Annotated in this window: 43 protein-coding genes and 3 pseudogenes (1 of these 46 running past the window's edge); 20 read left to right on the forward strand and 26 right to left on the reverse strand. The window is 34.2% G+C overall.

Translation table 11 applies throughout. From position 1 onward, the window contains the following. Positions 1 to 182: 182 nt before the first annotated feature. Entirely contained in the window at positions 183 to 1,568 is a 1,386-nt protein-coding gene (locus NJT12_RS14510) for a CocE/NonD family hydrolase C-terminal non-catalytic domain-containing protein (protein WP_271336635.1), read from the reverse strand. Continuing rightward, positions 1,508 to 1,639 (reverse strand): CocE/NonD family hydrolase, encoded by a 132-nt coding sequence (locus NJT12_RS25165; protein WP_414655395.1) that lies wholly within the window; start codon positions 1,637 to 1,639, stop codon positions 1,508 to 1,510. The genes NJT12_RS14510 and NJT12_RS25165 overlap by 61 nt, the downstream gene beginning before the upstream one ends. A gap of 543 nt (positions 1,640 to 2,182) precedes the next feature. Between NJT12_RS25165 and NJT12_RS14515 the strand changes: the two genes are divergently transcribed. After that, complete coding sequence (locus NJT12_RS14515; RefSeq protein ID WP_271336636.1) at positions 2,183 to 3,109, forward strand: LamG domain-containing protein; 927 nt, start codon at positions 2,183 to 2,185, stop codon at positions 3,107 to 3,109. A 242-nt stretch (positions 3,110 to 3,351) separates the two neighbouring features. On the opposite strand, the gene NJT12_RS14520 is transcribed toward NJT12_RS14515, so the two are convergent. The 12 genes and pseudogenes from NJT12_RS14520 to NJT12_RS14575 form a co-directional block, all read right to left on the reverse strand. Next, entirely contained in the window at positions 3,352 to 4,743 is a 1,392-nt protein-coding gene (locus tag NJT12_RS14520) for an endo-1,4-beta-xylanase (RefSeq protein WP_271336637.1), read from the reverse strand. A gap of 264 nt (positions 4,744 to 5,007) precedes the next feature. Then, positions 5,008 to 6,111, reverse strand: coding sequence for a hypothetical protein (locus NJT12_RS14525; RefSeq protein WP_271336638.1), 1,104 nt, complete (start codon positions 6,109 to 6,111; stop codon positions 5,008 to 5,010). 8 nt (positions 6,112 to 6,119) lie between these two features. Then, positions 6,120 to 7,643: a RagB/SusD family nutrient uptake outer membrane protein gene (locus NJT12_RS14530; protein ID WP_271336639.1), complete on the reverse strand. Its 1,524-nt coding sequence runs from the start codon at positions 7,641 to 7,643 to the stop codon at positions 6,120 to 6,122. A 60-nt stretch (positions 7,644 to 7,703) separates the two neighbouring features. Next, a complete protein-coding gene (locus NJT12_RS14535) occupies positions 7,704 to 10,808 on the reverse strand; it encodes a SusC/RagA family TonB-linked outer membrane protein (protein WP_271336640.1) in 3,105 nt (1,034 codons plus the stop codon). A 452-nt stretch (positions 10,809 to 11,260) separates the two neighbouring features. Next, a complete protein-coding gene (locus NJT12_RS14540; RefSeq protein WP_271336641.1) occupies positions 11,261 to 12,184 on the reverse strand; it encodes a response regulator in 924 nt (307 codons plus the stop codon). A gap of 42 nt (positions 12,185 to 12,226) precedes the next feature. Then, positions 12,227 to 12,541, reverse strand: a pseudogene (locus tag NJT12_RS25095) (sensor histidine kinase); the annotation flags it as partial. Further along, positions 12,445 to 15,414 (reverse strand): ligand-binding sensor domain-containing protein, encoded by a 2,970-nt coding sequence (locus NJT12_RS14550; RefSeq protein ID WP_271336642.1) that lies wholly within the window; start codon positions 15,412 to 15,414, stop codon positions 12,445 to 12,447. The pseudogene NJT12_RS25095 and the gene NJT12_RS14550, both read right to left, overlap by 97 nt. Before the next feature lie 676 nt (positions 15,415 to 16,090). Then, positions 16,091 to 18,382, reverse strand: a complete 2,292-nt coding sequence (gene bglX, locus NJT12_RS14555) for a beta-glucosidase BglX (RefSeq protein WP_271336643.1) — start codon at positions 18,380 to 18,382, stop codon at positions 16,091 to 16,093. A 411-nt stretch (positions 18,383 to 18,793) separates the two neighbouring features. Then, positions 18,794 to 20,314: a phosphoethanolamine--lipid A transferase EptA gene (gene eptA, locus NJT12_RS14560; protein WP_271336644.1), complete on the reverse strand. Its 1,521-nt coding sequence runs from the start codon at positions 20,312 to 20,314 to the stop codon at positions 18,794 to 18,796. Next, positions 20,301 to 20,846, reverse strand: a complete 546-nt coding sequence (locus NJT12_RS25100) for a phosphatase PAP2 family protein (protein WP_338083390.1) — start codon at positions 20,844 to 20,846, stop codon at positions 20,301 to 20,303. Before NJT12_RS25100 ends, eptA begins: the two co-directional genes overlap by 14 nt. A gap of 858 nt (positions 20,847 to 21,704) precedes the next feature. Next, entirely contained in the window at positions 21,705 to 22,976 is a 1,272-nt protein-coding gene (locus tag NJT12_RS14570; protein ID WP_271336646.1) for a sensor histidine kinase, read from the reverse strand. Beyond that, positions 22,973 to 23,653: a response regulator transcription factor gene (locus NJT12_RS14575; RefSeq protein WP_271336647.1), complete on the reverse strand. Its 681-nt coding sequence runs from the start codon at positions 23,651 to 23,653 to the stop codon at positions 22,973 to 22,975. The genes NJT12_RS14570 and NJT12_RS14575 overlap by 4 nt, the downstream gene beginning before the upstream one ends. A gap of 296 nt (positions 23,654 to 23,949) precedes the next feature. On the opposite strand from NJT12_RS14575, the gene NJT12_RS14580 reads away from it, so the two are divergent. Next, positions 23,950 to 24,765 carry an SDR family oxidoreductase gene (locus NJT12_RS14580; protein WP_271336648.1) on the forward strand — a complete coding sequence of 272 codons (816 nt, stop codon included), beginning with the start codon at positions 23,950 to 23,952 and terminating at the stop codon, positions 24,763 to 24,765. 334 nt (positions 24,766 to 25,099) lie between these two features. On the opposite strand, the gene NJT12_RS14585 is transcribed toward NJT12_RS14580, so the two are convergent. Continuing rightward, positions 25,100 to 26,077 (reverse strand): NmrA/HSCARG family protein, encoded by a 978-nt coding sequence (locus tag NJT12_RS14585; RefSeq protein ID WP_271336649.1) that lies wholly within the window; start codon positions 26,075 to 26,077, stop codon positions 25,100 to 25,102. Positions 26,078 to 26,192: 115 nt separating this feature from the next. On the opposite strand from NJT12_RS14585, the gene NJT12_RS14590 reads away from it, so the two are divergent. Beyond that, positions 26,193 to 26,585: a winged helix-turn-helix transcriptional regulator gene (locus tag NJT12_RS14590; RefSeq protein WP_271336650.1), complete on the forward strand. Its 393-nt coding sequence runs from the start codon at positions 26,193 to 26,195 to the stop codon at positions 26,583 to 26,585. Between the two features lie 246 nt (positions 26,586 to 26,831). Here NJT12_RS14590 and NJT12_RS14595 read toward each other — a convergent pair whose 3' ends face one another. Continuing rightward, complete coding sequence (locus tag NJT12_RS14595; RefSeq protein WP_271336651.1) at positions 26,832 to 28,235, reverse strand: NAD-dependent succinate-semialdehyde dehydrogenase; 1,404 nt, start codon at positions 28,233 to 28,235, stop codon at positions 26,832 to 26,834. Positions 28,236 to 28,450: 215 nt separating this feature from the next. Between NJT12_RS14595 and NJT12_RS14600 the strand changes: the two genes are divergently transcribed. From NJT12_RS14600 to NJT12_RS14625, 6 genes are all read left to right on the forward strand, one after another. Then, positions 28,451 to 29,053 (forward strand): 2,3-bisphosphoglycerate-dependent phosphoglycerate mutase, encoded by a 603-nt coding sequence (locus NJT12_RS14600; RefSeq protein WP_271336652.1) that lies wholly within the window; start codon positions 28,451 to 28,453, stop codon positions 29,051 to 29,053. A 157-nt stretch (positions 29,054 to 29,210) separates the two neighbouring features. Further along, the gene (gene egtB, locus NJT12_RS14605; RefSeq protein ID WP_271336653.1) at positions 29,211 to 30,350 is read left to right on the forward strand and encodes an ergothioneine biosynthesis protein EgtB; all 1,140 of its coding nucleotides are present in this window, start codon (positions 29,211 to 29,213) and stop codon (positions 30,348 to 30,350) included. Positions 30,351 to 30,389: 39 nt separating this feature from the next. Continuing rightward, on the forward strand, positions 30,390 to 31,751 hold the full coding sequence (locus NJT12_RS14610; protein ID WP_271336654.1) for a mercuric reductase: 1,362 nt from the start codon (positions 30,390 to 30,392) through the stop codon (positions 31,749 to 31,751). A gap of 8 nt (positions 31,752 to 31,759) precedes the next feature. Continuing rightward, positions 31,760 to 33,226 carry a BCCT family transporter gene (locus NJT12_RS14615; RefSeq protein WP_271336655.1) on the forward strand — a complete coding sequence of 489 codons (1,467 nt, stop codon included), beginning with the start codon at positions 31,760 to 31,762 and terminating at the stop codon, positions 33,224 to 33,226. Positions 33,227 to 33,297: 71 nt separating this feature from the next. Further along, the gene (locus NJT12_RS14620) at positions 33,298 to 34,290 is read left to right on the forward strand and encodes an L-histidine N(alpha)-methyltransferase (RefSeq protein WP_271336656.1); all 993 of its coding nucleotides are present in this window, start codon (positions 33,298 to 33,300) and stop codon (positions 34,288 to 34,290) included. Continuing rightward, positions 34,290 to 34,955 carry an aspartate/glutamate racemase family protein gene (locus tag NJT12_RS14625; protein WP_271336657.1) on the forward strand — a complete coding sequence of 222 codons (666 nt, stop codon included), beginning with the start codon at positions 34,290 to 34,292 and terminating at the stop codon, positions 34,953 to 34,955. The genes NJT12_RS14620 and NJT12_RS14625 overlap by 1 nt, the downstream gene beginning before the upstream one ends. A 284-nt stretch (positions 34,956 to 35,239) precedes the next feature. Here NJT12_RS14625 and NJT12_RS14630 read toward each other — a convergent pair whose 3' ends face one another. The 5 genes from NJT12_RS14630 to NJT12_RS14650 form a co-directional block, all read right to left on the reverse strand. Then, on the reverse strand, positions 35,240 to 35,572 hold the full coding sequence (locus tag NJT12_RS14630) for a gamma-glutamylcyclotransferase family protein (RefSeq protein WP_271336658.1): 333 nt from the start codon (positions 35,570 to 35,572) through the stop codon (positions 35,240 to 35,242). A 146-nt stretch (positions 35,573 to 35,718) separates the two neighbouring features. After that, positions 35,719 to 38,997, reverse strand: coding sequence for an AsmA family protein (locus NJT12_RS14635; RefSeq protein WP_271336659.1), 3,279 nt, complete (start codon positions 38,995 to 38,997; stop codon positions 35,719 to 35,721). 1,019 nt (positions 38,998 to 40,016) lie between these two features. Beyond that, positions 40,017 to 40,808: an SDR family NAD(P)-dependent oxidoreductase gene (locus NJT12_RS14640; protein WP_271336660.1), complete on the reverse strand. Its 792-nt coding sequence runs from the start codon at positions 40,806 to 40,808 to the stop codon at positions 40,017 to 40,019. Between the two features lie 49 nt (positions 40,809 to 40,857). Next, positions 40,858 to 41,439 carry a TetR/AcrR family transcriptional regulator gene (locus NJT12_RS14645; protein WP_271336661.1) on the reverse strand — a complete coding sequence of 194 codons (582 nt, stop codon included), beginning with the start codon at positions 41,437 to 41,439 and terminating at the stop codon, positions 40,858 to 40,860. Between the two features lie 159 nt (positions 41,440 to 41,598). Beyond that, positions 41,599 to 41,928 (reverse strand): cupin domain-containing protein, encoded by a 330-nt coding sequence (locus NJT12_RS14650; protein ID WP_271336662.1) that lies wholly within the window; start codon positions 41,926 to 41,928, stop codon positions 41,599 to 41,601. A gap of 172 nt (positions 41,929 to 42,100) precedes the next feature. On the opposite strand from NJT12_RS14650, the gene NJT12_RS14655 reads away from it, so the two are divergent. The 6 genes from NJT12_RS14655 (at position 42,101) to NJT12_RS14680 (ending at position 44,870) form a co-directional block, all read left to right on the forward strand. Further along, complete coding sequence (locus NJT12_RS14655) at positions 42,101 to 42,664, forward strand: hypothetical protein (RefSeq protein WP_271336663.1); 564 nt, start codon at positions 42,101 to 42,103, stop codon at positions 42,662 to 42,664. Positions 42,665 to 42,669: 5 nt separating this feature from the next. Beyond that, entirely contained in the window at positions 42,670 to 43,119 is a 450-nt protein-coding gene (locus tag NJT12_RS14660; RefSeq protein WP_271336664.1) for a hypothetical protein, read from the forward strand. 306 nt (positions 43,120 to 43,425) lie between these two features. Then, positions 43,426 to 43,593 carry a hypothetical protein gene (locus NJT12_RS14665; protein WP_271336665.1) on the forward strand — a complete coding sequence of 56 codons (168 nt, stop codon included), beginning with the start codon at positions 43,426 to 43,428 and terminating at the stop codon, positions 43,591 to 43,593. Positions 43,594 to 43,678: 85 nt separating this feature from the next. Then, positions 43,679 to 44,269 (forward strand): DUF6934 family protein, encoded by a 591-nt coding sequence (locus tag NJT12_RS14670; RefSeq protein ID WP_271336666.1) that lies wholly within the window; start codon positions 43,679 to 43,681, stop codon positions 44,267 to 44,269. 38 nt (positions 44,270 to 44,307) lie between these two features. After that, a complete protein-coding gene (locus NJT12_RS14675) occupies positions 44,308 to 44,511 on the forward strand; it encodes a hypothetical protein (RefSeq protein WP_271336667.1) in 204 nt (67 codons plus the stop codon). Between the two features lie 134 nt (positions 44,512 to 44,645). Next, positions 44,646 to 44,870, forward strand: a complete 225-nt coding sequence (locus NJT12_RS14680; protein WP_271336668.1) for a hypothetical protein — start codon at positions 44,646 to 44,648, stop codon at positions 44,868 to 44,870. A gap of 457 nt (positions 44,871 to 45,327) precedes the next feature. Here the strand turns inward: NJT12_RS14680 and NJT12_RS25170 are convergent, their stop codons facing one another. The 3 genes from NJT12_RS25170 to NJT12_RS14690 all read right to left on the reverse strand — a co-directional run bounded on the left by NJT12_RS25170 (position 45,328) and on the right by NJT12_RS14690 (position 46,409). Next, on the reverse strand, positions 45,328 to 45,543 hold the full coding sequence (locus tag NJT12_RS25170; RefSeq protein WP_414655394.1) for a DUF6965 family protein: 216 nt from the start codon (positions 45,541 to 45,543) through the stop codon (positions 45,328 to 45,330). Between the two features lie 180 nt (positions 45,544 to 45,723). Beyond that, positions 45,724 to 45,876, reverse strand: a complete 153-nt coding sequence (locus tag NJT12_RS14685) for a hypothetical protein (protein ID WP_165571361.1) — start codon at positions 45,874 to 45,876, stop codon at positions 45,724 to 45,726. A 2-nt stretch (positions 45,877 to 45,878) separates the two neighbouring features. Then, a complete protein-coding gene (locus NJT12_RS14690; protein ID WP_271336669.1) occupies positions 45,879 to 46,409 on the reverse strand; it encodes a hypothetical protein in 531 nt (176 codons plus the stop codon). A 390-nt stretch (positions 46,410 to 46,799) separates the two neighbouring features. On the opposite strand from NJT12_RS14690, the gene NJT12_RS14695 reads away from it, so the two are divergent. Next, entirely contained in the window at positions 46,800 to 47,126 is a 327-nt protein-coding gene (locus NJT12_RS14695; protein ID WP_271336670.1) for a LysR substrate-binding domain-containing protein, read from the forward strand. Here the strand turns inward: NJT12_RS14695 and NJT12_RS25175 are convergent. After that, positions 47,121 to 47,297: pseudogene (locus tag NJT12_RS25175) on the reverse strand (hypothetical protein); the annotation flags it as partial. The gene NJT12_RS14695 and the pseudogene NJT12_RS25175 sit on opposite strands and share 6 nt — an antisense overlap. A 494-nt stretch (positions 47,298 to 47,791) precedes the next feature. Next, a complete protein-coding gene (locus NJT12_RS14700) occupies positions 47,792 to 48,145 on the reverse strand; it encodes a hypothetical protein (RefSeq protein ID WP_271336671.1) in 354 nt (117 codons plus the stop codon). A 294-nt stretch (positions 48,146 to 48,439) separates the two neighbouring features. On the opposite strand from NJT12_RS14700, the pseudogene NJT12_RS14705 reads away from it, so the two are divergent. The 4 genes and pseudogenes from NJT12_RS14705 to NJT12_RS14720 all read left to right on the forward strand — a co-directional run. Continuing rightward, positions 48,440 to 49,024: pseudogene (locus NJT12_RS14705) on the forward strand (SDR family NAD(P)-dependent oxidoreductase). Positions 49,025 to 49,999: 975 nt separating this feature from the next. After that, positions 50,000 to 50,506, forward strand: a complete 507-nt coding sequence (locus tag NJT12_RS14710; RefSeq protein WP_271336672.1) for a DUF4402 domain-containing protein — start codon at positions 50,000 to 50,002, stop codon at positions 50,504 to 50,506. A gap of 84 nt (positions 50,507 to 50,590) precedes the next feature. Further along, positions 50,591 to 51,451: a fimbrial biogenesis chaperone gene (locus tag NJT12_RS14715; RefSeq protein ID WP_271336673.1), complete on the forward strand. Its 861-nt coding sequence runs from the start codon at positions 50,591 to 50,593 to the stop codon at positions 51,449 to 51,451. A gap of 52 nt (positions 51,452 to 51,503) precedes the next feature. Beyond that, on the forward strand, positions 51,504 to 57,671 hold the 5' portion of the coding sequence (locus NJT12_RS14720) for a beta strand repeat-containing protein (RefSeq protein WP_271336674.1). Its footprint extends 4,371 nt past the window's final position; only the first 6,168 of its 10,539 coding nucleotides appear in the window; its start codon is at positions 51,504 to 51,506; its stop codon lies beyond the right edge, outside the window.

The raw sequence follows: 57,671 nt of genomic DNA on the forward strand, positions 1-57,671 counted from the left end.
CCTGCGCAGATGGTACTGCAGTTATGTGGGAGAGTATGTCGTCGCCTTTCTTTTGAAAACCCTGTTTCTAGCGAAACAGGGTTTTTTGTTTTACAAAATACTGCAGTAATGCGCGAGCCCCGATAGCTATCGGGAGTCTGTCGGGATCAACACGAAAACGGATCAAACGCAAAAGTTGGGGATTAACCAAAAAGATTAGATAATCTGAATAAGAAGAAATCTATTTTACGCACTCCTCTAATTTGACTTCTAAACGCTTTTACTTTAGCATTAAAAGATTCTGCTGAAGTATTTATACTTCTATTATCAAAATAGTTTAAGGTTGATTGGTAATTAACTGTTATAGTATTTAAAAGGATATTAAAATTTTTAAACCCTGACTCCTCTACATATTTGCCACCTGTGTGCAAAATATGAACGCCTTTGTTATTGGTGATACAACCTGGAGTCCCCGGCATCACAGAACCAATTTCGTCTTTACTGCTTATCATCACACGCAGAGTATCTCCTTCGTTATATGTCATACCAATAGGACTAAGTACAATATTCAATTCTACGATTTCTTTTCCTGAAAGCTTTTCTGCGCGGTCAAAACTGTATGCGGAAATTTCATCAGTAGAAAGGATTGGATCTAAATGTCTGGCAGACGCTCCGTCCTGAGTAAAATCCTGTAAAGCGGCATTGCGGTTAGGTACTACAAATTCGCTCAGTACATTGCCTAATTTGTCAATTTTCTGTACCCATACAAATACATCCATATCATCGGTGTTTTCTGCTTCCATAAAGAGTTTTACTTTTGGATAACCAATAAAAGTAGTTTCTTTTTCAAAAACAGTGTGGAACGATACACGGCAAGGCAAAGCCTCAGGAAAATAGCGTAATGGCAATTCATTATCATCGGCATTTAATTGTAAAGTTCTTGTTCTGCCGCTGAAGTAATAGCGCTGTAATTGGGACTCTCTAGGAGGAAAAGTTTCAGCAATAAGCCCTGTTTTGTTGTTAGCCTGAAAATCCAAAATTGAATAACGTACAGTGGGTGTTTTCTCCCATCCATTTTGTTTTCCTAACAAATAATAATCAAAAAACTTACGTAGTTCCTCAGTAGATTCAGCATTGTAATAATCAGGGCATTCCTGAGTATCATGAATACGCAACCATTTTTCTTTAGAACCAATAGAACGCCATGAGCGGAAAGTTCCCATTGTATGCAATGTATTCGAGTAACTTGCCACAACATAAGTAGGCACGGTAATTTTAGAAACATCGGCAACTTTGTCTTTCCACAATTCAGCATCTGCTAAAGGGTAAGCTTCCATTTCGACAGTCATATCTTCGCGTTTTGCTTCGGTTGCGCTTACATGATTTATCTGCAGACGGTGAAGGAAATTTGGATCAGGAATCCCGCCAATATAAGCTAAATCACGATAAGCATCCTGCAAACCTTCCGTTGGACTTATACAAGTAAGATGTGGTGGTTGACCTGCAGCAATAAACCATTGTGAAAACGCTAATATGAAGTTCCTGATAAGGCTGTTTTTTGGTTGGACCAATCTTGTACTGTCAGCCATTCTATAAGATCATAACAATCTTCTGCTTCCTGAGAACCAATCATGGTTATATCGCCTTCACTATGTGCAATTCCGCGGGCGTCAGGATTACAAACAGCATAACCGTGCTGAACTCAATAGGCAGGATCAGGCGCTTCAAACTTGGTTAAACCCGAATTATTCGTTCTAAACAAAAATAATGGTGAAGTGATGATTGAAAAGAAAATAAAAGGCAAAGCAGGGATTTCGGGAATAACAATTTTGAATGATAAATTTATTTTTCGTGCGGTGGTGGCTATGTTTATGAATGTAAAGTGAAGTAATCTATTGTTTAAAATATTTCTGATTTAAATTATATTAAAAAGTCCTGATTTTCATTAGGACTTTTTTTATGGAGAAAATCCACTTTTAAAACACATCACTCTTATTTTAATTTTAATTGAATTGTAGATTATATTAATCCATTGTGTCTTCTTCTAATCTTATCAGTTTCTCAATATTTAATACCTGCGTACATCATTTATGATATGTTTTGCATCAAATGGGATACTTTTTTTGTATATATAAACTTACTTTTATAATCATAAATCCGAATAAATACTTTACTATAATTATAAATTTAACCACAAAAAACGATGAAAAAATTAAGTCTGTTATCATTAACACTAACGTGTGTTTTAGGATTTGCATCCTGCTCAGATAATGCAACACCTGCAGCAGAGAATCAATTGGCAAACGCAACTGCAACTACAAAAGGCAGTACGAACAAAGTGGCCGGTGCGCCCTGGGTAAAACAATTTGAAGATACATTTGATGTAGGTTCCAGTCTCTCACAATGGACAAAAGAACAACGAGCGGATTACAATTCCTGGTATTGTGACTATTATAGTTCTGTGCCCACCACGCAATGGCGAGATGGAAAACAATGTTTAGAAATCAAGACCACAAAATTAAGCACGTACAAATATCAATCTGGTTTTATTACGTCTAATTACCAATACAAACCAGAAAACAATACGGAATATATGCTTTCTGCTAATATTAAATTAATAGCCATGGACGGTGGAACTTACAAGTCTTTTACAGAAACTTATGGCGCGTGGCCCGCTTTTTGGTCGGTTCAGGGAAATGCCTGGCCAACACAGGGAGAAATTGATATTCTGGAAGGATATTCTTTTGCGCCTAACGCAAGTCGTTATACTTCGAATATTTTTTACGGAACTTCTACGGGAAATAACCAATTAGGAAACTCAGCCGAAAGAAATTATCCTGCTAATTTTGATATTAACGGAAATGGAGGATGGCATTTATACGAATCTTTCTGGAAGATGAAAGATAATATAGTAACAGTAACAATCAAGGTAGATAATGTGACTGTTTCAATCTATACAAATAGTGGTGTATCGAACCTTAATTTAAATAATTTCGGGAAGCATTCGATTATTTTTAATGTCAATGTGGGATCAAAAGATTCTAATTTTATAGATCCTAATAAAATAAACTTATTTACAACTGTAATGATGTGGGTTGATGATGTAACAGTCTACAAAAGACCTATTTAAAATACAAACACGAATTGCACGAATTATCACTAATTGGTTTGTGAAAAATAATTTCACAAACGGGGTCTACCTTTTTAAATTAGTACTGATTCGTGTAATTTATGTTTCTTATAGATTTTAATATAAACACGAATTACACGAATTGTCACTAATTAGTTTGTGAAATTAATTTCGCAAACCAGGTTAATACCCTTAAAAATTAGTGTTAATTCATGAAATTCGTGTTCATTATAGATTTATATTTAATCTAAACCTTCAAGAAATCCTGTATGGGAGCTTTTGATGGCAAAATTTGCATCATACAATAAAGGCCAGTCATTTCCTGCGTGGTTTAGTTCTGTACTGTACGGAATCCAGGATTCATTATCCTTCATTCCCCAAACCGTTAAAGCATATTTATTAGCTTTAGGAAGGGCATTATAAATTTTCACGATCTCTTTGTATTTTTCTTTTTGCGCCAGTCTTCTTTCATTTGTAAAAGCAGCAATGTCATTCGATTGATTTACTTGAATATCCAATTCAGAAACGTGAATTTTCAATCCTTTTGCTACTGCTCTGTTAAGATCAGTTTCTATTTGAGCTTTGGTTGGGCTTAAATACGTATTGTGCATTTGAAAACCAAGACCATCAATAAGATTACTTGCTTTTAAATCATCTGTAATGGTAAAAACCCGGTCTTGTTTTGCGATATTAGTTGAAGTTGCATAATCATTATAAAACAATAACAAGTTGGTATCGCCTGCAGCAGTTGCCGCATTTCTAGCCCATTGAAAACAGTCTTTGATGTAATTAGGTCCCATTCGTTTAAGGAAAATAGTATTTCTCATGTTACCGCCATTATCGTCTGCAGCTTCATTTACCACATCCCAGGATTTTACTTTTCCCGCATAATGCGTAACCACATCTGTAATGTATTTTTTTACTTCTGTCGTAAATTCAGCATCAGTTCCTGCAAAATCCTGTAACCATTTAGGAACCGAATTATGCCATACCAAAGCATGACCGTGAACATTGATAGCATTTGCATTTCCATAAGCGACAATTTTATCTGCTACAGTCCAGTTGTAAACACCACTTGCAGTAGAAATTTGATCCATTTTCATTTCATATTCGGCAGAAATACTGCTGAATTCATTTTTCAAAATAACAGCATAAGGACTGCCGGCAGTCAATTGTGAAGCTTTTACCGCCATACCTACAAAAAACGGATTGGTGACTTTATTGGCTTTTACTTTTAGAAAAGTAGGATCTTCAGGAATACTGCTTGTACCTGTAGTTACCACAGAAATAACATTTGAATACGCCGAAATTTCTGTCTCGTTTTTGGCTCTGACTCTATAAAAATATTGTGTGCCGCCATCTAAACCAATGACAACTTCGTTTAAATCAGTTACTGGTTTTGCATTGTAATTAGATACAAAAGTGGCGAAATTTTCGCTGGTAGAAACATCCAAAAGATAGCTTTTAGCATTAGAAACGTAATTCCATTTTGCTCTGAAACTAGCATCGTTTACATCTTTTGGTGCGTTTGCAACAGGCAATTCTAAAGTATTGGCCATTACATTGTCATCTTTTGAACAAGAGTTTAAAAAAAAGACAAGGCTGGTGAACACAAGTAAAATTTTATTTTTCATATTGTTTTTTATTTTAAAGTATTAGCATTATTCATGCAATTACTTGTATTTATAGTTTATATAAGAGCACAAGTGAAAAAGAAACACGAATTGCACGAATTGACACTAATTCGTTCGTGATATTAATTTCACAAACTAAAATGACCCATTTATAATTTGTGCAAATTCGTGTTCAATATTTCATAGCTCCACTGTAGTAAAAAGAGACTGCTTTTAAAAACAGCCTCTTTTTTAGTTTTAAAAATTAAAACACAAAACCATTAATTATTGGTAGCGAATTTTAATATTATCAAATTTTATTACGCTTGGATTTGGTGTATCTCCTTGCGCAATTCCAACTTTAATTTCATTGATTTTAGAAGGATCTAATGTAGCGGCTGAATTCGAACCAAAACCATAATTGTCTTTAAAATCAGCTATTGATATTGTTTTTGTAGTCCAGTTAACATCGGTTATTTTAAAATTATAACCGTAATCTTTTCCATCAATGGTATTCAATTGAATGGCAAATTGAGCGCCTGCAACATTCCCGCTTACATCAATATCTATAAAAGCTTTTGTTGCATCGTTATTAGCTGCGCTTAGAAAACTAGCTCCGCCACCGGCACTGCTTCCATTGTAACCATTGGCAGTTGAACCAACCCATGATAATGCGGCATAATTACCAGTTGGTCCGCCTGTGGTATTTGCATTAAAACTATCCATATCACCATACGCACTCCAATCGCGTCTTGTACCAGCTCCGTCAAAATCAGACACAAGAATTGATGTTGCAAATTCTATTGTTTTTTTTGCTGAACCTCCTGGTGTACTAATTACTAATTCTGATCCGGAAACTGCATCCGCAGGTAAACCAATAATAATGGATGAAGATGAATTGACAGAATAACTGAGTGATTTACCTCCTAAGGTTATCGAAGAAACATTATAAAACCATGTGCCTTGTATTTCCAGTGGAAAACCCGGAGTTGCTACAGCCGGAATTGTTTTTGTAATAGTAGGAACGGGTTGTAAAATCTCAATATTTTTAGTTACTGATCCGGATGCTGTTACAAATGTGATGGGTTGTACGCCAAATCTGCTTCCTAATTTTTCATCAAAAGGAATGGTGAAAATAAACGCTTTATCTGAGTTATAGTTGGGATTGAAACTGATATCAATTTTATTATCGAGCGTGATTTTTTTCAATCCTGTTAATCCTGTTCCTTCGACTCTTATTTTAGTTAGAGGAAAGGTTTGGTTGAGTAAATCGCCCGGTTCTGCAACCATTGCATCTACATTTGCGGTAACTGCGTCATCGTTTTGACAAGCCGTGAAAGAAGCAAATGCCAAAAGAATTATAATTGTATATTTTATTTTATTAATCATAGTATAAATTAATTAAAGTTATAAGGAACAGGAGGTTCTAGTAATGATGGATTAGTATCAATAGCAGATTGCGGTAATGGCAGTTCAAAATAATTGCTTCCCGGAGTGATCTTTACAGAAATCAATTGGGTTCTGGCATCATCAGAATAAAAACCAACTTCCTGATTTGAGATAATTGCTGTTGCTTCGGCCAGACCGCGGCGTTTTAAATCGAAGAAATATTGTCCTTCAAGGGCAAATTCAATTCTTCTTTCCTTAAACAACTCATCTCTGGTAAGTATTGTTTTAGTTGATAATCCTGCTCTTGTTCTCACTTCGTTAAACGCGCTTAATGCAGATGCATTAGTTGTAGAAGGCGCTCCGGCCAAAATCGCTTCGGCATGCATTAATAAAACATCTGAATATCGTAGTATAATCGTGTTTTGTGAAGTCTTCATAAAGAAAACATCGTTTCTTTCTGCTGCAGAACCTACAATGTATTTTCTGAAATTGGCTCCTGTCGAAGAGAGGATTTTTTTATACGTGAAACCTCCTTTATTTTTTAATAATTCAGGATAAAAGTCGCCATCGGTCATGATCGTGCTCTTTTTTCGGGTATCCTTTGGTTCAAAATCACTTTGCAATGAAATAGAAGGCAGGTGAACTCCCCAACCGTCGCCACCGCCAGTTATTCCTGTACCTCCGGGAACGATATAGGCCTGATTTGTATTTTGAGTTCCCCATTCGGTAGCAATAGCTTTCCATTGCAAGGCAAACATACTTTCGGGACTGTTATTGTTTTCAGGGCTGCTAAATAAGTTGCCGTAATCCTGAATTAACGAATATTGTTTTCCCATAATTTTCTGGGTCAAATCTGCACATTCTGTGTATTCTTTTAAAGTCAAATGAACTTTTGCAAGAATTCCCATTGCCACCGTTTTAGTTACATATCCTTTTTTTACCGAAGTATCAGGCAAGTTTTCGATAGCATATTCTAAATCTTGTTTTATAAATTTATAAACATCTGCAACAAGATTTCTTTTTGGCTGAGCGGCGGTTCCTGCTTTGCTAATAATTGGCACGGCTCCAAAAGTTCTTACCAAATAGAAATAGGCATTTGCTCGCATAAATCGTGAGATGGCGATCGAATTTTTATAGGATGCTTCCGGCAATTCGCTTTTTCTGTCTTCAACCAGACTCATTAAATTATTCGATTGATCGATCACCGAAAACAACGAAACATATCCTTCTGTCAGGATTGGATTTTGTGAGGTTACCTGAGCATCTTTAAACTGAGCATAAGCACCATCGAATGTAAAAGCGTTTCCGGCATACATATCGCCAACGGCAATCAGGAATTTATCATTAAAAGTAAACCAGGGCTTAAAATATAAACTCTCGGCAATACCATCAAAAGCCGTAACGCCTTCCGGTAAATCGGCCGGTGTTAATTGATTTTCAGATGGAGCATCCAAAAATTCATCAGAACAGGAAAACAAAGAAAGCAATGGTATCAGCATTACCATCAGAAAAAGTTTTAGGAATTTTTTCATAACTATTATTTTTATTTTAATGACTATGAATCATTAAGTTAATTGTGTTTTATCTCAATTTTAGAATTCTAAATTCAAACCTACAGAAGTAGTTCTTGGTACTGGATATCTTCCTAAATCAATACCGCTCAATGTTATATTTTGATCTAAATTTCCTAAAGCAGGATCAAAACCGGAGTATTTTGTCCAGGTATATAAGTTTTGAACATTGACATACAATCTCACTTTTGTAATAATTGATTTTTCGAATATTTGTTTTGGTAAATCGTAGCTCAACGATACATTCTGGATTCTTAGATAAGAACCATCTTCAACAAATCTGTTCGAGATTCTGCCGTTTCCGTTTGGATCGTTTAGGGTAATTCTTGGCACATCTGTATTTTCGTTTACTCCCGCTTCAAAAGCATTTAAAGCCTGAGTGGTCACATTTGCATATCGATCTCCAAATCCGGGATAAATTCCATCAGTATAATGACGGGTAAAGTTGTAGATTTCATTGCCTTGGCTTCCGGTTAAAACAACAGATAAACTAAGGTTTTTGTATTTGAAGTTATTGGTCAATGAATACGTAAAATCCGGAATTGCACTTCCTAAAGCTGTTTGATCTTTAGCATCAATTTTTCCGTCGCCATTAAGATCTTTAAAACGGATATCGCCAATTCCTGTTCCTGTTTCCTGAATTGGTCCTGCAGCTAACTCGGCAGCATTTTTAAATAATCCATCAGTTACATATCCGTAAAACTGACCAACCGGCTGTCCTTCTGTAGTTCTGGTTACGTTGTATAAATCGAACTGTACTTTGCCCAATAAAGCTTTTCCTGCTCCTTGAAAACTAGTAAGTTCGTTATTATATTTTGATAAAATAATCGTACTGTCCCATGTAAAATTCTCTGTAATAATATTTCTTGTATTCAAGGTAAATTCAACTCCTTTTGTTTGAATTTCACCTGTATTCAAATAATAATTAAGGGCACTTTGATTTGATTCATCATTGATTTGTTTGGTCAGGAAATCAGAAGATTTTTTGACATAATAATCAAAATCTAATTTTACCCTGTTATTAAACATTCCTAATTCAAAACCAACGTTAAACGATTTCAATGATTCCCATTTAATATCCGGGTTCCCTAAATTATCAATCGTTGGCGATACACCGCCAAACGGAGACGCCGTTAGCGATAAAATGGTCTGGTATCTGTTTGCCGGAATATTTTGGTTACCTACTGAACCGTAACCTGCTCTGAATTTTAAATAATTTACAGTATTTGATAAAGGCTCAAAAAACTTTTCGTTACTCACTGTCCAACCTGCGGCAAATGAAGGGAAATAACCCCATTTATTATTAGGTCCAAAGTTTGACGAAGCATCTGCTCTTAAAGAAGCCGAAAAAGAATAGCGATCAGAAAAACTATAGTTTAATCTCGAAATATAAGAAGTCATCGACCATCTTCCGGAACCATTTCCGTTTACTGCGGTATCAATATCACCTATATTTAAGTTAGGAAAATCTTTGCTTAAAAAATCCCCGCTTCTGTAACCGCTCAAATATTCGTAGCGACTTTCCTGCGCTTCCTGACCTAGCAAAAAGGTAAAGCTGTGTTTTTCGTTAATGGTTTTATTGTAAGTCAAATAATTTTTAAGGCTCCAGTAATAACTTTGATCCTGTTGTTTGAATGATTTATTTAAAAGTTCAGATACAGTTCCTAAAGTATAAGCAGGTGCAAAAGAACTGCTTTTTGCAAAATTTAAGTCATATCCCAATTCACTTCTAAAAACCAATCCTTTTATAAGCGTAAAATCAGCAAAGAAATTTCCGTTGACTTTATATCGTTCTGTTTTTGCATTATTGTATTCGGCCAAAGCAATTGGGTTTGTTGCTTCATTTGCAGAGGAACCTATACCGCTTGCAGGACCAGCATAAGAACCATCAGCATATCTTACCGGTAATTCTGGAGATTGTCTGAGCGAATTCATCACTAAACCGCCACGATCATCGTTACGGACTACTTTTTGAGAGGACCTGCTCAATGACATATTGTTGCCAATTTTTAACCACGATTTTACATTCGAGTCTACATTTAATCGCATAGACATTCTGTTGAAATCGGAGTTTAGAACAACACCTTCCTGATCAAAATAATTCAAAGAAGTATAATATCTTGTTCCGTCTTTTTCACCGGAGAATGACAACTGATGATTGTACATTGTTGCGGTTCTAAAAAGTTCATCCTGCCAGTTGGTTCCTTTACCTAATAAATTTGGCTTTTGGTATTGATAAGGAACAGGCTCGCCATTTAGTTTGAAAATTTTAGCCTGATACGCTGCATATTGTGGTAAATTCAAAACATCAACATGATTTGTCACTTCCTGAGTTCCCAAATACGTTTCATAGGCAAAAGTCGATTTTCCTTTTTTTCCTTTTTTGGTTGTAATCAAAACAACACCGTTTGCACCATTTGCCCCGTAAATTGCTGTAGAAGATGCATCTTTTAAGATATCAATAGATTCAATATCCGAAATATTCAAACTGGATAAAGCTGAATTTTTTGTTTGACCGTTTCCACCGCCTAATGCGCCAAACGAAAATGAATCATTGTTTTTATCCGCAAAAACCGGAGTTCCGTCAATAACATACAAAGGTTCGTTACCATTGATCGAAGTAATTCCCCTAATCTGAACCGAGATTCCACCTCCTGGCGTACCTGAATTTTGTGTTACATTTACACCTGCAGCTTTACCTACAAGAGCCTGATCGATAGAAGTAAAAGGTTTGTCCTGAATTTCTGATGCTTTAATAGAAGAAATGGCGCCATTAATATCTTTCCTTTTTGAAGTTCCGTAACCAATAACCACTACTTCATTTAGTTTTTCCAGATCATTGATCATAGCAACCTGCATTACAGATTTTGTATCCGCTGGCAGGGATACATTTTTGTACCCGATATAACTAAAAGTCAATATAGATTTTGGTTCTACATTGTTTAATACAAAACCACCGTCAAAATCAGTGGAGGTTGCATTTTTTGTTCCTTGTACTATTACACTAACACCCGGCAAGCCCATTCCGCCTGATGTTACTTTTCCTTTAACAGTTTGTGCGAAGAAAAAATTTCCCCACATACATACTATTAAACACAATAGTTTTTTTAATGTTTTTTTCTGCATAAAATTTGGTCGTTAAGTTTTGATAATTAGTTAGTTTTTATTTCAAAATATTAAATAGTAACCTCTTTTGTCAAGCGAATTATGAGGGAATGACAAGCAGTATTATTTCTTAAATATTTCTTAACGAAAGTAAAATGTAGCGGTCTGCTATTATAGAACGGATGAAGCATATTGTACAACATTTGATGCAAAAAAAGCTGTAAATGCACTATTGGCAAGAAAAGAGACTACTATGACATTTGAACAGCTTGTCAAGTATTTGCTAAGTTTTTAGCTTTAAAAATATTTTATGTTCAAAAAATGAGCAGAATATTTTTTATATGTGAATATTGATTTGAATAGGAAAGACTAATTATTGAAAAAATTGACTTACAAAAAAAAGAGCTTCAATTTTTAAAAATTGAAGCTCTTTTAGCTGGATTTTGCTTTCAGTAGATTGTTTTTTTAACGTCTTATTCTTTTATTCTTTTTTCATGCGTAGGCAAATACCCGTATTTAATTTTATAACATTTCGTAAAATAGGAGGGAGAAGTAAACCCAACTTTATAGCTTATTTCATTAATATTATTGTTTCCTTTCTCGATCAGTTGTTTGGCTTTTTCCAGTCGAACATTTCTAATAAACTCATTGACTGAAACACCTGTTAATGTTTTTATTTTTCGATACAATTGACTTCTGCTCAGGAAAATTTTAGAAGATAATAATTCTACACTCAATTCAGGTTCGCTGATATTTTCGTTTATAAATGCAAGGATTTTTTGAATGAAATCATTATCCAGCGAAGTTGTTTTTTCTTTCCCGTCTTTTGTGATTCCGCTGTAAAATTTCTTAAACATGATTTGCCTGCTTGTAATAAGCTGTGCCAAACTCGATTTTAAAATATCCAGTTCAAATGGTTTGCTCAAATACATATCTGCGCCGGAATCGATGCCTTCTAATCTGTCTTTTACCATTGCTTTTGCCGAGAGCATTAATAACGGAATATGACTTGTTTTTAGATCTCCTTTGATGTTTTTGCACAATTGCAACCCATCCATTACGGGCATAATAACATCTGTAATGATTAAATCCGGTAATTTCTGAACAGCAAGTTCATAGCCTTTTTGACCGTTTTCGGCAACAATAACTTTGTATAATTTGCTGAGTTCGTGTTTTAGATAATTTCTTAATTCAGGATTGTCTTCAACAATCAAAATAGTGTAGGGTTTTGTGGTTTCGACAACATCATTTTCTGCGATTTGATTTGTACTTTCATTGTCGTCTGATTCATTATTAAAAGATTCAGACAGAAATTTGTTTTTACTTTTTTCAACTTTAAAAACAGCATCCACTATTTCGCTTTTCTTATAAAAAGATTTACCTAACGGAAATGTCACCGTGAATTTTGTACCTTCTTCTATCTTACTTTCAACATTAATTTTCCCCTTATGTAACTCAATAAATTCTTTTACAACCTCTAAACCAATTCCTGTACTGCCGTAATAATCTTTATTGACATTATTGACCTGATAAAATCTGTCAAAAATTCTTTTTAGATCTTTTTTGTGAATTCCGGAACCCGTATCTGTAATGGTTATAGAAAATGAGGGAACTTTATTTCCGTTAATGAGCAGCGAATTATCTGGATCTGATTTATCTATAGCAATAGTAATTGAACCATTGTCCGGAGTAAATTTAAAGGCATTCGAAATAATATTAAAGAGTATTTTTCCAGCATTTTTGGATCTAGCCAGTCTTCAAGCTCATCAAATTTGGACTCAAAATTTATAGTAATATTTCTGGCAGCGGCTTCTTCATCAAAATAGCCAATAATTCCCTGCGTAAATGCTACTACTTCAATTTTTCTGGCTTGCAGCGAAATTTTATTAAACTCTAATTTATTAAAATCCATAAGTTCATTGATTAACCTCGAAAGCCTATCTGAACTTTTATGAACAATTTTTAATTTATTATGTATTTCAGGAGATAGATTTTTGCTTCTTAAAATATCTTCCAGCGGATTAATAATCAGCGTTAATGGGGTTCTGAATTCATGCGAGATATTCGTGAAAAACTGTAATTTTTTATTGTTTAGTTTCTCTGACTGGATACTTTTTTCTTTTTCTAAAATGATGGCTTGTCCCGCTTTAAAACGATTTTGATAAATTTTATTAAAGTATATAATCAGAAACACCAAAATAGAAGTGTATAACAAGTACGCCCAAATGGTTTTCCACCAAGGCGGCAGGATTTTTATTTTTAGTTCTAATTGATCATTGCTCCAGGAACCATCTGCATTGGCTGATTTTGCTTTAAAAACATAATTGCCGGGAGCAAGATTGGTGTAAGTTGCCGTTCTGTTATTTCCTACATAATTCCAGTCTTTTTCAAAACCTTCAAGATAATACGCGTATTGGTTTTTCTTAGAATAATTATAGTTAATTCCCACATATTCAATAGTAAAAACAGATTGTGTATGATCGAGCGTGATTTCTTTGGTCTGAGCAATTACTTTGATTAAGGGCGAAGCATCTTCATTGGGTTTTACAGATCGATTGAATAGTTTGAAATCACTAAAATATAACCTTGGCGCTTTTTCTGCTTTTTTGATTTCGTTAGGATTAAAATAATTTACTCCTTCGTAACTGCCAAAATACAGTTCTCCGTTTCCGTCCTTAAAGACCGCATTATTATTAAAATCATTATCAACTAGACCATCATCTTTGTTGAAATTGGTGCTTTTTTTATTTTTAAAATCGAGTTTGGTCAATCCTGATCCGCCGCTTATCCACAAAGAGCCATTGTTGTCAGCAATTATCGCACGAACAGATTTTTCTTTAAAACCTGGGAAGTCATTATAATTTGAAAATTTCTTTGTTTTTTTATTGTAATTAAATAATCCTTCGCCATCTGTTCCTATCCATATTGTTTTATCATTAGACTCATAAATAGACAAAATAGTCTGAATGCTGTTGTACTTCGTTTTGTCCTTGAACATGGCATCCCGCATTTTGGTCACTTTAAAACCGGATTCTTCTTTTAAGCTAACTTGGTATAATCCCAGGATTGTTCCAACCCATAAAATGTCATCAGAGTCTACAAAAACTTTACGAATAAAGGCTTTGTCTATAGAATTATCTGTAAAATCTTTAGAATCGCAATGCACAAATGTGTTGCTTTTATTGTCAAAATAATGCAGTCCTTTTATAAAAGTCCCAATCCAGATCCTGCCTTTTGAATCTTCTGAAAAACTAAAAATCCGATTCGATTTTAATCCTGTCGTGTTTACTGTATTGTAGTTTACAAATCGGGTAGTGCCATTTTTCAAAAAGTAGATACCACGATCCCAGCTTCCTATCCAGATATTTTGCTTGCTGTCTATAAAGATGGTCTGAATATCAACAGCATCTAAACCTGAATAGTAGTTTTGATTGTTTTTGTTTACGTGAATATAACTTTTATTACTAAGATTATAAATATCAAGTCCGCCGCCTTCATTACTGATTAATAGATTCCCCTTTTTATCTTTTATGACTGAAGTTACGTAACTTGTTTGTAATGAATTATCATTGTTTACAAGTGATTCAAGCGAATTGAATTTGTTATTGGGTTTATCAAATACACCCAGTCCTTTATTAAAATAACCTAACCAAAGACGTTTTTCTTTGTCTTCGTATAAGGACCAAACCGAGTTCGATTTTAAGCTGAAGTCATTGTATTTACTGTGCAGGTATTTTTGCAGTACTTGTCCTTTATAATTGACAACCAGCAATCCGTCATTTTCTGTACCACAAATGATGTAATCCTGACTGCTTTCTATAATAGATAAGATTTTGTTTTTGGTAATAGCATAATTTTCAAATTGGTAATTATCTGTTTCAGGTTTAATTTTGATCAGGCCATTTTCTGTTGTTCCCAGCCATATATATCCATATTTATCGATAACAAGATTTTCGATATCATCTAATAATGGTTCTCTTTTGAATTTGTCTTTATAAACCTGTTTGACTTTTCCGTTTAAATCAAGTTCTAAAAGACCATAATTAGTTCCTAAATAAACAATTCCCTGTTTATTTTTTACTGAAGATTTTATTAATAAATCAAATTTCTTAAGCACCTTTGATTGTACTAAACTAGCTTGTAATGTCTTTATATTAAGTCTGAATAATCCAAAACCATAGGTGCCAAGGATTAAATTGCCGTTATTATCCTGAATAATTGTTTTTACGGTAATGGGTTCGTCGTAGCCTTTTGTAATGACATCCTCGATATTGATTTTAGTAAAATTGTCTAAATCCCTGTTGTACAGGCATAACCCATCGTCAGTACCAATCCATAAATTATTATCAGCATCAAGAAAGGTGGCATAAATAAAGTTGCTGTTTAGCGAACCGGGCTTTTTATTGTACTCGTACCCAAAATAATTTACGCCATCATACCGATATAAACCCGTGCCGTTTGTGCCTATCCAAATAAAACCGTTTTTATCCTGAATAATCGAAGTTATGGCGCGTTTTGAAGTAGTTTCCTGTATGCTTCTAAATTGGTAATTATCAAATTTACCTTGAGATAAAAGGCAATTTATGAATACAAAATAGCATGCAAGAATATATTTGATATTTTTCATTTCATAGTAGTATTGATCAACTTCATTCCGGAGATTCAATTTGCAAATTAACTTTTATTTTAAGTATATATAAACAATATTAATAAAACTAAATAGAAAATTTACTTTTTATGCAAATTTGATTCTATTTCCAAAAAAATATGAGCATGATTAATAATTTTGAAATGATTAATCGTACTCAGGTTATAAGGTTGTTTTAAAAAGTATACTAAACTGCTGTGTAGTTGTTTTAACACATAGAAACATAGCTTTTGTTTGCTTAAAAAAAGGCGTTTTACTTTACATTAATTCACATAGGTATGTGTCAATGCCATTAAGTTAAGGAATCAGTAAATAGACAGAGAAGTAACTACAAAGTTTGTCATCTCGACGCAGGAGAGATCACACTAGTATTTCCGTTCAGCTATTCGCCAATCTTTGCTGAGTTTCTTATGTGATCTCTCCTTCGTCGAGATGACAAGATTGCGGATTCTGAAAGAGGTAATCCGCATTAAAAAATTTCTTAACTTAATGACGTTGCCCGATGCTTCAGGACTATGTGAAAGAAACTTGTTTCTTTTTGGGATCACTCTTTTTCTATAAAAATCTATGTTTCTATGTGTTTAATATATCTAACCCGTTGGGTGAAATGTTTAAATGTTTTGAAAATAATTACACCCAACGGGTTATATAGAGTTTATTTTAACTCAAATTTGCTGGTAAGTCCTTCATTAGAATTCCAACCTACCATGATGTTAAATACTCCCGGTTCTACTAAATAGTTACCGTTATTGTCATAAAAACCAAGTTCTCTTTCTGTCAAAGTAAAGTGCACAGTTTTAGTTTCTCCTTTTTTGAGGTTGACCAATTCAAAACCTTTTAATTCTTTTATTGGGCGAACGATGCTTGCAAATTCATCATGAATATATAATTGAACAACTTCTTTCCCGTCATAATTTCCTGAGTTGGTAACGTCAACGCTTACTTCAATTTTTTCTCTTTTTGCAAAAGTAGTTTTATTTATTTTAAGATTTTTATAATCGAATTTTGTATAACTCAGTCCGAAACCAAAAGGAAATTGAGGCGTTTTCTCTACATCCATATAATGCGACCAAAAAACATTTTTATCACTATCAATTGGTCTTCCTGTACTGTATTTGTTGTAATAAATAGGTACTTGTCCCACATTTCTCGGGAAAGATATTGGCAATTTACCACTAGGGTTGTAATCTCCGTATAAAACCTGAGCGATTGCATTTCCTGCTTGAGTTCCCAGTTGCCAGCCTTCAACAATTGCCGGGATATTTTGGGCAGCCCACGGAATAGTCAGAGGACGACCGTTATTTAAAACCAAAACGATATTAGGATTTACTTTGTAAATTTCTTCCAGTAATTCTTGCTGGATTCCAGGCAAATTTAGATCGGTTCTGCTTCTTGCTTCTCCACTTTGAAATCCATATTCACCTAAAACCATTACTACAACATCAGCATTTTTTGCAGCTGTTTTTGCCGCTTCAAAACCGCTTTTGTCTGTAGTATTAAAAATTGTTTCTGTAAGGAAAGTAGCTTTCTGCGAAAGTAAATCTGCACCTTTTTCAAAAGTTAGTTGATTGTCTTTGTATTGTTGCATTGCTTCCAGAACCGAAACTGCCGTATTATCATCGGCTGCAATTCTCCAGCTTCCAAGCGGACTGTTTTTATCATTTGCCAAAGCACCGATCAAAGCAATTTTTTGTCCGGATTTTTTCAGTGGTAAAAGATTCTTTTCATTCTTTAATAATACGATAGATTTTTTTGCCATATCCAGTACGCCGTCATTATTGGCTTTGCTGCCAACAACTTCTTTTTCACGTTTTTCATCGCAATATCTGTAGGGATCATCAAATAAACCCAATTCAAATTTTACGCGAAGAATTCTGCGAACAGCATCATCTATCAAAGCTTCTTTTACTTTTCCTTCTTTTACCAAAGTCACTAATTTTGCTACGTACAAATACGATTCCATATCCATATCAGAACCTGCAATAACTGCTTTTGCTGTTGCATCGGCTTCGTCTTTTGCATAACCGTGCGCAATCATTTCGCGAATAGAAGCATAATCTGAAACTACAAATCCGTCAAACTTCCATTTTCCTTTAAGGATATCTCTTTGTAAAAATGCATTTCCTGTTGCGGGAATACCGTTTAAGGTGTTAAATGAATTCATAAACGTACGAACTCCGGCTTGTACCGTGGCCTCAAAAGGCGGTAAAACCGAATTGTATAATTTAGAATTGCTCATATCTACACTATTATATTCTAGTCCTGCCTCGACATAACCGTATGCTGCAAAGTGTTTTGTACAAGCTGCAATTGTATTTACTTTGGCTAAATCTGCCATCGTTTCTCCCTGAAAACCTTTTATTCTGGCGTAACCTATTTTACTTCCTAAATAAGGATCTTCCCCCGCACCCTCCATCACACGTCCCCAGCGTGCATCATTTGTAATATCGACATTGGGTGCAAAAGTCCAGTTGATACCGGATGCCGATGCTTCATCTGCCGCAATTGCTGCCGATTTTTTTATCGCTTCCAGATCCCAACTCGCGGCTTCTGCCAACGGAATCGGACTCAAAGTTTTATAACCGTGAATAACGTCAAAACCAATGATCAAAGGAATTCTCAATCGGGTTTCTTCGACTGCGATTTTCTGTACCGCACGAACTTCTTTTACACCTCGAACGGTTAACATCGATCCAACCCAGCCTTTACGTAGATGTTCGTATTTCAGTTCAGCACTTCCGCCTTTGGGTGCGGGTCCCGTTACATCCCAAAAACCATTGTATTGATTCATTTGTCCCACTTTTTCTTCTAATGTCATTTCTTTGATCAAAAGCGAGATTCGTTCTTCAATTGGCTTTTTGGTATCCATATGTTTTTTTGTTTGAGCATAGCCGTTTCCAAAAACGATTAGGAGTAAAAAGGCATATTTTCTAATTTGTTTTTTCATTATTGTGGTTTTAGTTTTATGGTAAAGTTTTTAAATCATGAATGCGTTAGAGTGTCTTTTTTAATTTTGGATGATATCATTTTACAAGCTCGTTTGCCCGAAATCAATAAAAACATAAAAAGGGTAAATGTAGTTTTAGACGAGTAATCATAATAGCAAATTTGAAGCATTATGTACTACAAATGTTGTATTTGTATGTGTTTGATGCCGGTAAGATAGAGGGATTACTACCGAATGTTTTGGCATGCATAAAAAAAGTCCTAATTTTCATTAAGACTTTTTTTACGCGCCGTGCGAATTAAAATCAATAGAGAAGAATCAATTTTTTTCTCAATTGTTCACTATTAAAAGGTATTATAGGTTTTTTAGATTCTAATAGAAACGAAGTATCAGGTTATTAATTTGAATAAATTATTTAAAAATATTCATTTCCTCGTCATATATCGGGCTTTGTATGTTTAAAAAATTTAAAACACTATGAAACACATAGTTCTGTGTTAATGTTTTGTTCGGTTTAACTTGTTTAGTAGTATCAGATAACCATACTATAAAAGGAATCTCATATTGTTCTTTAGGTGCAATACTTATAGGTACGCCATGCATATATAGATTCTTCTCTCCCAAAGATTCTCCATGGTCAGAAACAAAAATCATTGCACTATTATACTCCTTTAACTGCTTTAAATCCTCGATAACTTGAGATAGAATATAGTCAGTATAAACAATCGTATTGTCATATGCATTGATTAGTTCTGTTTGCGAACATTTTCCTAATTCAACACTATTACAAACAGGTTTGAATGTTTCAAATTGTGGTGGATATTTCTTGCTGTAAGTTGGTCCGTGACTTGTACTGGTATGCAATACAATTAATATTTTATTTTTTTTACTGGCTAGTATCTGTTCTTTTAATCCCGTTAAAAGAATCTCATCGTAGTTGCAGTTTTCGCCTTTGCAATTTGGCATTAAAACTTCTCTATTTTGATAATCTTTGATATGAACGGGCGGTTCTCCCCAGTTTGTGGTTCTCCAGATCACCTCTACATTATTTCGATATAAATAATTAGGTAAGATTTCATATAAGTCGTCAGTATTTTTATGCTCTAAAATACATTTTACACCGGCAGTGGTGTAAGTGGCACATGAGGTCGCATCAAAATGAAAGAGGTTTGGGACCTTAGATAATAATGGATTTGTATTTTTCTTATAGCCATAAAGAGAAAAATTCTCTCTTCTGGCAGATTCTCCTATTACTAAGACTACAACTGATTTTTTGTTATCTTTTATGGTAGCGTTTGGTAAGAGAATTTCTTTTTCATTTTTTTTGTATTTGTGAATATAAAAAAGAGAAGTATTTACAGTATAAGACCAGGGCATAGCAAGCCCGCCTAAAGTTTTTGAATTTTTATCAATCCAGAGCCAGTTACTTGCATTAGCATATGCTAAGCCCAGAATAAACAGCAGGATAATAGAAGAGGATATTAGAAATTTCTTTAGTGTTTCATTTATTATTTTGACTTTAATAATATACACAGATGGAATAACACCCAGAAGAATGATATACAATATTAGTTTTAAAGAAAAAAAACTACTGGACTCAGCAAAATTGGTATTGAGTACATTACCAATCATACTCTCGTCTATTATAGCACCATAGGTATTGACAAAGTAAACTGCGATTGAATTGATTACAAAAAATATTACCAATAGAAATTTTCCAACAAAGCGGGACAGAAAGAATATGAGGTAAAAGACAAAATAATTTGCTACCAACATTATAATAACTAAACTTATAATGAGTATAATACCGTTGAGGGTCTTATAATCGACTTTATCGAAGACAAAGGAAAAGAATGGAAAATGGAAGAATAAGAAATTAATACAACTCATTAGTAGGGCAAAATGAGTTATTTTTAGATTATTTTTTAACATAAACAGTGGTAATTTTATATAGTGAAACAACTAAACTGGCAATTGAAAAATAATATATTATCAAATTTTCGTGCGTTATTCTAATGATTAATGAAATGCAACAAATTAAAAATAATACAATAAAAACAGGATAGTATTTTTTGTTGCTAATCCAGTCCCAAATTTTATACTTTCTCGTGATAAAAATACCTAAAAGTCCCGAAATAAATCCAAAGATGCCTCCTATAAAAACATCAAGAGGATAATGCGCTCCAATACCTACTCTGGTTAGAGCAAGAGAGAACGCTGTCGTGATTATGAAAAAAATCCACAAGATTTTATAATCCAGTTTTTTTGGCATAAAAGAAAACAACAGAACGGTAAAGGTTGTAAAAATTGTAATAGAATGCCCGGATGGTAGACTGTTGTTTCCGCATAATGTTTTTCCAATAATAAAAAAGGGACTATTATCAAATGCCAAAGCAGGTCTTGGTACTGCAAATAGTTTTTTAAGGATCGTACTAAATACACAGGAAACAAGTGAAGCACTCAATAAAGACTCCCAGATTTTAGGAGCGCAGATAATAAAAAGGGTTAAGAGCGAAAAAGAAATTAAGCAATCCCCAAGCTGCGTAAGGTTATAGATTGTATTAGGAAATTGTGATAGTTTTGAATTAATAAAAAGAAAACAATCCTTTTGTATCAGTATATAGTTCTCTGTATTTAAAGCATCATGCTTATAAAGAAATAAAACAACTGCGACTAAAAAAAATAGAGGTAAAAAAAATAAAGATAATTTGAGTTTTGAATAATTATTAATAGCATAAGTGTTTATTATACTATTTCCTGACAGATTTGCTTTCATAAATTTATTTAAGATATACTGATATTTATGGTTTTATGGGGAGGTGAACGATTTTGATAAGATACTTTTTTAAGCGGGATACCTAATTAATTTTTTCCTTTGCACTAGTTTTTTCTGGGTAGAGTGTTTTTAATTCTTTCTGCGTGTTTCATTTATTTTCGGGGAAGTTATTTCTGAATTCTGTGGCAATTCTGTATTTTTAGCTATGAACTTAATTATTAAGTGTTTTTTAAGTTTTCATAGAAAACAGGAACCTCACAATAAATTTATTTAAGTGTAATAAATAGCAGATTTGTAGAAAAAGAAAGGGAAAATGGAAACGAGTCAGGTCATGTTTTTTTTTTAGTATAGATCTTATTATGGCAGTTTTTTGTAGTAGTTCTGCCGTCAATTATAGATTGACCTTTATCACAAGAAATCCTCAAGCACAACAATATGTTTATTGATGGCTTTATGTAATTGGTAAGTTATTTGAAAGTATACCAGTATTGGTATCGATAAAAAAGTTTTAGCTGCTGATTCCGTTTATTCTTCCGGGATTAGGAGTTATCGCACTTTTAATGTAAAACGATGTTGATGGTCTACGAATTTGTATTTCAGTTTTAATCCGCTGACCTCTGCTATTTCGTCTGCAATAGCCATTCCTAATCCAACAGATAAATGCGAAACAGAAATTTTCTGAAACCTCTTAAACAGTAAAGTTGCATCAAGAGCTTCTTCCTTTCCTGTATTTTGAATGGACAGCTTATTGTGGTTTATAAAAATGATAATTTTACCTCCGGTTATATTATGACGAATGGCATTTTGAAATAAATTATTAATTAGGATCATGCACAGGTCAGAATTCATTTTGATTAAAAAATCAAACTTGACATTTTTTTGAACTTCTATTTTTTGCTCTCTGATATGTTCTTCAAAAAGCAGTAATGATTCATTGACCATTTTCTCTACGGATACTGTTTCAGTAGTTTTAAACTGCCTGTTTTCGATTTTGGTCAACAATAGCAACGACTTGTTAAGCCTGATTAGTTTCGAGCTCGCGTCATCAATAGCAATAATCAATTCTATGTCTTTTTGCTCAAGATTTTCAGATTGTATAAGGAGATCGATTTTAGATTTTATTACGGCAAGTGGCGTCTGGATTTCGTGTGATGCGTTTTCGGTAAATCTCTTCTGACTATTGTAGTCTGTGATCATTTTACTCATCATTTCTTTAACACAGTGACTCAATTCCTTAAATTCTTTTACCGAAGTTTTTTCAAGATTTGGAACATGATTGTCGCTGGCACGAAAAACTCTTAAGGTATGTATCATTTTATAAAAAGGCTGCCACAGTGTTTTAGTAACCCAGAAGTTGATGCCAAGTGAAATTAAAAGCTGTAATAATAAAATGGCGGTAAGCATAGAAAAAATACCTTCAAAGAGTTCGTCAAATTCGACTGAGCTGCGCCATATTTTTATTTGATAATATTTTGTTTTGACTCTTAGTACAGAAGTAATCATCTGATTTATGGCCAACTCTTTTTCTGATCGGTCAAAAATCAAAGTATCTGAGAAGATATCCTTATTAACTTTTTTAAAGTCAGGTTTGGTAATTATTTTTATTTGAACCTCTTTACCTTTTGTAAACAAATAATCAGAGATAGTGTCATTCTCTCTTAAGTATTGTTCAATCCTTTCTTTCCGGTCCATCAGTACATCATCATTACTTTCTTTTAATTCCTTAATAATATAAGAATAAGTAACAAATCCCGATAAGAGTAAAACAGGAATACTCAATACCACGAAATACAGATTAGTTTTAGCTAATAATTTCATTGATGTATTTTAAAATTGTAGCCAATGCCATAGATGGTCTGGAGGTAATCACAACACTTATTTTCTAAAAGTTTTTTTCTCAAATTTTTTACATGGTTGTAAATAAAATCAAAATTATCGAATCGGTCAGCATTGTCTCCCCATAAGTGTTCTGCAAGTGCATTTTTGCTCACCACGCGGTTTTTATTGGCAATAAAATAGAGGAGTAAATCGTATTCTTTAGAAGTCAGAATTACGTTTTGACCATTGATAAAAACACTTCTCTCTGCTGGAAGAATCCGGATTTCATTGAGCGTAATTTCTAAATTACCATCGAAATCTTTTCGTCTGATAAGGGCTTTTATTCTCGAATTTAATTCGGATAAGTGAAAAGGTTTAGGCAAATAATCATCAGCACCAAGATCGAGACCATAGATTTTATCTGAAAGTGAATCTCTGGCAGAAATAATGATAATACCGGCTTTGGATTTTTTTAGTTTTGTTTTTCTTACCAGATCAAGACCGCAGCCTTTAGGCAATGTAATGTCAACAAGAATACAATCATAATCGTAGAGCGCTATTTTTTGCTCTGCTCTATCATAGTCAGAGGCTACTTCTACAATATGACCTTCCATTTCAAAGTATTGCTGAATACTTTTCTGTAATTCAAGTTCGTCCTCAATTAGTAATATTTTCATCGTACCGTAACCTGACTTTTATCCAGGCGAATATAAGAAATATTTTCACTTTAATTTGTAGACATTTTTGGAATAAAAATATAACTAATCTTTTGCTGTTTTTTGAAAAACACATGATTATGTCAGTTCTTATAATTTATTCAACGTATTAATATGCAAAAGAAAAGAGGCTTACAGAGAATTGTTTTTCGAATTGATATAAATGAGCTTTTCAGAACATAGAATTTGAACTGTACAAGAAATAAATTTTCCTAAAAACACCTGAAATTTGTTCTATTAATTTAAAAGTAAAAAAGATGAGTAAGACAGTACTAATAACAGGCAGCAGCAGTGGTATTGGCAAAGCAACAGCGATATTTTTTGCAGATCAGGGCTGGAATGTTATTGCGACAATGAGAACACCTCAAAACGAAACAGAACTTACATTATTGAATAATGTATCAGTAACCGCATTGGATGTTTTAGATCCTGAAAGCATCGAAAAAACAGTACGTGAGGGTATAGAACGTTTTGGTAAAATTGATGTTTTGGTTAATAATGCAGGTTATGGCGCTTATGGGCCATTGGAAGTTTTTGAAAGAGAAAGTATTATCCGTCAATTTAATACTAATGTAATTGGTTTACTTGATGTTACCAAAGCAGTGCTGCCTCATTTCAGAGCAAATAAAGATGGAATTATAATTAATGTTTCTTCTATGGGCGGACGTCTGACATTCCCTTTCGGGGCTTTGTATCACGGTACCAAGTTTGCTGTAGAAGGGATTTCAGAGTCGTTAAACTTTGAAGTGGCTACATTTGGCGGAAAGGTCAAAATAATTGAGCCGGGTGCTACAGCAACTGATTTTGCAGGACGTTCTTTTGATTTTAAAAATGATGAGAATCTGACAGAATACCAAGGCTTGATGAAAAAATTATTTGATTTAATGGAAAGTCTGGGGGCAAATAGTTTTCCTCCTGAGGTAGTGGCACAAAAAATTTATGAAGCTGCAACTGATGGTACTGACCAATTGCGATATGCTGCAACACCTGATGCAATAGCTTTATTAGAAAAAAGGAACAATGAAAGTGATGCCGTTTTTATTGCGGACATGAAAAAACAATTCGGATTATAATAGTGTCTTTCTAATGCAGATCTTTAGTCATCTGGTTTTGAAAAAAGATAAAGTGAAGAATTGTTTATGATAGTGGGATGAGAATAATTTAGAAATAAAAAACCTGCGAATCCTAAGATTTGCAGGTTTTAGTGTTTTTTTATGTTTCTGAACAGATTGAAATAAAAGCTGTCTTTTAAATGTTTATCGCATTCAGTGCTAAATTATATAAAAACTTTGGATGGTGTATACTTCTGTTTTTCAATTATTTAAGTGGTACTTGCGCAATTTGCTTTGTATCATTATCTTTTTCTATTAGCTCTGATGAAGCAGTAGTTTTTTTGCATTTAAACAATCAATAATTTGTTTTTTCTCCTTGCCAATTTGTACGATGGAGGAATTCTTCCCAGGTAAGCGTGTCAGGATTTATTTGTCTGCTCCATAGCAAATCCTTGTCTTGCCCATAATAGCCATACTCAACAGCATATTCAGACATGCCGATAATCTCCTGCAATAAGGTTTCATTTGAACTAAATTCCGGGAAATGATCAAGAAAATCTTCCCGTTTGAATGCTGAACTATATTCGGCTTTCTTACCTGTGACCCTGATAAAAGTATCAATTATTTCCTGGGGAGCGATGATATCACCAATAACCGGTAAGGATTTACCCGCGTATTTAAGCGGATGTGCAAAAATTTCTAAAACAGCCGGTCCCGTGGCAGTAATGGGATCAACAAATGGTGCGCGGAAGTCCTTTGGGAGATATATAGGAAATACAAGTACATCGTCTTTTACAATTGGAGTATAAAATTCTATCAGATTTGTATAAAAGAAAGCCATATATATAAACGTGCTTTTGACTGGCAGTGTACGTATATAATCTTCAACTTTTGCCTTGTCTGTAAAATGGGGTGCAAACTTTTTACCATCGGTAATTTTATCTACATTTTCCAAACTGCTAAAGACAACATGCTGAACTCCTGCCTCGACAGCAGCGTCTGCCAGTTCTTTGCCTAACTCAAACTCATGTGTTTGTGGCGGAGCAATATTTGGAGTGAGCATGAAAACACCATAGGAACCTTGAAATGCTTCAACGAAGTTTTTTTTATATCCAAGATCAAGTGGTATACTAACAAGTTCAGCACCCTGGTCGATCAGCTTGATTGCATCGGGTGAATCAATGCGTCGTGTAATGCCACGTACCCTATAGCGACCACTTTGTAAAAGAGTGCGTGCAACACTGCCTCCTTGTTTGCCCAAAATACCTACGATAGTAATAAGCGGTTTGTTTTTTTTGGACGTTGATTCATGTCCTTTTAGATCAAATACCATATTGTGTTTTTTAAGTAAATTTTAAACTATAAAAATAATAGTAGCAAAATTATTTATAGTTAAGTAAATTTGCAATAACTATCTATTTAGATAGCTCTTATAAAAAACAAATGATATGGATTTAGAATGTAAAAGTGATTTTATTGAGGTGAACAGTAAACTATTTCCATGCACTGTAAGTATAGCTATGGATCTGGTTGGCGGAAAATGGAAAGCAGTTATATTATATCACTTAAAAGATACAGATAAAAGATATAATGAGTTAAGAAAAGAAATGCCTGCTGTCACGGAAATGACACTTAGCCTGCAACTAAAGCAACTTGAAAAGGATGGTCTTATATCGCGGACGGTTTATGGCAAAAAGCCTCCTATTAAAGTTGTTTATAGTTTAACGGATTTTGGAAGATCCTGTATTCCTATGCTTAATGCCATTACTGAGTGGGGGAATCAAGTTGCTGCTCAAAAAGGGGAATTTATCGACACAAAATCTGTTAGTGCAACGATTTGATAATTTGATTGACCATTTGGTACAGGATTAATTGCTTTGTGGGAAGTATAGAAAAGTTTTAATTAACATCTTACTAGAGCAATCTTTCGCAATTTATAAACATTTCTGATGATTTTCAGGCTGGCGTTGATGAATATTATAAAATATTTCTACTACACATCTTTATAATTTTCCTTATGAAAAAATAAAAAAAGAGTCCGCTTCGATATTTTACGAAACGGACTCTTTATAAAAAAAACAATCTATTTAATTTGGATTTGAAGCTTTAGTAATTCGTATAAGCTTAGCATTTACAAATTCATAAATCCCTGCAGGAGATTGTTCACGGCCATATCCGGATCCTTTAGTTCCGCCAAAAGGCAGTTCTGGAGTAATCCCTGTCAGATGGTTGATGTAAACCATCCCGGTTTCTATTTGTCGGGCAACATTTACGGCTCTTTTTTCATCTCCGCTAAATACACTTCCACCTAAGCCAAAGTTTGTTGCATTTGCAAGAGCTACTGCTTCATTTTCGTCTTTAACACGATAAAACATAAATACCGGACCAAAGATTTCTTCATTATAAGCAGAGTTTCCAGGTTCTATATTTGTAAGTAGGGTAGGTTCCATAAAAGCACCTTTGCGATCAATTCGTTTACCACCCAACAATACAGTAGCACCTTCTTTTACGGCTTGTTGTACTTGTTTAATAACACCTTCAACAGCTTTCTCGCTGCTCAGAGGAGCAAGTGTAGTTTCCGGACTCATAGGATCTCCAACTTTAATAGAAGCAAATTTTACTTTTACTTTTTCTAAAAAAGAATCTGCAATGCTTTCTTCAACAATAATTCGTTTAGGAGAAGTACATACCTGTCCGGCATTCCACATACGACCGTTTACAGCAGCATCAACAGCTTCATCTATATTGGCATCATTGAGCACAATAAAAGCATCACTTCCGCCAAGTTCCAAAGTCGATTTTTTTATATATTTACCTGCTGCCGCTGCAATCGATGCTCCGGCTGGCTCACTTCCGGTTAATGTAACCGCTTTAATACGTATATCAGAAACTAGTTCACTCGCTTTTTCACCCGGTATAAAAAGGTTTTGGTAAACACCTTCGGGAGCACCGGCTTCAAGAAAAATATCTTCCATAAGCTGAGCACATTGCGGTACATTTGAAGCATGTTTAAAAAGCATGGTATTACCGGCCATTATATTAGGCGCCGCTGATCGGGTAATCTGATAGAAAGGAAAGTTCCAGGGCTGTACACTAAGTAAAACACCCAACGGTTCATAACTAAGAAAAGCAAATCCTATAGGAGTTTCTAACGGACTATCAGCCAGAAATTTTTCGCCATTATCAGCATAATAATCAAAAATAGCGGCACTTAATTCCACTTCTTGTATCGCTTCTCGGTGTAATTTACCCATTTCCAGTGTTGCCAAAGCCCCTAATTCTTTTTTTCTATCGCGCATGATAGAGGCCACTTTATGCAATAATTTGGCTCTAACATTAAAAGCGGTTTTTTTCCAGGTTTTGAAAGCTGCGTCTGCTTTTGAAATTTTTGACTCAAGCTCTTTATCGTTCATAACATCAAACTGTTTTACAATTTCGTTATTAAACGGATTGACTGATTTAACAGATGACTCTTTAATTGAATTTTCCATAATAATATATTATTTAAAGTATACTTATAAAGGTACACCTTACATTTTTCAATAAACTTAGCGTACTGTTAATGTTTATCATAGCTCTGTTAAAATTAAAAACAGATATGAAACTGAGCCATAAGATGTATATTTTGATTTTATACAATTCTAAAAACTAATGCATTAATTGTTTTATCTTTATAATAGTTTTGATATGGCTTTAAATATAAAAAATGGCACAATTAGTTTTTGTCAGACATGGACAATCTCTTTATAATCTGGAAAATCGATTTACAGGAATTCTTGATGTTCCGCTCACGGATATTGGAAAAGAACAAGCAAAACTTGCGGGAGAGAAACTCATTGGTTATGTTTTCGATATTGCCTATACTTCTATGCTGATAAGGGCTCAGGAAAGCTTAGAGATTATCCTCAATGAAATGAAGGTAACAATCCCTATCGTAAAAAATAAAGCCTTTAATGAGAGAATGTACGGTACTTTACAAGGACTCAATAAGGAAGAAACGGCAAAAAAATATGGTCTGGCTCAGGTGGACATCTGGAGAAGAAGTTATGATGTATGTCCTCCTGATGGGGAAAGTTTGTTAGATACTTACAACCGCGTAGTTCCTTATTATAAAACCGAAATAGAAACAAAACTAAAAATGGGACAGAATGTTTTAATAGTAGCCCATGGCAACAGTCTGAGATCCCTGATGATGTATCTTGAAAACATCAATCCTCTTGATATTGTAAAAGTAAATATCGCAACAGGAATACCCAGAGTTTACACGTTTGATGCTGAACTGAAAATTTCTAATGTAACCTATCTATAGTTATCTCTGTGAAGCTTTTAATAACAAAAACAAGAAGTAAATTCACGACTGAAATTATTAAATTAATACTATTTTTTATTTAAAAATACTTATTCTGTTTTTTAAATTACTAACTTAGAGTATAATACAAACTCACAAACAGCAGTAATTTAATACTATGACAGCACGTTTCTTAAAAGTCAGAAAAAAAACAGAAAAAATTTGCACTCCTTTACTTGTAGAGGATTATTCTGTACAACCCAGCGATTTTGCTTCTCCGCCAAAGTGGCATTTGGCTCATACCACCTGGTTTTGGGAAGAGTTTCTACTTACGAAATACAACCCTGATTACACAGTTTATCATCCTGATTTCTCCTACTTATTTAATAGTTATTACAATACAGTTGGAAAACGGATACAGCGTCCTTCCAGAGGATTTATGACAAGACCATCCGTAGAAGCTGTTTATGCTTACAGGACATATGTTACTGCCGCCGTTGAATTGTTTATGAAGAACGATTTAAATCAGGAAATACTTGATATTATTGAGATCGGAATCAATCATGAAGAACAGCATCAGGAACTTTTAGTATATGATATAAAATACCTCTTAGGAACACAGGCAACTTTTCCTGGTTATGGCAATCATTTTTTGCCAGCTTCTGAAAAACAGGAAGTTGGTTTTGTAAAAATTGCAGCAGGTATCTATGAAATTGGACATACAGGATCTTCTTTTTGTTTTGATAATGAATTGGGAAGGCACAAAGTGTATGTAGATGATTTTGAGATTTCAAATACACTTGTAACCAATGCAGAATATCTGCAGTTTATACAAGACGACGGTTACAGAAATTTTAATTACTGGCATGATGAAGGTTGGGCGTGGGTTAACGAAAATGAAATCGAAGCACCCTTGTATTGGCATAAAATAGATAATGAATGGCAGGTGTATGATCTAAATGGCTTGCAGAAAATCGCAGCAGATTTACCGGTAATGCACCTGAACTATTACGAAGCTTTTGCCTATGCGCAATGGAAGGGAATGCGATTACCAACAGAATTTGAATGGGAAATAGCGAGTAGTCAATTGTCCTGGGGTAAAGTTTGGGAATGGACGAACAGTGCATATCTGGCTTATCCTAATTTTAATAAAGCATCTGGAGCATTGGGAGAATACAACGGAAAATTTATGGTGAACCAAATGGTTTTAAGGGGAGCCTCAGCAGCAACTCCGGAGAATCATAGCCGTAATACCTACCGTAATTTTTTTCATCCTGTAATGCGTTGGCAGTTTTCAGGATTACGACTGGTAAAGTGATTTTTTGAAATCAGCTCAGTCTTTAAAAACAAAAATACTATGAAAAAGTTTGATTATATTATTATCGGAAGCGGACAGGCAGGTATTCCTTTGGCGTTTAGCTTATCAAAAGAAGGAACCGTTGCCATTATTGAAAAAAGTTTTTTGGGCGGAACGTGCGTCAATAACGGTTGTATACCGACCAAAGCTTATGTTGCCAGTGCCCGAAGAGTCTGGGATGCTTTTCATGGCGATGACCTAGGTGTCGAAATTCCTAAAGGAACAAAAGCCAATCTCAGAAAAATTAAAGCACGTAAAGACGAGTTGGTCAATGAATCCCGCTCTAATATTGAAAGAGCCATTAAGAGAGATGAAAAAATTAGCTTATATAATGGTGAAGCTCATTTTTTGAGCAATTATGAGGTTAAAGTTGGAGACACAATCCTGACTGCAAAAAAAATATTTATCAATGTAGGAGCAAGGGCAGTAGTTCCTAAGGAATATCAGGAAGTTCCTTTTTATACCAACGAAAATATTCTGGAAATTGAGGATATTCCCAAACATCTAATCATCATAGGCGGAAGTTATATTGGTTTAGAATTTGCTCAGATCTTCAGAAGATTTGGCAGTGAAGTCACAATCATAGAACGTAATAAGCAATTGATCAACAGAGAAGATAAAACAGTAACTGATGTCGTAGCTGAAATCATGAAGGCAGAAGGTGTCGATATTGTTTTTAATGCCAAAGATATTAGCGTAAAAGAGAATAATAAAGAAGGTATTACCCTGAACACCGATATTAAAGTAATAAAAGGATCACATTTGTTATTGGCCATTGGTCGTGCCCCTAATACTGATACATTGCAATTGGAGCATACGACAATCAAATTGGATGACAAAAAGTATATAAAAGTCAACAATTACTGTCAGACAAATGTTGAGGGTATTTTTGCCATCGGGGATTGTAACGGTGAAGGTGCTTTTACACATACTTCGTACAATGATTTTCAAATTGTAGAAAGCTTTCTTTTTAAGAAAAAGGAGCGAAAAATTAGCGATAGAATCACAACTTACGGATTGTTTATTGACCCACCGCTAGGCAGAATTGGAATGACAAAAAAAGAAGCTCTCGAAAAAGGACATGAAATTTTGGTAGGGTACCGCCCTATGACAAAAGTAAATCGTGCTAAAGAAAAAGCAGAAACTTTAGGTTTTATGGAAGCAGTAATCGATGCTAAAACCAATCTCTTTTTAGGTGCCTGTGTCTTAGGAGTGGGTGGGGACGAAATCATAAATGGGATTACGAATTTGATGTATGCCAAAAAGCCTTATACCGTTTTGAGGGATTCAATACATATTCATCCTACGGTAAGTGAACTTATCCCAACGATGTTAGAAGATTTAAAACCAATTGCTAAATAAGAAGTATTTTGATTTCAAAACTATCCAGTCATTTTCGGGCTAATAATCTACTTTTATACGGGATGTTTTTTGGTGCTGTATTCTTTATAACCGGAATTTTGGCACCGGATACCTTGCTGTCTGTTTTAAGTCATATCAATAAGCAGTTATTATCAGTTTTTAGCACTTATTATTTAGGATTGGGACTTCTTATAGTGCTTGCTTCTTTAGTGTTGCTGTTTTTGCCTATTCGAAACAAAAGACTGGGATCAGAGAAACCGGCTTATTCCTATTTCAGTTGGATTGCCTTATTGTACAGTACCGGAATGGGTTCCGGTTTATTGCTTCGTGCGGTACAGGAACCTGTTTATTATTTTAATAATAGTCCGGTTGCCACTACGAATGCAAAAGAAACAGCACTTCAATACACCTTTTTTCATTGGGGTTTTACGCCTTGGGCGATGTACAGCCTGTTTGGTTTATTAGTTGCTTATAATCTTTATATAAAAAAAGCACCTAATTTATTGCATGCCATAGTTCCCGATATAAAAAATAATATACTGAAGTTTAGCGCTATTCTCTTTATCGTATTAATCACTATTACGGGAGTAATCGCTTCATTAGGATTGGGAACGGCACAATTAATAGGCGGACTGAATTATACTTTTGAGGCAGAGTTTGGAACTTCTTTTTTATTGATCAGCGTGTTTGTAATGGGATGCATCGCTACTTATTCCGCATTGACGGGAATTACAAAAATGATTAAAATTTTGGCTGATTTTGATTTTGTTTTTTCCATTATTTTAATGCTTTTTGTGGCCTTGTTTCTAAATTTTAATCTTTATATAACTCAGACTTTTACGGCTTTTTATCAGTATGTGATTCATTTTTTTGAAATGAGTCTCGCTACAGGAGCTTATACAACCAAAGGGACTTTTACCCAGGATTGGACAGTTTTCTATTGGGCATTCTGGTTGGCGTGGGTTCCTTTTACGGGTATTTTTATTGCCCGCATTTCGAAAGGTAGAACCATAAAGGAATTTTTGATTGCTACAATTTTAGTACCTACTTTAGCCACTATCATCTGGTTTTCCATATTTGCCAATGCTGCTTTTGAGATAATAGAAAAGGGCAATAGTACACAGTTTGATAACGTGTTTAGTTCTTTGTTTGTTTTTTTAGAGCATTTTCCATTTCATGAAATTACCTTTTTGGTTGCAGGTCTCTTAGTCGCTATTTCTATTATTAATTCAGTCGATTCAGCCATTTTTGTATTAGGGATGTTTAGTGATAATGGCAATGAAAATCCCTCTAAAAAACATAAACTCGGTTGGGGTATTATCATTACGGCTACAGCATTAGGACTTACTGCTCTTGGTACAAGCGAACTGTTAAATGGAATTAGTAATCTGTTAATTATTATGGTTTTACCTTTTAGCTTTTTGTATCTTTATTGTATAGTAACATTCTTTAAACAGAACATTTTTCGAAAATAATATAACATCATGCATCGTTTCCTATCGTATTTTTAAGATAACTTAAAAATAAATAACCAATAGCCTTAATTATGAAAGAGACAGTCGTTTTAAATAAAAAGGAATCCCAAAAAAGTACATTAGAGCAATTTAAAAAGGAAGTTAATGACGGATTAAATGAGTCTTTGAAGACATTACCTTCAAAGTTTTTTTATGATAAAAAAGGAGATGCTCTTTTTGTCGAAATTATGCATTTGCCAGAATATTATGTTACGCGTTCAGAGCATGAAATATTTAAAGATAAAAGCGCTTCGATAATTAAAGCATTAGCATTAGATCAGGATACTTATTTTGAACTGATAGAACTTGGGGCTGGTGACGGCATGAAAACTAAGGAACTGCTACAGGAACTCTCTCGCGAAAATTACAAGTTTGATTACATTCCGGTAGATATTTCGCAGAATGCTTTAGAAAAATTAGAAAAAGATCTCAATCAGAAAATGCCCCATATTGCGGTAAAAACCAAACAAGGAGATTATTTCGAGGTTTTAGAATCATTAAAAGAAAATCAACATCCAAAAGTGATCTTGTTTTTAGGATCCAATATCGGGAATATGCCTGATGATGTGGCGGAAGTCTTTATTGCTAATCTGAGTGAAAATTTAAATTTTGGTGATAAGTTTTTTTTAGGTGTAGACCTAATAAAACCGGCAGCTATTGTTTTGCCTGCCTATAATGATAGTAAAGGGGTTACAGCTGCGTTTAACCTGAATTTACTGGAACGAATCAATAGAGAACTGGATGCTGATTTTGAAATTGAAAATTTTAAACACCAACCGGAATATGATGAAAAGCAGGGCATCGCAACTAGTTTTTTAGTAAGTACGAAAGAACAGGATGTATTTATAAAAAAGATCAATAAGATATTTCATTTCGCTAAAGGCGAGAAAATTTTAACTGAAATTTCAAGAAAATACAATGATAAAATTTTAGATAAAATTCTAAAAAAGACAGCGTTTGTTATCAAAGACAGAATTACGGATCGTAAAAAGTATTTTGCCAATTATGTTTTAGAGCATTTATAATGAAAATACAATCACTTGGTATATTGGGATTAGGAAGTCGCTCTACCCTTTTTTATATTAAGGAACTTAACCGCCTTTATCATAAAAAAAGAGCAGGATACAGTACTTGTCCCTTTACATTATTGAATACCAATTTTGATGTTCTAAATAACTTGCTCCCCAAACCTTCAAATAAGCTTAAAGTGCTCTTGAGTAATTATTTGACAGAATTAAGTCATTTGCAAGTAGATGCTGTTTTAGTTCCAAATATTACCCTGCATGAAACCATTGATAAGCTTAGTATAATGCCAAAAATTATTCATCCGGTGCATCTCACTATTGCCAAACTTAAGGATAAGGGTTTTAGTGAGATTATTTTATTTGGTTCCTTGCATACGATGGAATCGGATTACTTAAAATGGGCATTTAACAATCAAAACATTGCAGTATCACTTCCTGCAGTAGCAGAACGGGTCGTAATAGAGGACGTTCGTAAACATATTTATTGGGAAACAGAAAGTAAAGAGCTAATGCAGGAGTATGCTGATATCATCAAAAAATACAGTTCAAATAATGCACTGGTATTGGCTTGTACAGAATTATCGGTGGCTTGGACTACTATTGATAGTAACATTTTTGATATGTCCCGGATTCAAATTGAAGCAGCTGTTGAAAATATTGATTAACTCATCGATTCAGCGAATAGATATACTTAAAGATGCTTCTTCAACAGCTATTTATGGTTCCCGTGGTTACTGATACACTGACTCAGTCAAAAGGATTACTGCAATAAGGGTTTTAAAGGAATAAAATGATAACAAAACAGGATCTCGTATTTATTTCCTGTTTTGTTTTTTATGCAGCAAAAGAAACAAAAAAGGAAAAACTGTTCAATAATTTACGGAGTAATTTATTCAGGGGAAAAAACGCCAAAAGAACGTCGCCAAAGTTGTTTTAGTAGAACTGATTTTTACTTTTTTACGTAAATGAATCCTTTCTCACCTGATTGAAATTCGACTTCAATTCTTTTATAATCATCAACTTCATATTTATCAGCGTTTAGTATTTCAGTTTCTGATATTTTGAAAAGCATACCCTCAACTTTATCATTTAGGTTACCTGTAAAGTCAATTATTGGATGAAATTTTTGCCCGCTTTTTCGTAAAACTTCATGATCTGTTATTTCAACCATTTTTAGGGCATACCCTAATAAAGTCTCTTTTTTTCCAGTTAGCAGTCTGCCAAAAGTTTCCATTTGCACTTGCTCTTTTTGTAAAGTTCCGTAAGAAAATAAATTTAACATTGTTAACTTAGTTTTGTCGAGTCTGGACTTATATCATTCATGTAAAAATTTTACAAGTCACACTCTTATTTTAGTAGAATATTTTTTTTTGAAGCGTCCGGGACAAAATTATAGATATTTAGTAATTAACACAAGCTCAAAAACTTTTATCTTGATTTTAGTGTATCTAAAACTTTTGAATTTACAGGAGGTAACTTTAGGGTATCTCTTTCTCTGATTTGTCGCTCCGGCGCCTTCAGGTTATTGAGTTCACTCTCTTCTGAAAAAGTAGTGTCTTCTTTAAATTTACCTGTAGTAATTTTAAAATCGTCTGCGGTACCTGTAATTTTCATAGGAACATTAATAAGTCCCATTGGTGGCAGTCCTAATCGAAACCCGATATTTAATTTGCCATCCATAGTAACTTGCCCTTCAAGCTTACCTCTAAAAGTTGCCATTTTCATCGTTGTTGGCGTAATAGTCATCACATTATTTTTAATGGTAGAGTGAATGGCAATTTTATTAAATGAGGCTTTTTCTAAATCCGCAGCATCCGCTTTTTTAGCTACATGATTTAAAAGTTTAAAGTTTTTAAATTTAATATCTTCCAGTGTTAACGTTCCTTCTCCGGCTATCGATTTAAAATCAATATCCATATTTTGGTCAATACTTCCGGCAAGTTGGTAATCAACAGAAACCAAACCGTAGGCATCTTTAGCCATACTCACCATATCTGCAAAAATAGGTATCTCTGCATAGGCACGTTGAATATCAAAGTTACTGGCTTTAAAATGGGCATTGTATTTCGCTAGCAAGCGATGTTGCGCTTTATAATCTCCGGTCATCTCTATCTGGGTACCCGCCATATCAAAAGTCGCCTGGCTTACCTGAACTTTGCGGTCGTTGATATCCAGTGTTCCTGTAAAATTATTGATTTTATAAGAATCAAATTGAAGGAGATTCACTTTTGCCGTAATTTTTAAATCCGCTGTTCTGGGAATTCTAATGACGTAGTTTTTATTTTTAGTATTTACATTTTTAATGCCAGTGTTTATAGCAGTAGAATCTGTTTTTTGTGCTGTTTCCTCTTCAGCTTTAGCGTCAGTATATTTGGCAATCATATCAAAAAACTCGTTGGCATTAATGTGATTGCTGGAAAGGTCAATCTCTGCTTTAAGCTTTTCATTAGCGTCACGCAGGTATTTGCGATTAAACATATATCGGATAAAATTATGGATATAACCATTTAATACAACATCAGATTTACCGTATGTAGCATTAAAATCCTCAAAACGCATCTTATCTTTAAAAAATTTAAATGTACCCTTAGAAATTTGAAACGTTTCCGGAAATAAGGCACTTTTAATTACTATGTTTTTAGCTTCGAGCTTTCCGCCATTTTTAATGTTGTCGTAATTTTTGGCATCTAAATCTTTTTTAGAGCCTTTAGCGATAAGATTAGTCTGGATGATTCCTGAAACATTGACGTCTTTAATGGGGAATATCTGAGTTAATTTACCAATGTCCAAAGTTCCCTGAGTTTTGATATTGTATACTAAATCATAAAGGTTAGTCAGTTCCCCTTCAATTTTAAAAGGTGATCCTGCCAGAACAAATTCGACGGGCTGCAATTTGACATTTAGATCTTGTCCTGTACCTTTTTCGCTCGTAACAATTGCGTTTAAGTTTATATTTTGTATCGGAATATTTGGGAATTTAAGTGATTTTAAATAGCCGTTTTTAATGTTTACGATCGTTTTAGAGGATGGGTATCTTTTTTCTTTACGGTTTAAAACCCCGTGCATACTTACTTTTAAATTTAAATCTCCCTTAACTTCTAAACTGTCTAAAGGATAAAATTGATGTACCTCGGCTAAATTAATTTTAGATTCTAATTCAGTATCAACAGTAAAAGGATATAATTTATGAAGAGAGAAATTTCCGCGAATAAAATTATCCAGAGCTTCTATATTCAGATTGGTTACTTTACCTGAAATGTTACGTAAAATACTGTCTTTAGCCGTTAAACTTAAATTAAGATTAACATTTTTTATAGCATCTTTTCTCTTTAGATCTTTCAGATATCCATTTTTTAAGCTTGCATTAAACTCAAACTTAGGAATACTTTTAATTATAGTATCCATTTTATTTAAACGCGGGCTAAATCCCAGATCGCGTAAAAAGATACCATCGGCTTTTAAATTAAGAGCAATGTCTCCGCGAATATCAAGTCGGTTTAGGTTTAGTGCTTCTTTAAATTTTGCTAAATCTAAATGGGCAGAAACTGCAGTTTTAATTTTTAACTTTTTAAAGCCTTCTGAATGGAAATTCAGGACTGTTTTTTTTCCATCCAGATTAAACGACAGGTTTTCCAGATCAAATTTTAATTTGTTAATATCTAAGTCTTTGACCAAAGCCCTGGCATTGATATTAATTTCTTTTACAGGCTCTTTAATTTTTTTATAAGCAATGGTACCGCTATTAATTTGCAGATCTGCTAAAACCATTGGTTTCTCTGATTGGTCCTGCATGTACTTCCCACGTGCTATAATTTTGAAATCAATATTCCCTGTAATAGCCATCTGTTCTTTCCAATTGTCATAAGAAGGCGGTACAATCGATAGCATTTCCTCTATTGTAGAGTTTTTAGATTGCATGTGTAAATCAAAATCATATCCTCCTTTAATAAAAGCAAAATAACCGTTGAATGAGAAAGGAAAATTTTTGATCCGAATGTTATTGCGCTCGAACTTAAATTTAAGTTCTTTAGCATCTATATGCGTAATAATTTCCGCATTTATGGGTTTATTGTGTACATAATGAACCCCGTCTGCACTAAAATCAAACAATTTTATTTTGATATGAGAGTTAAGATCAAAAATATCAGCGCTTAAATCTCCTTCTCCTTTATAATTAAGATCTTGAATTTTAAAATCTAAAGGAGTGCTTTTATCGTTATAGGATATGTTTGTTTTGTTGACAATGATACGTTTAATTTTAAATTCGGTCGTAGTAGTATCTTTTGAAGCTCCTGAGGGTTTTACAATATTAAAATTTGCATTCCCGCTCGAATCTATTTCAAAGTTTAAATTTGCTGAGTCTAAATAAATAGCATCTAAAATAATTTTACCTTTTAGTAAACTATAAAAATTAACTCCAACTGCTGCTGTTTTAGCCTTTACCACATTTGATGATGCAAATTGAACTTTTTTGTTATCGATACTAATATTTTTAGCATAAACAATTAATGCAGGAAAGTGTTTAAAAACCGAAAGTCCAACTTCATCAAAAGAGATCTTTGCATCCAATTTTTCGTTTGCAATACTTTCTATTTTAGCTGTTATTTCATCTTTAAAAAAATACGGAACAACGGTTAGGATTATCAATAAAAGCAGCAGTAGTGATCCTGTAAAAATTGAAGTAATTTTTAAAATCTTTTTAATCATTTATTAACTTATTTATGGGTGACCAAAAATATAAACGGGATGGATAAAGCATATTTTTAGGGAGCAAAATTAACTAATCAAAATTAACCATTAAAATTTTAATTTGTTTTTAAATCAAATTACTCAATTGGAATTTTCAGTACAAGATAAAAGGTTGTCAGTTAATTGATTAAAAATAGTTGCCAGTGGCGAATGTTACTTATTAGAGGATATAGTCACAGTTTTCATTGCAAGAAAAATAGCTGGAGCAAACTTTTTCATGAAAATAAATATCCCTAGATGTTTACAAAATGCATTTGTAGGAACACACGTCCCTTGAGAATAACAACTAACCCAAAAATAGTTATAACGATTGTAATTTAACATTGGAAAAAGAAAATCGAATACCGGTTTTTCTCCAGTATTAGATTTTTAAAACTTCAGGGTATCTGTGATTTATTTGATCATATAATAAGAATCCCGTTTTTGATCAAATCCCTATATAGAACCTTGATATTGTAAAGAATCATATAAGTACATGGTAATAATGTATTTAATAATAAATTCTATTGATTTACTACTCTAATTATATTTCTTCCACTTGTAATACCTCAAATGTATTTAGTGCACTTAAAAAATGGAAATTTAATTTCTGCACGTAGTTAATAATATTGAACTTTTATAATTCTAAGTTCATTTATAAATGGAATATTTTTTTTTTATACTGTTTAAGTAATAATTATTTGTAAATAGTATGCGGTTTTTATGTTCCGTTGAGATACCTTGGCGGGACAAATTTCAACAAATTTTATGGAGGATTAGAAGAGATTGGCTTGTTATATGTAGGGTCTGTCTTTTATTGGCTTTATGAATATGGTTTGGATGTCCTATTGGGGATTGAAGGAAAATGTAGAGTCAAATATACATATCGTTAACCTCTTTTTATTAAAACCGACTTAGCTTTTTGTGCAAAATTGGAGGTATCTCCAATTTTCGTTGACCAAAAAGAATAATTTTTGATTGATTCAATTTTAGAATAATCAGATAGTTTTTAAAACACCTCCATCTGCTCGTAACGATGCCCCATTTGTTGCTATAGAAAGCGGACTTGAAAGATAAACTGCCAGCGAGGCAATTTCAGATGGATCAATAAAACGCTGTAATAAAGAATGCGGATTGGTCTGTTGTATGATGGCATTTTTCATTTGTTCAATCTCTATATTCTGTACAGAAGCGATATGTTCAATTGTTGAAGCAACACCGTCAGAATAAGTTGGTCCGCCTAAAATCGTATTCACTGTAACTTCCGTACCTCTAGTTAGTTTAGATAAACCATTACTTACTGCTGTCATTGCAGCTTTTGTCATTCCGTAATGAATCATATTTTCTGGAATATTCGCACCCGATTCGCTGCTGATAAAAACAATTCTTCCTGATTTTTTCTCCAGCATTTGAGGTAAAAGTTTTTTAGAAAGCCTGATACTGCTCATTACATTAATGTCAAAAATTCTATACCAATCTCCATCTTCCAGATTTTCAAAATCTTTTAATTCGAAAATGCCGACGTTATTAATCAAAATATCAATATTGTTTAATTTAGTTAATAAAGCAGTTACTTCTTCTTTTTTCTCAAAATCACAGACAATTCCCGAAACTAAGGCATCTGGAAATTCATTTTTTAATTTTTGTACTGCCAGATTTGTTTTTTCTTCATGCCTTCCATTAATGATAATTTCGGCTTTTTCATTTAATAATTGTTTGGCAATTGCAAAACCAATACCTTGTGTCGAACCGCTAATAAAAGCTCTTTTCCCTTCTAATTTTAAATTCATTTTTATTATTTTAATTTTGTAATGATTGATACATAAATAGTCAAAAAAATTAGCTGATAACAGCTAATTGCATTTCGATTTGATTTTTTAAGACATTTTTGTCTGGATACATTCTTCTGAGCGTATTAAGTCCGCACCAAAATGTTATGAGATATCTGCCAAGTATTTCCGGATCAGTCTGGGTTTTTAAATTTCCTTTTAATTTTTCGTCTTTAATTGCCTGAGTAAACATTTGTTCGACCTCTTTTAAAATCTGAACCGCATCTGCTTCCAGATTATCATCAATAAAAGTCATTTCTACAACCGTATTGGCAATAATACAGCCTTTAAGATGCTCATTTTCTTCTGCGGAAGCGATACTTCTAAAAAAATCTTTAATTAATTCTAATGGAAATTCGCTTTTGCTTAATTCCTTTTTAAAGGCGTCAAAAGCTAATAGTCGTTCTTCAATAGCTTTTTGAAAGACCTCTTTTTTGCCCCCTTTGAAAGTATTATAAAAACTTCCGGCACCGGCACCAGTTGCTTTTTGCAGATCACTCAATGAGGTAGCACTATATCCTTTCTGCCAAAAAACTTCCTGTGCTTTCTTTACAATATTAGCGTCTTGGTATATGGTAGGCCTTCCTCTCATTTTTTTATTTATTTTTGTAATGATCAATACAAAATTAGAAATAAAAATACGTTTGCTCCAAATTTTAAAGCAATTTTATTTTGTTAATTAAAAGATTGCATGAATTGCAGGGAGTTAATTTCTCATTTCCAGCAATCGATGACATCGGTTTGTATAACGCTACTGGATCTTAATAGAATTATATTGTTCGTCAGTAACAGGATCAAGCCAATCAACCATACCTTTTTCAGTATTGATACTTACAGCATAATGTATAAACCTTCCATTTGGTGTAGCGCCATGCCAGTGTTTGATACCAGGTAACACATTAATAACATCACCCACTTTTATTTGTTGAATGGAAAAACCTTCTTCTTGATAATAACCGATACCTTCTGTAACAATGAGTATCTGATTACTGGGATGTGTATGCCAGTTGTTTCTGCAATTTGGTTCAAATATCACTTCACCAATAGCACAATTTGTGTCTTCGTCTGGGAGAAGTCTCATTTTTAGCCAGGCGATCCCGGTAAAATAATCTGTTGCAACAAGACCGAATCCTTCCGGTGCTTTAGTTTTTTGTTCTTTTGCTATTGATTATGCACAATCTGAAGGTTGGAAGTTTGGAAGTAACTGGAAATCAGCACAAGATTTAATTGGTAATCCTGGTAAACCAAGCGATGTGATTTCACAAGAAACAAGTGATTTCTTATCTTCAAGAACTACGGCCGCAAACTATCGTGAATTACTAACGCAAATAGGTGCAAGCCAAATAAATTCGGCTAATAAAGCCATGGCGGGTTCAGCAAGTGGTAGAGTAACTCCTCAAGAACTAGATTCTCCATTCTTTGTTTTAGCTGGTTTTATACCAAAGGGTTTTGCAATGGGTAGTAGCGCTAGTAGTTTTTATACTGTTCAGGGCGTTGAAGATGTTGCTAGACTTTTGAATGGAGGAGTTCCTTTTCCAGTTGGTTATACTAAATCATTTGTGGGTGAAGGTGTTTATTCTTTTGGAACCAAAGCAGATGCATTAAGATATAAGTCTATGTTAGAAGGATTTGGTTATACTGATTTACAAGTTTTAACATTTAAAGTTTCTAATTATGGAAAGTTAAAAGTTTTCGATATGAGAGGTATTGGTGACGATGCGGCAAATGCATGGTTAGAAACTCATGCATATCCAAATAATCATACTTTTGACCATGTAATTAGACCATCAGGTAATTTTAATCAAATAAAATTTTAATAATTATGGGTGACTATGAATCATATTTTAGGTTATTTAAATCTTCATGGGGAATATTGATTGGCTTTAAAGGTGAGATTCTCGAAATGTCTGAGGAGTTTGAAATGAATGATTTAATCAAAATAAATGATTTTTTGTATTTGCAACTGAATATATCTAATGAAAATAAATATATTCATAACAATAAAACAAAACTTGAAAATGGAATACAGTGGGTCTCTGAGATTTTTCCAAAACAAAAGAAGGTTTTAATTAAAATAAATGAGATTGATTTAAACTTTTGTAATTTCCAAATAGAAGGTTTATTTTTTGGCATAGCAAGTTGGATTTGTAATTACTATAAAGTGGAAATGCCAAATTATCATTCTACATTTGATAAAGACTCAAATAAATATCTTTTTTCATTTGATGAGAATGATGAAATTTCGAAAAAATTACTTTATCCGCTTTCGTAAAAATTGTTATGACTATATGCAATTGTTGTCTATGCTGTTGGAATATATTCTGACTTCTGTCCACAATCTAAAGCAAACAAAAAAAGCCACTTCTATTACGGAGTGGCTTTTGATTGTTTATAGAGTTGATACATTTTTAGCAGAAAAATTTAAGGTTTATTAAATTTTTTAGTTTAGAAATTGTCAAGGCAGTTATTGCACTGTGGTGAAGCAATTGGACTAGAAGCTGTACTCTCCAGAATGATGAAACGACTTAAACGTGAATTTCATTATGTGAAGGACTTCAAGTAGTTCAAGCAGTCTAGAATGTCGATTTGGATTACAGAATTAGGACTCAGGCATGCACAGTATCTGGGAGGTTATCGATATGTGACCAGTGTTCAGCGGTATGATTTTAAAAGCATTAATGACTTAAAAATTGAAACTCGAATACAATCACCCGATGGAACGCTTTGGGAATTAGAAGTAAAATAACAGAGATGAAATTAAAAACGCTATAATTATCCTAATTAAGTGAGAATGATATTTACATTTGTAATTCAATTGTAAAAGATAAGATTTGGATTTTTTAGAAAAGGCGTATAATTATAATTTTGAAGGTATTACTAATGAAGTTTATCAGTTTAGGTTCATTAGTACAGGAATACAGGAAATAACGAAAATAGTTTCCATTTCACCCGTTGATAAAAGCCACAATTGGTATAATGTAGGTTTTGGAAATTTAGAAAATAATGACGGTTCAGTAAGAGTTAATGATTTAGCTGAAATCAACAATAACGATTATGATGAGGTTTTAGCGACTGTTTTTATGTGTATTCTTCATTTTTTCAATTCTAATCGAGATTGCACCATATTGTTTTTTGGAAATACACTACATAAACACAGGCTTTACAAACAGAAAATATCTTCAAATATTAGTAGTTTGGAACAATATTTGGATATATCAGGAGGCAAGATAGAAGAAGAAATAACAATTATTGAAAAAAAGCAAACAATAACAAGGAAAGGAAAAGAACATGAAAGAACGATACGGGAAAAAGACCTTACATCACTCCAAAAGGATATTGTAGTAAAACAGATTGAAAAGTACAATAAAGATAAAACAGCTGACTATCAATTTGTTTTGTTTAAACTGAAAAACGACCAATAATTATTGGATAAGTAAAAAAATAGTATATTTGTAACGTTATGGGAACAAAAGAATTAAGAGATTTAGTAGAAAAGCAGATAGAAAAATCTACTAGTTTTTGGGCTGGTCGTCCTAAAATGACTATCCAAGAACTAGAAGCGGTGGAGAAATTTGCTAAAGAAAAAAGTAAACTTTTTGAAAAAGCATTCGATTCTCCTGAAAAAGTAGAGAAAATTAACAAAATGCAAAACAGCACATTATAAGTTGATTTATTAATTCAAAAAACTTATTATTACATAAAAATGACCGTTTAGAATCTATCTGAACGGTTTTTTTGTACATGTTTGTTTTATGTTCTTACGATGACTTATCAATGATAAGGTAATGCCCTTTTGGAATGCAAGTGCCCACTAGACGAGGTAATGCAAACGAATATCGATACGGATTCCAAGGTCAGGAAAAGGATGATGAGATTAAAGGCGAAGGGAATTCTTTGGATTACACCTTTAGAATGCATGACCCGAGGATTGGTAGGTTTTTTGCAATTGACCCGCTGGCATCTCAATTTAGAGGAGTGAAAGTAGATTTCTTCTTATTCAGATTATCTAATCTTTTTGGTTAATCCCCAACTTTTGCGTTTGATCCGTTTGATCCTCCATTAGATTGGAATTTTAGAAATTTGGAATTTATCTTAAAATTCTATACATAAAAAAAGTCCTAATTTTCATTAGGACTTTTTACGTGGGGAGAGCAGGATTCGAACCTTAAGCTTGAAACCCGCGTATTTCCTGCATTTTTTATTTTTTTAAACCTGTGGTGCCACGATGTTGCCACGAAAATAAAATTGTTAATTTTCGTATGTAATGATTTGATTTTTAACAGATTGACTTACTGCTTTTTGCTATCATTCTTTTTGATGTAAATATAAGATATTTGTTTGTTGTATTGATTGATTTGTCTTGTTTTTAATTGTATTTTATTTCGAAATAATTGAGAATTGATTTATAATTATCTTGTGTGGTAAGACGAGTATCTATAAAATATTCCTTTACATTATTTTACAAGTGTATAGAACTCTTTTAAATGCCACCAGGCAGGGCACTCTCAATGTCTCCTTTATAATGGTATATAGTAAGGAAACAGCTCTTTAAGAAAAGCTGGGAATCTGTGATTTTAGCACATGGCTTTAACTCCACTTCCTTGGGCGGGGGAGTGGCGTCAAAATAGCGTTTTATTTCTTCTGGAAGTAGAGGCTGTCTTTGAATGGCATAATGATTTTGGTTTGGATGTCCCATTGGGGATTGATGTAAATTTGTATAAATTTTTTAATTTGGCCTGATTACACGTTAATTTTTTTAAATCTGTTCGATTCTGCCACAAAACCAATAATGTAGACAATTGAGATAATAATTCATCTGATTGCCAAATTTTTGAAGCAAAAAGTATCAACTACATCAAATGTGATATGTTATGTTCTAATTTTTAAGTATTAATTTCTTTTTCTCAGTTTTCTTTTTTGTTAGTTTTTTCTTTTGAAAAAAATCGCTTAAAGCTTTTTCTTCAGCTAATGTTAGAGAACTTAGTCCACCAATACTGTCTATATCTAAATCTAATTTTTTAGTTTTCATAATTATTTATTTTGAAAATATTTATTGATTAATTTCAAAGCTGATTTTGTTTCAATTATCATAATTCTACCACCGAAATGGAATGCTCCAAGTGTTTTTTCATAATGATCAACTAATTGCGATTTTGAAAGAAAAGAAACATTTCCATCGTGACCGCGCTGAAAAGATAATTTACAAGCATAAGCAACTAGATTACCAGCTACACCAGCATAAACCTTTGTTTGTCCTTTATTGAATGGAGCACTTTCAACAAGATGCATATAGACATGATCTGACTTAACTTCTAAGCTTATAAGACCTTGGATTATTTTTGAATTTCCAAAAATTGTAAGTTTATAAACATCTCTAATTGGATTTTTAAATTCTTCATTCCAATTAAAAAGCCAGCCATTTTTCTTTGTTAAAGACTTTAAATCAGAATTTTGGAGAATAGAAATTTCAGTCTGAAAACGATCTCCAGTAATCACGTTTTCTATTGAGTTTGTTAATTTGTCAATTATAAAATCGAGTCCTAATTCTGCTTCTTTATCCATACTGCTAATTTAATGAATTTAATCTAATTTTGAAAACATTTGAATATGGAAAATAAATTCTGCCGACCCTGTCGGCAGAATTGTTGGACTGTAATAGTTTCAAACCTAAACTTCTTAGCGCCTTATTTTGCTTAGCTTCTAGTTTTCAAAACTTCATGCGCCATGATTCTGCCACAAATTAAAAATGGCGATAATTTATTATAGCAAATAAACTTACTACCATAAAATTTTGCGATAAAGAAAAATTAATTTAAAAATCAAGAGTAATTGTTTTTTCGATTTTCGACATTGTAATGGCGGCTGTACTTCGGACGTAATTCATAAATATCTTTTAAAATGTTTGTGTTAACGCTATAATAAAGTTGAATAGATATATTCTTAAACCCTCTTTTGAAGAATATTCCATTTCAACTGAATGCAACTTTTGGCATAGCCAAGGACTTGTTACAGCAATTAGCCGATGGGGAACTTGATTTTGTTGTAGCAAGCCAAAAATCCATTGAGAATAAACATATCGTTTATGAACCTATCCTTACCGAAAATTTTATTGTTGTAGGAAGTCCCGATTTGGATTTAAGCGATTTAAAAAAGCATTTGAAAGATAAAGATTTTACAGCCATCGAGAAATGGCTTATCAATCAGCAGTGGTATGCTTATAGTAAGGAAACAGCTTTTAAGGAAAAGCTGGGAATCTGTGATTCTCGCCCATGGTTTTAACTCCACTTCCTCAGGTGGGGGAGTGGTGTCAAAATAGCGTTTTATTTCTTCTGGGGTCATGGGGCAAAAATTAGGTAAAAATTGCAGAGAGGGCAAGGGCTTAGGGTCAATTTCTGGGTCAGTGTTTTTATGTGTTTTACCTGCATTTGTTCCAAATGTACTGAGGCTCATTAAATTATCCCTTCAGATTCTGTTTTTATTTTTTCAGGCTTTCATTTGGGCTGGTCCGGACCTGCGGCGCCCTTTGGGAATTCATGCAGATGCGGGTTGCTTTACTTCCTTAATGCTTTTTTTTAGGAGCTATTCCCGCTATGCGTTCCAATCTTTTGTGCCGAACTCCGGCACAAAAGGATTTCCACTGCACACGAGCGAAGCGAACTGGCGAAGCAATCGGGGCTAAGAGTTGAATCCATTTTTATGTTTTTGCTCTTTTTTTTAATAATTATTTTATAAGCTGTATTGCTTAGGTATTGAAAAATGCAGTTTTTGTTGAAATAATTTAGTACTTGAGAAAGAGGGATTCGAACTGTAACTCCAGGACCTCCTTTATATAATGGATTTTTAATATATGTAACCGGATTCAAAATGTACTGCGCCACGATTGTGCCACGGAATCTTTAAGTGTTTTTATAAATATTGAATATGCAACTTGTTTAAAATGAATGTTATAATTCACTTTGTAAATCAAATGTTTTACTGTCAGGATTTTCAATAAGATATGTTAGACCTTCAAAAATAACCACATCATGCTCTTTATTATCATAAACGCTTATACCTTTGCTGATCACATATTTGCTTATCCTTAGCTCTACATCATTCTTATAAGTAATAACTTTATTGTCTGAAGTAAAAACTATTTTTTTAGTATATCCCAGAGTCTTTGGGGTGGAGATATAATTTGCATTTTCTCCTCCTTCTGATTTTTGACAAGTCCAAGATCCTAAAATTGTATTTGGAGTTTGATCATTAAAAACGGAACTGGAAGTAAACGAATAAAAGGAGAACAAAACAATGAGCAATAAAAATTTTTCTTACATTTTTTTGAATTTTATATATAAATAGTAGTTTAATTATTTGTTTGTGAGAAATGTCTTTCTATGTAAAAAGTTTTTTATTCTAAAATTATGTTTAAAACAACAGTGACATAAAGTAAAATGTAGAAGACAGATAAAACAAATCCAATGCAAGTAAATGTTTCCTCCTTTATATAATCGCGAATTTTTCGGATATCTTTTCTCATAATTTTTAATTTAAATGTTTAGTATTTTTTAAAAATATCCATAAAAGAGATAATTAGTAATGGAAGCATAGCCATTGCGGTACAGGCCAATGTATCGAAAGAAGCCGATGTGACCAGGTTGTTTAAAGAAACCGTGAAGTCTTTCGACACGCTCGATATTTTAGTAAATAACGCGCTATCTCAAGGATACTCACCGAGTGAACTCATTTCAATAGAAAAATTTCATCTGGCTTTTAATGTAAATGTGCTGGGGCCAATTCTGACTATCCAGACATCTCTGAAACTTTTTGGTGATAAGGGTGGAAATATCATCAATATCAGTTTGGGTGCAAGTAAGTATCCGCTGCAAAATGCCTCTTTGTACTCTTAAAGTAAAGCTGCACTGGATGCCTTCACAATTGTTTTATCTAAGGAGTTGGGTGTTAAAAACGTTCGTATCAATTCTATTTTGCCGGGAGCTACGGAAACAGAGGATGTGGCCAGTTCGGGTGTTATCGTTGGCAGTGATTATGAAAAGATGTTTGTCGAAAAAATACCACTTGGCCGCAGAGGACAGCCTGCATATATTGCGAAAACCGTAGTATTTCTGGCTTCCGATGACGCTGCGTGGATCACAGGAGAGCAAATTTCCGTTTCCCGCGGTATCTATGGTTTTTAAAGCCGTACCAAAAATGAAAGATAAAGAAACATATGATAATACCTGAATTATTGGATTTGATTGAGGAGCTCAGCAAAAAGCTGTAAACGTCATGGCGCCAGACCAGGGAATTTGTACGCAGGGAAACTGGTTCGGGATCTTAGTTCAAGCACTGAGAAGGTCAAAAGATCGAGGACTATTTTGATCTTATTAGCGCCATTAGCTTTTGAAAGGACAAATTAACTAAAATGGGGAGTTTATCGACACGCAAGCAATGGTTCTTGCTTCCGAAAAGCCGGTGGTCCGTCTTTGATGATACAGAAAAGGATAGTTTTTAGAGCGAATTAGGAAGGTAATTTCATTGTGACAGTAATGGTCAATTGAACTGATTTTTCCAACCTACAAAAAATAATACGTTTAAAATATTTTTCTTTATTCATTATATATGAAAATGATAAAAGACAGATAAACCTATTTCATTTGCCAGTTTTTTTCATCCCGGTTAACTTCATAACCCGTTAGTTAAATCTAGAATGAGAATTCTCAGATATTTAATTAAACCATCTTTTTGCCAGACTGATGTAGATTAGAATTATAGATAAAACATATGAAAATATGCGCTAAATTTAAAAAAGGAAGAAATAAGCTACGTCATTAATTTTAACATATTTATTCACTTTTTCATGTCTGATTTATAATTTATCTTACTGTCATTGAGTTCGTTGCTGTTTTAGAAAAAACGAACTTAGAATAATTTCCGTTCTCATAGATCAAAACAGTTAATTAAACATATAAATTTAATAATTTTCAGTTTATCGATATATTTGATATACATTTGATAATATAAATTGTAAAAATATAAATAAAATATAAAAATAGGTAATTCGTTTTCGTATAGACCTATGCTGTTTATTGTCATTTTTATAGCTGTTTATTCTTTGTCCCCTCATTTTAATTTCGCAATCTAATATTAATAATTTTATACCTACTCTCATCATGAAAAATTTAATTACTCCAGCAAATTTATGCCTTTTAGGGATCTTGTTTACCTCTTCTGTTTTTGCTCAGGCTACAGCTACCGCTACAGCTTCGGCCACAATAGTCACACCAATAAGTATTACTAATGCTTCTGATATGAATTTTGGAAACATAGCTACAGATGGAACCGTTGGTACAGTTGTTTTAGCTCCGGATAATAGCAGGACTATTACAGGGGGGGTAACTTTGCCTGCAGCTTCAGGTACAGTAACTGCAGCAGCTTTTACGGTTTCTGGTTCTGATTCGTATACCTATGCCATTACTTTGCCATCATCAGTAATTATTGCAAGTGGTACTGACCAAATGACTGTTGATAATTTTACCAGTACACCGGCAACAATAGGAACATTAAGTTCTGGTTCAGAGACTATAACTATTGGTGCAACCTTAAATCTGGTGGCTTCACAAGCTGAGGGATCGTATACTTCTGCAGCTCCTTTCGCAGTTACTGTTAATTACAATTAATAAATACATTATTAGAATTAAAAAAAAACTGTATTTAAATCTAACAGTTACAACTTTAGATTATTAACACTTTATCCTCGTATTATGAATAATACCCTCTTTATGAAAGTTGGGGTTACTCTTCTTGTACTATCATTTATTTTTACAGCGGGGCAATTAGTTGCCCCATATGATAGTGCAGGTCAGGGTGATCTTATGATAATGCCACGCAGGGTAATTCTTGATGCAAACAAAAGAACACAAGAATTGACCGTTGCCAATACAGGATCTGACAGTACAAAATATCTCATTTCTGTTATACATTACAGAATGCTTGAAAATGGTGCTTTTGAGCAGATTGCTCAACCGGATTCGGCGCAGCATTTTGCAGATAAGAATTTTAGATTTTTTCCACGTACTGTTACACTTGCCCCCAATGAATCGCAAACAATTAAAATTCAGGCAATAAATACAAATGAAATGCAGCCAGGTGAATATAGGTCGCATCTTTATTTCAGGGCAGTTACAAAAAATCTGCCTGCAGAGAAAGAAGCTTTCAAGCCACCAAAATCGATGTCTGTACAACTTGTACCCACATTTGGTATTGCTATTCCTGTTATTATTAGAAGCGGTGCTTTAACTTTAAGTGTTAAGCTTGAAAAACCGATGTTTTCAATAAGTACAGCCGGGATACCTCAATTGAGTATGTTATTTAAGAGAACTGGTAATATCTCTGTCTACGGAGATATAAAAATAGAACACGTTTCGGTAACTGGAAGAGCTACACAGGTTGGTATTGCAAAAGGTTTTGCGATTTACACTCCTAATTCTGTACGTAATTTTACCCTTAATTTAGACAAGAATTCAACGGTGGATTATCGTAAAGGAAAACTCAATATTATATATACTACTTTATCTGAAACAAAACCAATAGTAATCACTTCTTCACAAGTTGATCTCCTTTAGTTCGAAATAGCTTTCAAACGAATCAATCTTTGCTAATTTAGCCCTTCAGCACATGAAAACAAAAATTATTTTTGCTTTATCGTGTAGATGTATGCTTGTCATTTTTTTATTACTCTCTGTTAATACAAAGCTTTTTAGTCAATCAATCACTAATTATGCATTTGTTGGTACTACAGCGGCGGGTTTTACACCAATTACTGGCGGAAATACAACAACATGGACAGGGTCTACAGATGATGCAGTATCTGCACTTATCCCAATAGGGTTTGACTTTTGGTATATGGGTATACGATATACCACTATTGGAGCAACTACTAATGGATGGCTGACTTTGGGAACTGTTGCAACTGATTTTGTTTATAACAATAATTTATCTGCTTCGGGATCACCCAGACCGGTGATTGCCCCTTTGTGGGACGATCTTGATATTGTTTCTACGGCAAATGTTACCTATAGAACAGCAGGAGCAGTGGGTAATAGAGTTTTTACAATACAATATCTTAATACAGAATGGAATTATTTAGCCTTAGGCGCGGTATGCTCGTTTCAGGTAAATTTTTATGAAACTACTGGAAAAATTGAATTTGTTTATCGTTCTGATGCTTTTGCAGTAAACGCTCCTTCTGCCTCTATTGGGATAACTACCGCAGCTACGGGTTCGGGAAATTTTTTATCTGTAAATAATGCAGGTACCAGTGTAAGTTCTACTACTGTTGCAACTGTTACCACCAAACGGGTAACCGGCAGAACATACGGATTTACCTCGCCAATACCTATTACCCCTGGAAATCTTAGTTTCTCTGCAATAACGCTCTCTTCGATGACACTCAACTGGAACGACCTCTCTACAAACGAGAGAGGCTTTGTTATTTATCGTTCTACAGATGGAGTTAACTATTCTTTTATAAGTCAGACTGCGGCCGGAGCGACCTCTTCACTTCAAACAGGGCTGACTGCAGCAACAACTTACTATTGGAAAGTATATGCCATTACGGAAGGAGCAATGAGCAGCGCTCTTAATGGAACTCAGGCAACTACCTGTAACGGTCCTGTAATATCTCAACTACCAGTAACAAATTTAATCTCCTATTATAAATTTGAAGGAAATGCAGCAGATGCTACCGGTAACAATTCCGGCACTTTGCAGGGAGGCACACCTACACCGTCTGTTGATCGGTTCAATAATGCAGGAAAAGCTTATGCTTTTAATGGAACGACTAATTATATCTCTACTACAAATTTATATGTAAATCCGGCTTCTGTAAGTGTCTCTTCCTGGTTTAAAACTACCTCTGCTATTGGTGGAGCGTTAATTGGATTTTCGAGCCTTCAAACCGGTGCAGGAGGTACCAGAGACCGATTTGTTTATATGACTGGTACAGGAGTATTATATTTTGGTGTAGCACCGGGCGCAGTAAAAAAATATATCAATACCACTACTGCTTACAACGATGGGAACTGGCATATGGTTACCGCTACCCTTGGAGGGGGGGGTATGAAGTTATATATAGATGGTGTACTTTCTGCAAGTGATTTAACGGTAACAGCTGCTGAAACTACTACCGGATATTGGCGATTAGGATATAGTGATATTTCTACATGGCCCAATGAATCTTCAAGTTATTTCTTTCAGGGAACCTTGGATGATATGGTGGTATACCACCGTGAATTATCTGCCTCAGAGGTAAGTGTACTGTACAATTCGCCAGATGGTGCGGGAAGTAATTCTCCGGTTTGTGCCGGAGCCAATCTTAACCTTACTGCTTCTTCTATATCAGGAGCTAGTTATTCATGGACAGGTCCTAATGGTTTTACTTCTTTGCTGCAAAATCCAAGTCTTACTTATTCAGCAGCATACGCAGGTACCTACACAGTACAGGTAAACGTAGCGGGATGTGCTGTTACTACAACGGCCTATACAAATGTTGTATCTACTACCTCAAGTGGACAATGGACCGGAAATGTGAGTAACGATTGGGCTAATGCCGCTAACTGGTGTAGCGGAACCTTACCTACAGCTGCTACAGATGTGGTAATTACAGCTGGTGCAGCCAGAATGCCAAACATTAGTACCAGTGTAAATAGCCGAAGTCTTACCATAAATAATGGAGCAAATTTAACATTGGCAGTTTCAGGTACCTTAAATATTGCTGGCAGCTTAATAAACAATGGCACTTTTACCAATACAGGAACTGTAAATTTTAACGGAACAACTGGTCAGCAGACTTTTTCAGGCCTTACTTCATTTTTTAATCTAACACTCAGTAATAGCAGCGGATTGTTATTGCCCTTAGGTATTACGATTAATAATGACCTAATAATTGCTGCGGGTACGCTAAATGCAAATAATTTCAATATTAGTATAGCCGGGAACTGGACAAATAATACATCAGGTACAGCTTTTACAGCGGGTACAGGTACAGTTAGCTTTAATAGTACAACAGCCAAAGTCATTGGAGGAACTTTTTCAACCACTTTCAATAACCTCATTATAGCAAATGTTGGAAACACTGTAAGTCTTGCTGTCAATGCCAGTATTACCGGAAATCTTTGGGTAAATACGGGGACTTTTGATTTGGGAGCCTTTACGGCAAACAGAGCTACAGCTGGCGGTACACTTACCCTGGCCAATAATGCAACACTAAAAATAGGAGGTACTAATACTTATCCTTCAAATTATACGACTAATACTCTGGTTACGGCCAGTACAGTTGAATATTCAGGTACTAACCAAATAGTTGCCAATCAGGTTTATGGTAACTTGCGATTAAGCAGCTCTGGCGGTTTAGCAGTAAAAACTTTCCCCGTGACAGCCTTAACCATAATTGGTAATTTGACCAGTGCGATAGGTGCCGGAACTTCGGTAATCTTTACGGCAGGTTCGGCCATTACAATAAATGGAAACACTGTAATAGGAGCTTCTACGACCTTTAATGGTGGCAGTTTTATTCATAATGTAGGAGGGAACTGGATCAATAACGGTACATTTAATGGTAACACAGGTACGGTAATTTTTACAGGTTCAGGCACTACAGTAAGCGGACCGGGGACTCAAAATTTCAATAGTCTTACGGTGGCCGCATCTTTGGTTAGTTTTTCAGCAGAAGGGCTTACTTTATCAGGAAATTTAGCCACAACCGGATCAGGATCATTTATTCAGGCATCTGGCGGAACTTTGACGATGACCGGAACAGGTGTTACTATTAGCGGAGTTTCAATCTCTGTCGATAACCTTGCTATTAGTGGATCAGTGACAACAACCTCATCTATTATCTTAACGGGTAATTTAGCAGTGAGTGGAAGTTTTACTGCCAGTACGGGAACTATTATCATGAGCGGAACTTCTAAATCCATATCGGGGTCAGGGACTAAAACTTTTTATATCCTTTCTCTTACCGGTACAGTTACTACTGCTGTAAATTTTAGCATTTCTTCAGTTTTACTTGTCTATGGAAGTTTAACGGCCTCAGCAGGAACAGTAACTTTTACAGGAACGTCTAGTTTGAGCGGAATTGCTAATTTGTTTAATGTAACAATCAATGGAACTTCCTTTCAGCTATCTGCAAATGCAAATCTGGGTATTGCCGGGGCACTTACGGTTACAGCAGGTACACTTAATGTAAGTGCAACGCCCAACACCATAAATTTTAATGGCAGTGGGGCACAAAGTATCAATGCAATTACCTATAATAATTTAGTAACGAGTAATGCGGGTACTAAAACAGCAGCCGGGGCAATAACAGTAAATAATGATATAACAATAGGATTGGGTACCACGTTTATAGCTGGTACTTTTACACATTCTATTTATAACAATTGGTACAATAACGGCATTTTTACTGCCGGAACTAGTACAGTACAGTTTCTTGGCAGTCAGAATTCAGTAATTAGTGGAGCCACTACCTTTAATATTGTAACAGTTAATAATACCAGTTCGGCTATAACGCTTACTTTGCTGAGCAATATTTCGGTAGCTACGATTAATATGACTAGTGGTACTGTGCATACAGGAACCAATACATTGATTATAACAACGACAAGAACAGGCAATGGTATTATATTGGGAACGATAACCCGAAATCATGCCTTTTCATCCGGAACGTCTTATGCTTTTGAAGGACCTAACAACCTCATTACTTTTACTCTTGCATCAGCTATTAATAGTGTAACAATAACTGCCATAAGTGCCCCTGTTAGCGATTTTCCATTTAATGGATCAATAAACCGTACTTATACTGTTACTATTCCTTCTGGAACATATGATAATGCAACACTTCGACTTCATTATGAAGACAATGAACTTAACGGTAGTAACGAAAGTACCATGGCTTTGTGGCATTATAATGGAGCTTCGTGGGGATATAGTGGTAAAACATTCAATAATACGACAAGTAATTATGTGGAGCAGACATTGCTATTGAATATCACCAACCGTTGGACTATCTCTGATAATTCAAATGTGGTACAGTGGAATGGAAGTGTCAGTACAGACTGGAACACTGCAGCTAATTGGACAGTGACCCAAGGCTCAGCCTCAGCACCTCCTGCGGCTACTGATATAGTAAATTTGGGTACTGCAACTTTTACGAACCAGCCTACTATAAGCACTGCGGTAACGGTCAAAAATATAAATTTTGGTAGCCAGAAATCCGTAACCCTTTCAATGGCAGCAGGAGGATCGCTCGTTTCATCTAACATGAATGGAATATGGAGTACCAATGCTACACATACGCTAAATGTAAATGCACAAACCATTAGCGTTAATGGAGACCTGGCATTGAGTGATGGTACCTCCGGCCATGCTATTAATTTAAATATTGATTCTGGAACACTAAACATTATTGGAGCACTAACCGAAAATGGCAATGCCAATATTACCTTTACAGGGGCAGGAAATCTGAACATTGGAGGTGATTTTAATTATGTAAATGGCATTTTTACACCTGGATCCGGCACAGTTACCTACAATGGAAGTTCCAATCAGAATGTGGGTATTGTAAATTATAATAACCTGATGATTAATAAAACGGTTGCAAATGCAATTGCTGTTAGTGCTTTAACCATTGCAGGTGATCTGAATATTACGGCGGGTGAATTTGATAGTAATGCCGCCAGTGTTATTGCCGGAAATGTAAATATTGCTTCCGGTACTATTTTTCAGAATAACAGTACTGTAAGTGTTGGAGGTAACTGGAACAACAATGGCTCTTTTGCATCAAACAATTCCGGAACCAGCGTCATTTTTAATGGAACGGGGACACAAACAATATCAACAACCTCCTTTAATAATCTTGTTTTTAATAAACCTGTAGGTACTCTTGCCACATTAACAGGTAATGTAACGATCAACGGTAACCTTAACGGGACTTCAGGAACCCTTGACATTCAATCATATTATTTCAATAGAATTACACAGGGTGGTACTGCCACATTAAATGATGATGCTACCTTAATTATTGGAGCAGACAATGCGCCAAACAATTTTTCAAACTATATTTTAAGTACCGGAAGCAGTGTTGTTTTTAATGGAATAGGGACACAACATTTACTATTGCCAGGGGTTGTTTATGGAAATATAATTTTCAGAAATTCGGGAACAAAAATATTATATACGCCAATTACCGTCAAAAATAATTTAACAATAGAGAGCACCGCTATTTTTAATGCCGGTGCCAATACGATTACTCTGAATGGGAATTGGTTCAATAATGGGACATTTGTACCTGCAGCAAGTACGCTATTGCTTACAGGCGCGACAAAAACCATAACAGGTGATACTACATTCAATGGGCTAACTGTTACAGGAAGTTACACCATCTTAAATAATGTCACCTTTAATGGATTACTAAATATAACCAGCTCGGGATCGCTCAGCGGCGGCGCAGGTATTAGTACTGTTGTTAATGCCGACTTAATCAACAGTGGTACATTGTATACCTTAGGTACCACAACTTTTACCGGAACTATTCTACAGACCCTTAGTCTTATTAATGCAGTGACAACAGTGGCTATAACAGTTAATTTTAATGGTTCTGTTTCTCCCGTATTAAACTCTACCTCAGCTCCACAATTTGGCTATCTGAATATCAATAATACAGCAGGTGTTAATGCGAGTGTTGGCTGGACTATTGCTTATGCCCTTACGATAGGGAGCGGTGCATCATTTAATGCAGGCATATCAACTCATAATTTGCTGGGCACTCTTACCAATAATGGCATA

The organism is Flavobacterium azizsancarii (assembly GCF_027980145.1).
Taxonomy (GTDB): Bacteria; Bacteroidota; Bacteroidia; order Flavobacteriales; family Flavobacteriaceae; genus Flavobacterium; species Flavobacterium azizsancarii.

Bases quoted from the DNA above. Each gene is read 5' to 3' on its own strand.
- NJT12_RS14530 (WP_271336639.1), bottom strand. From the start codon at position 7,643: ATGAAAAAATTCCTAAAACTTTTTCTGATGGTAATGCTGATACCATTG.
- NJT12_RS14595 (WP_271336651.1), bottom strand. From the start codon at position 28,235: ATGGAAAATTCAATTAAAGAGTCATCTGTTAAATCAGTCAATCCGTTT.
- NJT12_RS14515 (WP_271336636.1), top strand. From the start codon at position 2,183: ATGAAAAAATTAAGTCTGTTATCATTAACACTAACGTGTGTTTTAGGA.
- eptA (WP_271336644.1), bottom strand. From the start codon at position 20,314: ATGTTAAAAAATAATCTAAAAATAACTCATTTTGCCCTACTAATGAGT.
- NJT12_RS14600 (WP_271336652.1), top strand. From the start codon at position 28,451: ATGGCACAATTAGTTTTTGTCAGACATGGACAATCTCTTTATAATCTG.
- NJT12_RS14645 (WP_271336661.1), bottom strand. From the start codon at position 41,439: ATGAGAGGAAGGCCTACCATATACCAAGACGCTAATATTGTAAAGAAA.
- NJT12_RS14640 (WP_271336660.1), bottom strand. From the start codon at position 40,808: ATGAATTTAAAATTAGAAGGGAAAAGAGCTTTTATTAGCGGTTCGACA.
- NJT12_RS14625 (WP_271336657.1), top strand. From the start codon at position 34,290: ATGAAAATACAATCACTTGGTATATTGGGATTAGGAAGTCGCTCTACC.
- NJT12_RS14660 (WP_271336664.1), top strand. From the start codon at position 42,670: ATGGGTGACTATGAATCATATTTTAGGTTATTTAAATCTTCATGGGGA.
- NJT12_RS25170 (WP_414655394.1), bottom strand. From the start codon at position 45,543: ATGGGACATCCAAACCAAAATCATTATGCCATTCAAAGACAGCCTCTA.
- bglX (WP_271336643.1), bottom strand. From the start codon at position 18,382: ATGAAAAAACAAATTAGAAAATATGCCTTTTTACTCCTAATCGTTTTT.
- NJT12_RS14550 (WP_271336642.1), bottom strand. From the start codon at position 15,414: ATGAAAAATATCAAATATATTCTTGCATGCTATTTTGTATTCATAAAT.
- NJT12_RS14510 (WP_271336635.1), bottom strand. From the start codon at position 1,568: ATGGCTGACAGTACAAGATTGGTCCAACCAAAAAACAGCCTTATCAGG.
- NJT12_RS14610 (WP_271336654.1), top strand. From the start codon at position 30,390: ATGAAAAAGTTTGATTATATTATTATCGGAAGCGGACAGGCAGGTATT.
- NJT12_RS14620 (WP_271336656.1), top strand. From the start codon at position 33,298: ATGAAAGAGACAGTCGTTTTAAATAAAAAGGAATCCCAAAAAAGTACA.
- NJT12_RS14630 (WP_271336658.1), bottom strand. From the start codon at position 35,572: ATGTTAAATTTATTTTCTTACGGAACTTTACAAAAAGAGCAAGTGCAA.
- NJT12_RS14635 (WP_271336659.1), bottom strand. From the start codon at position 38,997: ATGATTAAAAAGATTTTAAAAATTACTTCAATTTTTACAGGATCACTA.
- NJT12_RS14715 (WP_271336673.1), top strand. From the start codon at position 50,591: ATGAATAATACCCTCTTTATGAAAGTTGGGGTTACTCTTCTTGTACTA.
- NJT12_RS14525 (WP_271336638.1), bottom strand. From the start codon at position 6,111: ATGATTAATAAAATAAAATATACAATTATAATTCTTTTGGCATTTGCT.
- NJT12_RS14575 (WP_271336647.1), bottom strand. From the start codon at position 23,653: ATGAAAATATTACTAATTGAGGACGAACTTGAATTACAGAAAAGTATT.
- NJT12_RS14650 (WP_271336662.1), bottom strand. From the start codon at position 41,928: ATGAGACTTCTCCCAGACGAAGACACAAATTGTGCTATTGGTGAAGTG.
- NJT12_RS14680 (WP_271336668.1), top strand. From the start codon at position 44,646: ATGCAAGTGCCCACTAGACGAGGTAATGCAAACGAATATCGATACGGA.
- NJT12_RS14685 (WP_165571361.1), bottom strand. From the start codon at position 45,876: ATGAAAACTAAAAAATTAGATTTAGATATAGACAGTATTGGTGGACTA.
- NJT12_RS14570 (WP_271336646.1), bottom strand. From the start codon at position 22,976: ATGAAATTATTAGCTAAAACTAATCTGTATTTCGTGGTATTGAGTATT.
- NJT12_RS14580 (WP_271336648.1), top strand. From the start codon at position 23,950: ATGAGTAAGACAGTACTAATAACAGGCAGCAGCAGTGGTATTGGCAAA.
- NJT12_RS14690 (WP_271336669.1), bottom strand. From the start codon at position 46,409: ATGGATAAAGAAGCAGAATTAGGACTCGATTTTATAATTGACAAATTA.
- NJT12_RS14520 (WP_271336637.1), bottom strand. From the start codon at position 4,743: ATGAAAAATAAAATTTTACTTGTGTTCACCAGCCTTGTCTTTTTTTTA.
- NJT12_RS14710 (WP_271336672.1), top strand. From the start codon at position 50,000: ATGAAAAATTTAATTACTCCAGCAAATTTATGCCTTTTAGGGATCTTG.
- NJT12_RS14585 (WP_271336649.1), bottom strand. From the start codon at position 26,077: ATGGTATTTGATCTAAAAGGACATGAATCAACGTCCAAAAAAAACAAA.
- NJT12_RS14675 (WP_271336667.1), top strand. From the start codon at position 44,308: ATGGGAACAAAAGAATTAAGAGATTTAGTAGAAAAGCAGATAGAAAAA.
- egtB (WP_271336653.1), top strand. From the start codon at position 29,211: ATGACAGCACGTTTCTTAAAAGTCAGAAAAAAAACAGAAAAAATTTGC.
- NJT12_RS14665 (WP_271336665.1), top strand. From the start codon at position 43,426: ATGTCGATTTGGATTACAGAATTAGGACTCAGGCATGCACAGTATCTG.
- NJT12_RS14535 (WP_271336640.1), bottom strand. From the start codon at position 10,808: ATGCAGAAAAAAACATTAAAAAAACTATTGTGTTTAATAGTATGTATG.
- NJT12_RS14590 (WP_271336650.1), top strand. From the start codon at position 26,193: ATGGATTTAGAATGTAAAAGTGATTTTATTGAGGTGAACAGTAAACTA.